We start from the raw sequence: 53,913 nt of genomic DNA on the forward strand, positions 1-53,913 counted from the left end.
GAAGCTCCGCTTCGCTATCCGTGAAGGCGGCCGCACCGTCGGTGCAGGCATCGTCTCCTCGATCATCGAGTAATGAAGGTTTGTGCAGGAACGCTCGCTCAAGAGCGGGCGTTTCCGCGTAACAAGGAACAGATGAAATGAACGGTCAAAACATCCGCATTCGCCTGAAGGCGTTTGATCATCGGATCCTTGACGCTTCGACGCGGGAAATCGTGTCGACTGCCAAGCGTACCGGTGCAAATGTGCGCGGACCGATCCCGCTTCCAACACGGATCGAGAAGTTCACGGTTAACCGGTCGCCGCACATCGACAAGAAGAGCCGCGAGCAGTTCGAGATGCGCACGCACAAGCGTCTTCTCGATATCGTTGACCCGACCCCGCAGACGGTGGACGCGCTGATGAAGCTCGATCTGTCCGCCGGTGTCGATGTCGAGATCAAGCTTTAATCGGCTTGAGGACGGAAGGAACGAACCCGATGCGTTCAGGTGTTATTGCACAGAAGCTGGGCATGACCCGCGTCTATAACGACGCCGGCGAGCATGTGCCGGTGACGGTTCTCCGCATGGAGAATTGCCACGTGGTAGCTCAGCGTACAGTTGAAAAGAACGGTTACACGGCTGTTCAGCTTGGCGTTGGTATCGCCAAGGTAAAGAACACGTCCAAGGCTATGCGCGGTCATTTCGCGAAGGCCGAGGTCGAGCCTAAGGCGAAGGTCGCGGAATTCCGCGTTTCGCCGGATAACCTCCTCGAAGTCGGCGCTGAAATCACCGCCGAACACTTCGTCGCCGGCCAGAAGGTCGATGTGACGGGTACTTCGATCGGTAAGGGCTTTGCCGGTGTTATGAAGCGTCATAACTTCGGTGGCCATCGTGCTTCGCACGGTAACTCCATTACCCACCGCGCTCACGGCTCGACCGGTCAGCGTCAGGACCCGGGTAAGGTGTTCAAGGGCAAGAAGATGGCTGGTCACATGGGCCAGACCCGCGTAACCACGCAGAATATTGAAGTTGTCTCGACGGACAGCGATCGCGGCCTGATCCTGGTTCGCGGTGCGGTTCCGGGCTCCAAGGGTGCCTGGATCATCGTGCGCGACGCGGTAAAGGTCTCGCTGCCTGAGAACGCGCCGAAGCCGGCCGCTCTGCGTGCAGGTGCCGCGAAGGCTGAAGCTGTCGCGACTGAGGGAGCCGAATAATGGATCTCACGATTACCACTCTTGAAGGCAAGGATGCCGGCAAGGTCAAGCTGAACGAAGAAATCTTCGGCCTCGACCCGCGTGACGACATTCTTCAGCGCGTCGTGCGCTGGCAGCTGGCTCGCCGCCAGCAGGGCTCCCATAAGGCTCAGGGCCGTGGCGACGTAAGCCGCACCGGCGCCAAGATGTACAAGCAGAAGGGTACGGGCCGCGCTCGTCACCATTCGGCTCGCGCACCGCAGTTCCGCGGCGGTGGTCAGGCTCACGGACCGGTTGTCCGTTCGCACGATCACGATCTGCCGAAGAAGGTTCGCGCTCTTGGCCTGCGTCATGCCCTGTCTGCAAAGGCAAAGGCATCTGACCTGATCATCATCGATGATCTGGCTGCAACGGAAGCCAAGACGAAGCAGCTTGTTTCGCAGTTCGCCAAGCTCGGTCTCGAAAACGCACTCCTCATCGGCGGTGCAGAGATCGATGCGAACTTCCAGCGCGCGGCTTCGAACATCCCGAACATCGACGTTCTGCCAGTGCAGGGCATCAATGTTTACGACATCCTTCGCCGTGGCAAGCTCGTTCTTTCCAAGGCGGCTGTCGAAGCCCTCGAGGAGCGTTTCAAATGACTGATCTTCGCCATTACGACGTGATCGTCAGCCCGGTTATCACCGAGAAGTCCACCATGGTTTCCGAACACAACCAGGTTGTCTTCAACGTAGCCCGCAAGGCAACGAAGCCGGAAATCAAGGCTGCAGTCGAAGCGCTGTTCGGCGTCAAGGTTACCGCAGTCAACACTGCAGTGCGCAAGGGTAAGGTCAAGCGTTTCCGCGGCCTTATCGGGCGCCAGAGCGACGTCAAGAAAGCGATCGTTACTTTGGCCGAAGGCCAGAGCATCGACGTTTCGACCGGTCTCTGAGAGGCCATGGAGTAAGAGACAATGGCACTCAAGCATTTTAATCCGATCACGCCAGGCCAGCGTCAGCTGGTCATCGTGGACCGTTCGGAACTCTACAAGGGCAAGCCGGTCAAGTCCCTGACCGAAGGTCTGTCCAAGAAGGGTGGCCGTAACAACACCGGTCGTATCACTGTCCGCTTTCAGGGCGGCGGTCACAAGCGTTCGTACCGTTTCATCGACTTCAAGCGCCGCAAGCTTGACGTTGTCGGCACCGTAGAACGCCTGGAATACGATCCGAACCGCACCGCGTTCATCGCGCTCATCCGTTATGAAGACGGTGAACTGGCATACATCCTGGCTCCGCAGCGTCTTGCTGTTGGCGACAAGGTCATTGCCGGCAACTCCGTCGACGTGAAGCCGGGCAACGCAATGCCGCTCGCTTCCATGCCGGTTGGCACGATCATCCACAACGTCGAGCTGAAGCCGGGCAAGGGCGGTCAGATCGCTCGTTCGGCTGGCACCTACGCACAGCTTGTCGGTCGCGATCAGGGCATGGCCATTCTGCGCCTCAATTCCGGTGAACAGCGTCTGGTTCCAGGTGCCTGCTTTGCTTCGGTCGGTGCAGTATCCAACCCGGACCACGGCAACATCAACGACGGCAAGGCCGGTCGTTCGGTATGGCGTGGCAAGCGTCCGCACGTTCGCGGCGTTGCAATGAACCCGGTCGATCACCCGCATGGTGGTGGTGAAGGTCGTACCTCGGGTGGTCGTCACCCTGTCACTCCGTGGGGCAAGCCTACGAAGGGCAAGAAGACGCGCTCGAACAAGGCGACCGACAAGTTCATCATGCGTTCGCGCCATCAGCGCAAGAAGTAAGAGAGGTAGTCTGAAGTGGCTCGTTCAGTTTGGAAAGGTCCGTTTGTCGACGGCTATCTTCTCAAGAAGGCTGAGAAGGTACGCGAAGGCGGTCGTAATGAAGTTATCAAGATGTGGAGCCGCCGCTCCACCATCCTGCCGCAGTTTGTCGGCCTGACTTTCGGCGTCTACAACGGCAACAAGCATGTGCCGGTGTCGGTTTCGGAAGAAATGGTCGGACACAAGTTCGGTGAATTCGCGCCTACGCGTACCTATTACGGTCACGGCGCGGACAAGAAGTCGAAGAGGAAGTAACGATGGGCAAGGCTAAAGCTCCCCGTCAGCTCAAGGACAACGAAGCGCAAGCTGTTGCCCGCACGCTGCGCGTCAGCCCGCAGAAGCTGAACCTTGTTGCGAGCATGATCCGCGGCAAGAAGGTGAATGCGGCACTTGCCGATCTGACGTTCTCGCGCAAGCGGATCGCCGATACGGTCAAGAAGACGCTTCAGTCCGCAATTGCGAACGCTGAAAACAACCATGACCTCGACGTCGATGCTCTGATCGTCGCCGAAGCTTATGTCGGCAAGTCGATCGTCATGAAGCGCTTCCACGTCCGCGGACGTGGTCGTGCAAGCCGGATCGAGAAGCCGTTTTCGCATCTCACCATTGTTGTCCGCGAAGTCGCGGAAAAAGGGGAGGCCGCATAATGGGTCAGAAGATTAATCCGATCGGTCTTCGTCTCGGCATCAACCGCACCTGGGATTCGCGTTGGTACGCGAATACCGGTGAGTACGGCAAGCTGCTGCATGAAGATGTCAAGATCCGTGAATTCCTCACCGAGGAACTCAAGCAGGCCGCGATCTCCAAGATCGTTATCGAGCGTCCGCACAAGAAGTGCCGCGTGACGATCCATTCGGCTCGCCCGGGCATCATCATCGGCAAGAAGGGTGCAGACATCGAGAAGCTCCGCAAGAAGCTTTCCGAGATGACCAATGCCGATACGTCGCTCAACATCGTTGAAGTTCGCAAGCCGGAAATCGACGCTACGCTGATCGCCCAGTCGATCGCTCAGCAGCTCGAACGCCGTGTGGCATTCCGTCGCGCCATGAAGCGTGCCGTTCAGTCGGCAATGCGTCTTGGGGCCGAAGGTATCCGTATCAACTGCTCGGGTCGTCTGGGTGGCGCGGAAATCGCTCGCATGGAATGGTACCGTGAAGGTCGCGTTCCGCTTCATACGCTGCGCGCCGATATTGACTACGGCACGGCAGAAGCGAAGACCGCTTATGGTATCTGCGGCGTGAAGGTCTGGGTCTTCAAGGGCGAAATCCTTGAACACGATCCGATGGCTTCCGAGCGTCGTGCGGTCGAGGGTGACAATCAGGGTTCCTCGTCGAACCGCCGCCGCGAAAACGCTTAAAAAGCGGGCCGCGGGCGAGAAATTTGGAGTAGAGAACAATGATGCAGCCTAAGCGCACCAAGTTCCGCAAGCAGTTCAAGGGCCGTATTCACGGCAACTCGAAAGGCGGCACGGATCTGAATTTCGGTGCATTCGGTTTGAAGGCCGTTGAGCCGGAACGCGTCACTGCACGTCAGATCGAAGCGGCCCGCCGCGCGATCACCCGTCACATGAAGCGTGCCGGTCGCGTGTGGATCCGCATCTTCCCTGACCTGCCGGTAACTTCGAAGCCTACTGAAGTCCGTATGGGTAAAGGTAAGGGTTCGGTTGACTACTGGGCATGCCGTGTGGCACCAGGTCGCGTGATGTTTGAGCTTGACGGCGTACCCGAAGATGTGGCACGCGAAGCCCTCAGACTCGGCGCCGCAAAGTTGCCGATCAAGACGCGCTTTATCCAGCGCATTGCTGAATAAGAGAGAGGCAACTATGAAAGCCGCAGACGTTCGGGCGAAGAGCCTCGATCAACTGAATGACGAGCTGGGCACCCTGAAGAAAGAGCAGTTCAACCTGCGCTTTCAGAAGGCCACCGGCCAGCTCGAAAAAACCGCGCGCGTGAAGCAGGTTCGCCGCGACATCGCGCGTATCAAGACTATTGCCCGCCAGAAGGCGGCCGCAAGCAAGGCATAAGGAAGAATATAATGCCTAAACGCGTTCTGCAGGGCGTTGTCGTCAGCGACAAGAATGACAAGACTGTTGTGGTCAAGGTTGAGCGCCGCTATTCGCATCCGCTCCTCCAGAAGACCGTGCGTCAGTCTAAGAAGTACAAGGCGCATGACGAAAACAACCAGTTCAAGGTCGGCGATTTCGTTTCCATCCAGGAATCGGCTCCGATCTCGAAGGACAAACGCTGGGTCGTTCTGACGAACGAAGCAGCAGGCTAAATTATAAACACGCAGCTTAGGTAGGGCAGGAGCCCTTAACCAGCTGAGAGGAAAGAAGGCGGCCAGTCATGATTCAGATGCAAACAAACCTCGACGTGGCGGATAATTCCGGCGCACGTCGTGTCATGTGCATCAAGGTGCTGGGCGGCTCGAAGCGGCGTTACGCTTCCGTTGGCGACATCATTGTGGTGTCGATCAAGGAAGCTATTCCGCGCGGCCGCGTCAAAAAGGGTGACGTGATGAAGGCGGTTGTTGTACGCACCGCCAAGGACATCCGTCGTCCGGACGGCAGCGTTATTCGTTTCGATAACAATGCAGCCGTTCTCATCGATAACAAGAAAGAGCCAATCGGCACGCGTATCTTCGGACCGGTTCCGCGCGAACTCCGCGCAAAGAACCACATGAAGATCATCTCGCTGGCTCCGGAAGTTCTGTAAGGAAGCAAGACGATGCAGAAGATTCGCAAAGGCGACAGCGTTGTCGTGCTGTCCGGTAAGGACAAGGGCCGTAAGGGCGAAGTTCTCAAGGTTATGCCGAAGGATGAGCAGGCGCTCGTTCGCGGTATCAACATTGTAAAGCGCCATCAGCGTCAGACCCAGACCCAGGAAGCCGGCATTATCTCCAAGGAAGCGCCGATCCACCTGTCCAACCTGGCAATTGCTGACCCCAAGGACGGCAAGCCGACTCGCGTCGGTTTCCGCGTCGAGGACGGCAAGAAGGTTCGTGTCGCAAAACGTTCTGGAGCGCTGATCGATGGCTGAAGCTAAGGCACTTCCCCGCTTCAAGAAGCTTTACAACGAAAACATTCGTAAGGCTCTGCTTGAAGAATTTAAATACGACAACGAGATGCAGATTCCGCGCATCACCAAGGTTGTCCTCAACATGGGCGTTGGCGAAGCCACTGGCGATTCCAAGAAGCCTGCGGTTGCTGCTGAAGACCTCAGCCAGATCGCCGGCCAGAAGGCTGTCGTGACCCGCGCCCGTAACTCGATCGCAACGTTCAAGTTGCGTGAGGGCATGCCGATCGGCACGAAGGTTACCCTTCGCCAGGACCGCATGTACGAATTCCTTGATCGTCTTGTCACGATCGCTCTTCCTCGCGTCCGCGACTTCCGCGGCCTGAACCCGAAGAGCTTTGACGGCCGCGGCAACTATGCCATGGGCATCAAGGAGCACATCGTGTTTCCGGAAATCAACTACGATAAGGTTGATCAGATCTGGGGCATGGACATCATCGTTTGCACGACCGCCAAGACGGATGATGAAGCGCGCGCTCTTCTGCGTGCATTCAACTTCCCCTTCCGGCAGTAACGGCAAGCGTAGCGAGGTATATTAATATGGCCAAGACTAGCGCAGTCGAAAAAAACAAGCGCCGCGAAAAGTTGGTTAAGCGTCACGCTGGCAAGCGTGCACGTCTGAAGGCGATCGTAATGGATCAGGGCCTTCCGCTGGAAGAGCGCTTCCGCGCCACCATCCGGCTTGCCGAACTGCCGCGCAATTCATCGAAGGTTCGTATTCGCAATCGTTGCGAAGTTTCGGGCCGTCCGCGTGGTTACTACCGTAAACTGAAGATGTCGCGTATCGCGCTCCGTCAGTTGGGTTCGCTCGGTCAGGTACCGGGCATCGTCAAGTCGAGCTGGTAAGGAGTAGCATATGTCTGTGTCAGATCCTATCGGCGATATGCTGACCCGTATTCGCAACGCAGTGGGCCGCAAGAAGACCAAGGTTACGACCCCGGCTTCCAAGCTGCGCGCTCGCGTTCTGGATGTCCTTCAGTCTGAAGGCTACATCCGCGGATACACGCAGAGTGAATTCGTGAACGGCAAGGCCGAGATCGAAATCGAACTGAAGTACTACGAAGGTGTTCCGGTTATCCGTGAGATCAGCCGCGTATCGAAGCCTGGCCGTCGCGTTTACGTGTCGGTCAAGTCGATCCCGCAGGTCGCGAACGGCCTCGGCATCTCGATCCTCTCCACGCCGAAGGGCGTGATGGCGGATCATGAAGCCCGTGAACAAAACGTTGGTGGTGAGCTGCTCTGCCGCATCTTCTGATGCGGTTGACAGCGAACAGATAAAAGACAGGTATCAAAATGTCTCGTATCGGTAAAAAACCCGTGCCGGTCCCGGCAGGCGTGACCGCCAGTGTTGATGGGCAGATCGTCAAGGCAAAGGGCGCGAAGGGTGAACTCTCCTTCGTCGTGCACGATGAAGTTCTGGTTAAGATGGAAGACGGCGCTGTTAGCGTCGATCCACGCGACCAGTCGAAGGAAGCTCGTTCGAAGTGGGGCATGTCCCGCACGATGATCTCCAACATTTTTGTTGGGGTGAAGGACGGCTTTGAAAAGAAGCTCGAAATCAGCGGCGTCGGTTACCGCGCTGCCATGCAGGGCAAGAACCTGCAGCTTTCGCTCGGCTTCAGCCACGAAGTGGTCTACGACGTGCCTGCTGGCATTACTGTTGCTGTTCCGAAGCCGACGGAAATCGTCGTTTCGGGTATCGACAAGCAGCAGGTCGGTCAGGTCGCGGCTGAGATCCGCGAATATCGCGGCCCCGAACCCTACAAGGGCAAGGGCGTCAAGTATGCTGGCGAGAAGATCGTCCGCAAAGAAGGCAAGAAGAAGTAAGGGAAGCGCGTCATGGCATCGCCAAAAGAAACTTTGCAGCGTCGCGCTGCTCGTGTACGCCGCCAGGTCAAGGCTGTCGCCAATGGCCGTCCGCGTCTCAGCGTGCACCGTTCTTCCAAGAACATCTACGCCCAGATCATCGACGACGTCCGCGGCGTTACGCTTGCGGCCGCTTCGACCCTCGATGGCGACCTCAAGGGCAAGCTCAAGACCGGTGCCGACTCCGCAGCAGCCGCTGCCGTTGGCAAGCTGGTTGCTGAGCGTGCCGTCAAGGCTGGCGTCAAGGACGTAGTGTTCGACCGTGGTGCATTCATTTACCACGGCCGTGTGAAGGCTCTCGCCGAAGCTGCTCGCGAAAGCGGCCTTAGCTTCTAATTAGCATTTGTGCTTCCGGAAAAGAAAAAGGAAATCAGGATATGGCACAGAGAGAACGTAACCGCGAAGATCGCGGCCGTGAGGAGCGCGACAGCGAATTCGTCGATAAGCTCGTTCACATCAACCGTGTTGCCAAGGTCGTCAAGGGTGGCCGTCGCTTCGGTTTTGCTGCGCTCGTCGTTGTTGGCGATCAGAAGGGCCGCGTAGGCTTCGGTCATGGCAAGGCACGTGAAGTGCCGGAAGCTATCCGCAAGGCTACCGAAGCTGCTAAGCGCGACATGATCTTCGTACCGCTGCGTTCGGGCCGTACGCTGCATCACGATGTTGAAGGCCGTCACGGCGCCGGCAAGGTTCTGCTTCGCGCAGCTCCTGCTGGTAAGGGTATCATCGCCGGTGGTCCGATGCGTGCAGTGTTCGAAACGCTCGGCGTTCAGGACGTTGTCGCCAAGTCGCTCGGTTCGTCGAACCCTTACAACATGGTTCGTGCGACGTTCGATGCTCTGAAGCATCAGATGCATCCGAAGGACATCGCTGCACAGCGCGGCATCAAGTACTCGACCCTTCAGGCTCGCCGCCATGATGTGGTCGGTTCGGAAGAATAGCCGATAGTTTGTGTTCGTCCGGGGCCGCTCAGGCCACCGGATACGCCATAGACAAGGGATTTGAGTGATGGCTGAGAAGAAGGGCAAGACGGTTACGGTCGAGCAGATCGGAAGCCCAATCCGTCGTCCAGCCGAGCAGCGCGCAACGCTGATCGGTCTGGGTCTTAATAAAATGCACCGCCGCAGCACGCTGGAAGATACTCCGGCAGTCCGTGGCATGATTGCCAAGCTTCCACACCTCGTTCGCGTTGTGGACGAGGCGTGATAGCGCAGGGAGATAGAGATATGAAACTCAACGATCTGCGTGACAAGCCAGGTTCGGTCAAGGCGCGCAAGCGCGTTGGTCGCGGTATCGGTTCGGGCACCGGCAAGACCGGTGGTCGCGGCGTCAAGGGTCAGAAGTCCCGTTCGGGCGTTTCGATCAATGGCTTCGAAGGCGGCCAGATGCCAATCTACCGCCGTCTGCCGAAGCGCGGTTTCACCAACATCTTTGCAAAGAGCTTCAACGTTGTGTCGCTCGGCCGTATTCAGGCCGCTATCGATGCAGGCAAGCTCGACGTCAAGGCTGTTGTGAACCTCGATTCGCTGAAGGCTGCCGGCGTGATTCGTCGCGCCAAGGACGGCGTTCGCATCCTTTCGGACGGCGAACTGAAGGCAAAGGTTGCCTTCGAGGTAGCCGGTGCTTCCAAGGCTGCGGTCGAAAAGATCGAAAAGGCCGGCGGTAGCATCAAGCTTCCTGAAGCCGCTGCCGAATAAGGCTTCGATACAAAAATAAAAAGCGGCGGCCTTAGTGCCGCCGCTTGCACATTTATGCCAATGCGCATATCTGGGTAGGGTCTTTTTAGTCTCGAGGCGCGACCGCTATAGATTGCGCTGACGGGGGCGGAGGACCGGAGACTTTTCACCGGAGAAATTTTAATGGCATCGGCTGCTGAACAGCTAGTTTCCAATCTCAATTTTTCGGCTTTCTCGAAGGCAGAAGAACTCAAGAAGCGCATCTGGTTCACGCTGGGTGCTTTGCTCGTATACCGGTTCGGCACCTATATTCCGCTTCCCGGCATCAATCCTGACGCGCTTGCGCAGGCTTTCCAGCAGCATAGCCAAGGTGTGCTCGGGCTCTTCAACATGTTTGCTGGTGGCGCCGTTGGTCGTATGGCCATTTTCGCGCTCGGCATCATGCCTTATATCTCTGCCTCCATTATCGTGCAGCTCATGACGTCCGTTGTGCCGTCGCTTGAAGCGCTGAAGAAGGAAGGCGAGGCGGGTCGCAAGATCATCAATCAATATACGCGTTACGGCACGGTGCTTCTGGCGCTTGTTCAGGCCTACGCGATTTCGGTCGGTTTGCAATCCGGTAACGGCATCGTTACCAGCCCCGGACCTTTCTTCATGGTCTCGTCGGTGATTACCCTTGTGGGTGGCACGATGTTCCTGATGTGGCTCGGCGAGCAGATCACTGCGCGCGGTATCGGCAACGGTATTTCGCTGATCATCTTCTCTGGTATCGTCGCAAACCTGCCGCACGCAATTTCCGGCACACTGGAGCTTGGCCGTACCGGCGCGTTGTCGACGGGCCTCATTCTGGGCGTCATTATTCTTGCTATCGTGCTGATTGCGGTCATCGTTTTCGTCGAACGTGCGCAGCGTCGTCTTCTGATCCAGTATCCGAAGCGTCAGGTCGGCAATCGCATGTTCCAGGGCGACACCTCGCATCTGCCGCTGAAGCTCAATACCGCAGGCGTTATTCCTCCGATTTTCGCTTCGTCGCTGCTGCTTCTGCCTGCGACTGTTGCCGGCTTCGCCAACACGACGGAAATGCCTGCCTGGGCGACGACCATTCTCAATGCGCTCGGTCACGGACAGCCGCTTTACATGCTGTTCTATGCTGCATTGATGGCATTCTTCTGCTTCTTCTATACGGCCATTGTGTTCAATCCCAAGGACACCGCTGACCAGCTCAAGAAGCATTCCGGCTTTATTCCGGGCATCCGTCCGGGTGAGCGTACCGCCGAATACATAGACTATGTGCTGACACGCATCACTGTTGTCGGCGCCATCTATATCGTGCTTGTCTGTCTCCTGCCGGAATTCCTGATTTCCGCAACCGGTGTGCCCTTCTATCTTGGTGGCACCTCGCTGCTGATCGTTGTGAGCGTGACGCTCGACACGGTTGCGCAAATTCAGGGGCATCTGATCGCCCATCAATATGAAGGGTTGATCAAGAAGTCCAAACTCAGAGGTGGGAAACGCAATAAATGAGACTGATACTTCTTGGGCCGCCCGGAGCAGGTAAGGGGACGCAGGCTGGACTTCTTACCAAGAAGCATGGAATTCCTCAGCTCTCGACCGGCGACATGCTGCGTGCAGCAGTCGCCCAGCAGAGCGAGATCGGGAAGCGCGCCAAGGCCGTGATGGACGCCGGGCAACTGGTTTCCGACGAGATCGTGAACCAGATCGTATCGGAGCGCATCGATGCTCCGGATTGCGCGAACGGTTTCATCCTTGACGGTTACCCGCGCACGGTGCCGCAAGCCCAGGCTCTGGGAGCCATGTTGGCGGGCAAGGGCCTCAAGCTCGATGCAGTGATCGAGCTGAAGGTTGACGAGAATGCGCTGGTCAAGCGGATGGAGAGCCGCGTGAACGAGACGATCGCCAAGGGTGGTCAGGTCCGTTCGGACGACAATCCCGAAGCTTTCCGCAAGCGTCTCGTGGAATACCGTGAAAAGACGGCGCCGCTTTCGAGTTACTATGCGGGAACCGGTGAATTGCGCGTCATCAATGGCATGGCGCCGGTAGAAGAAGTTACCGCCGAAATCGAGAGAATTCTCGTTCCGGCGTGAAAATTGAAGAGGCTTGAAGAAGCCTTGTTCCAATACGGGCAGGGAAAGCGTGAAGCATTTTCTGCCCGTTTATTGCTTCCAGAAGTTGCTTGAATTGCCTGTCAGGCCGATTTGATGGCTTTACGGGACAGTTAAGAGTTGACTTTTTCGGGCGATTCCGTCAAAGACTGCGCCACTTCAACTGGTTTTGAATGGCGGGTATCGGCGGAAATCGAAAGAGGCCGGTACCGGTCATTTAATGCTGTCTGGTTGATCGCATCTGCCAGATGGAAATTTCTATAACTCAAGGAGAACAGACGTGGCACGTATCGCTGGCGTCAACATCCCGACGAACAAGCGCGTTGTTATTGCGCTTCAGTACATCCACGGGATCGGACCGAAATTTGCTCGGGAAATCGTAACGAAGGTCGGCATTGCTGACGATCGTCGCGTTAACCAGCTGTCGGATGCTGAAGTCCTTCAGATCCGCGAAGCAATCGATGCTGACTACCAGGTCGAAGGCGACCTGCGTCGTGAAGTTTCGATGAATATCAAGCGCCTGATGGACCTGGGCTGCTACCGCGGTCTGCGTCATCGTCGTTCGCTGCCGGTTCGCGGCCAGCGCACGCACACCAACGCACGCACCCGCAAGGGTCCGGCGAAGGCAATCGCAGGCAAGAAGAAGTAATTTCGACGGGACGTATGTTCCGTCGAGCCTTTCCGGTGCGCCGGTTGGGTTTGATGCTGGTCCTTTCTTGAGGACCGGTGTAGCCGCTGGAATTACGGCGGTGTAGAGATCGATTGAAAGGACTGTCATGGCCAAGGAAGCCACGCGCGTTCGCCGTCGCGAGCGTAAAAACATCTCGTCGGGCGTTGCCCACGTAAATTCGACGTTCAACAACACCATGATCACCATCACGGATGCTCAGGGCAATGCGATTGCCTGGTCGTCTGCTGGTGCTCAGGGTTTCAAGGGTTCGCGTAAGTCGACCCCGTTTGCCGCTCAGATCGCTGCCGAAGACTGCGCCAAGAAGGCACAGGAACATGGCATGCGCTCCCTCGAAGTCGAGGTTTGCGGACCGGGCTCTGGCCGTGAATCTGCGCTGCGCGCCCTTCAGGCTGCCGGCTTCGTGATCACGTCGATCCGCGATGTTACGCCGATCCCGCACAACGGTTGCCGTCCGCGCAAGAAGCGCCGGGTCTAATCCTCGTTCACATGCCGTATGAGCCTCGGGCTTTTCAAGTTCGGGGCTCCTCTGCGGTTTCTTCACTTGATCGCTACGATAGGATGGTAGCGACGATTGATAGAGGGATACTTACATGATCCAGAAGAACTGGCAGGAACTTATCAAGCCGAATAAGGTGGATTTCATCACCAACGGCTCCCGTACGCACGCAACCGTCGTTGCTGAACCGCTGGAACGCGGCTTCGGTCTGACGCTCGGCAATGCTCTGCGCCGCGTGCTTCTGTCGTCGCTTCGCGGCGCTGCCGTGACCGCCATTCAGATCGATGGCGTTCTGCATGAATTCTCTTCGATCCCGGGCGTCCGCGAAGACGTTACGGATATCGTTCTGAACGTCAAGGAAATCGCCATCCGCATGGAAGGCGAGGGCCCGAAGCGCATGGTCGTCCGCAAGGAAGGCCCAGGCGTCGTTACGGCTGGCGACATTCAGACTGTGGGCGATGTCGAGATCCTCAACCCGGATCACGTCATCTGCACGCTGGACGAAGGCGCTGAAATCCGCATGGAATTCACCGTCAACACCGGCAAGGGCTATGTGCCTGCCGACCGCAACCGCGCGGAAGACGCTCCGATCGGGCTTATCCCGGTCGACAGCCTGTATTCCCCGGTTCGCAAGGTGTCGTACAAGATCGAGAACACCCGAGAAGGTCAGGTTCTCGATTATGACAAGCTGACGCTGAACATCGAGACAAACGGCTCGGTCAGCGGTGAAGACGCAGTGGCATACGCTGCTCGTATTCTCCAGGACCAGCTGGCGATCTTCGTCAACTTCGAAGAGCCGCAGAAGGAAGCTCCGCAGGAACAGGTTGCGGAACTGGCTTTCAACCCGGCTCTGCTCAAGAAGGTGGACGAACTCGAACTGTCCGTCCGTTCGGCAAACTGCCTGAAGAACGACAACATCGTCTACATCGGCGATCTGATCCAGAAAACGGAAGCCGAGATGCTGCGGACTCCGAATTTCGGCCGCAAGTCGCTCAACGAGATCAAGGAAGTTCTGGCATCGATGGGTCTCCATCTCGGTATGGAAATCCCGTCCTGGCCGCCGGAAAATATCGAAGATCTCGCAAAGCGCTACGAAGACCAATATTAAGACCGGCTATCCGGCTAGAACTAATTAAGGAGAAGGCTCATGCGTCACGGTAACGGATACCGTAAGCTGAACCGCACTGCCTCGCACCGCAAGGCGATGTTCGCCAACATGGCTGCTTCGCTTATCGAACACGAGCAGATTGTGACGACGCTTCCAAAAGCTAAGGAAATTCGCCCGATCGTTGAAAAGCTTGTCACGCTCGGCAAGCGCGGCGATCTGCATGCCCGCCGTCAGGCTATCTCGGCTATTCGCGACGTCAAGCTCGTCGCAAAGCTGTTCGATACGCTGGCTGCTCGCTATGCGACCCGCAACGGTGGCTACATCCGCATCATGAAGGCTGGCTTCCGCGCTGGCGACAACGCGCCTCTGGCAGTTGTCGAATTCGTGGAACGCGACGTCGATGCAAAGGGCAAGGCTGACCGCGCCCGCGTCGAAGCCGAACAGGCTGCGGAAGCAGACGCAGCATAATCTGCGCTGATTTCTGATCAATCAAAGGGCCGCCTTGTGCGGCCCTTTTTGCTTGCGTTCTTGACCGTTCATGTTTTTTGCGGGGCAGCATGCGCCAAAAACAGACGGTTTATGGCCCCAGGTCACAATGTGGCCCTTTATCCTTGCGTTCAGTTGACTACATTCAACACCCGAGTCTTGCTTCCTTTGTGGAAGCGGCAGACCTTGATAAGTGCGGAGTATGTGCATGAATTGGCGACGTTTAAGCATATTGGGTCTCGTGCTGGCATCGGTCGGACCGGCTGTTCCTTTCGCCGTGGCGCAGGATGCGCCCGCGGCGTCACAGACACAGATACCGCTCAACCGGGCCGACATGCAGTTGTCCTTCGCTCCGCTTGTGAAGGAAACGACACCGGCTGTTGTGAACGTCTATGCCGCTCGTCAGGTGCAGGCGCGTTCGCCCTTTGCGGGCGATCCCTTCTTTGAGCAGTTTTTTGGACGGCAGTTTGGCGAAAGCAAGCCGCGCATCCAACAATCGCTCGGTTCCGGGGTGATCGTCGAGAGTTCGGGCATCGTGGTGACGAACAACCACGTCATCAAGGACGCGGATGAAATCAAGGTCGCCCTGTCGGATGGGCGCGAGTTTGAAAGCAAGCTGCTTCTGCGTGACGAAACCACTGATCTCGCCGTTCTGAAAATCGAAGCCAAGGACAAGTTTCCAGTCCTCGGCCTCGGTAACTCTGATGACGTAGAAGTCGGCGATCTGGTGCTTGCGATTGGCAATCCCTTCGGCGTGGGCCAGACGGTGACGAGCGGTATAGTTTCCGCGCAATCGCGCACTCAAGTTGGGATTTCCGATTTCGATTTCTTTATCCAGACCGATGCTGCCATCAATCCCGGCAATTCGGGCGGTGCGCTAATCGACATGCGCGGGCGCCTGATCGGTATCAACACCGCGATCTATTCGCGTTCCGGCGGCTCGGTGGGGATCGGCTTCGCGATTCCGTCGAACATGGTTCGCGCCGTTGTCGAGGCCGCGCAGAATGGCAGCACGAGTTTCGAGCGCCCCTATATCGGCGCCACTTTCCAGGGCGTGACGGCCGATCTGGCAGAAGGCCTCGGCATGGAGAAGCCATACGGGGCCTTGATCACGGCCGTCGCAAAAGGCGGACCGGCTGAAGCGGCCGGGTTGAAAATCGGCGATGTGGTTTTGTCCGTCCAGGGCGTCCGCGTCGATAACCAGGACGTTCTTGGTTATCGTCTTTCGACGGCCGGTATTGGTAACACCGTGTCGATCGAAATCATGAGGAACGGAAAAAATCAGACCATCCCGGTGAAGCTCTCCAAAGCGCCAGCGGTCAAGGAAACCGCGCCGCAGGTTGTCGAGGGCGACAATCCCTTTGCTGGTGCATCGGTGCTTGAACTCACGCCTTCGACCGCTGCAAAATTGCGCCTGAAGCGCGACAGCCAGGGCGTGGCGGTGGTTGATGTCTATTCCGGCTCTCCGGCGGCAAGGCTCGGCTTGCGTCCCGGTGATATCGTTCGCAGCATCAACGGAAACTCCATCCGGACCGTGGGAGATCTGACCGCGATTCTGGAAGCGGGGCGCGGTCTCGCCTGGCGGCTTGAGGTGGAGCGTAACGGAATGCTGTTGCGCCAGTTTGTGCGTTAACCGATACCGACAGATCGCTAAAAGTTGCATGCCGCTTCGGGCCGCATTATGCCTGAAGCGGTATGGTCTTTTGATAGAGCAATTGAATGAGCGATCTTTTCTCAGCAGCGGCAGACCCGAACGCGGACCGCAACCGTCCGCTTGCTGACCGTCTGCGTCCTAGACATCTGTCGGAAGTGACCGGGCAGGAACATCTGACAGGGCCTGAAGGTGTGCTGACGCGCATGATCGCATCCGGGTCGCTCGGCTCCATGATCTTCTGGGGACCGCCGGGAACCGGCAAGACGACGGTTGCCCGCCTGCTTGCCGGAGAGACCGATCTGGCGTTCGAACAGATTTCGGCAATCTTTTCCGGCGTTGCCGATCTCAAGAAGGTTTTTGAAGCTGCGCGCGCACGTCGTATGTCCGGGCGTCAAACGTTGCTTTTCGTGGACGAAATTCATCGCTTCAATCGCGCACAGCAGGATAGTTTTCTGCCGGTCATGGAAGACGGCACCGTAATCCTGATCGGTGCCACGACAGAGAACCCGTCTTTCGAGCTCAATGCCGCTCTTTTGTCCCGGGCGAGGGTGCTGACCTTCCATCCGCATGACGGCGAGAGCATCGCAACGCTTCTAACCCGCGCCGAGGAGCAGGAAGAACGCCCGCTGCCACTGGACGAAGAAGCACGGGCCAGTCTCATCCGCATGGCTGATGGAGACGGACGCGCAGCGCTGACGCTTGCCGAGGAAGTCTGGCGCGCTGCCCGTCCGGATGAAGTGTTTACGGCAGAAAAATTACAGGATGTCGTGCAGCGCCGTGCTCCGGTTTACGACAAGGGGCAGGACGGACATTACAATCTGATTTCGGCGCTGCATAAATCCGTTCGCGGATCGGACCCGGACGCGGCGCTCTACTATCTTTCCCGTATGTTCGATGCGGGCGAGGACCCGCTCTATCTCGGTCGACGGCTTGTGCGTATGGCGGTGGAAGACATAGGCCTTGCCGATCCGCAAGCCTTGGTCATCTGCAATGCCGCCAAGGATGCCTATGACTATCTGGGGTCACCGGAAGGCGAGCTGGCGCTGGCGCAGGCCTGCGTTTACCTTGCGACCGCCCCGAAGTCGAATGCGGTTTATATGGCCTATAAAGCCTCTATGCGTGCGGCCAAGGAGAATGGTTCGCTTCTGCCGCCCAAGCATATTCTCAATGCGCCAACCAAGCTGATGAGGAATGAGGGCTATGGCGAGGGGTACGCCTATGACCATGATCAGCCCGATGCTTTTTCGGGGCAGGATTATTTTCCGGAACGCATGGGAAGGCAGAAATTCTACGATCCGCCGGAGCGCGGCTTCGAACGGGATATTCGCAAGCGCCTGGAGTATTGGGCACGGCTGCGGCAGGAGCGTCAGGGGCGCAGGTGAAGACCGGTTTCAGCGGAACCGTTCTTTTCATTTGAAAATGAACTATCCCCATAGTTATCCACTTTCATCCACAGTTTGAGCCGCGTCCGCATTTGGCTGCGGCTCTTGTTTGTTTCTCACAGGGGTTTGAAGCGGCGGGTATGGTGCGACCTCTCGTTAGAAAGGTCTTCTTAATTTTTACGCTTTATCAATCTTTGCAAAGAGACGAGGTTTTCCATGATGCGCGTTTTGTTTCTCGTCGCGCTCGTGATCCTTGGAGGCTGCGCGACCGCCCCACGGCAGGTCAACAATGTATGCGCGGTCTTCGATCAACGCGACGGTTGGTTCAATAACTGGCAGACGGCTGCCACACGGGTTTCACGCGAGTTCGGCGTTCCGGTTCCGGTTCTGATGGCGACGATTTATACGGAATCCGGCTTCCAGCCCTATGCGCGGCCGCCGCGCACCAAGATTCTCTGGATCATCCCGTGGAAGCGGGCTTCCAGCGCCTACGGCTATTCGCAGGCGCTGAATGGCACCTGGGACCGCTACAAGCGCGAAACGGGCCGCTGGACGGCATCGCGCACCAATTTTGCGGACGCGGTCCACTTCATCGGCTGGTATCACTACCAGAGCTATCTGAAGAACGGGATCAATCGTGGGGATGCCTATAGCCTGTATCTCGCCTACTATTCCGGCCATGGCGGTTATGCACGCGGCGCCTGGCGGGGGAATGCAACGGCGCTCAATGGCGCAAAACGCGCCCAATCAATGGCCAATCGTTACGCCGCGCAGTTGCGCAATTGCGGAGGCTTCAGTTAAAAAGCGACTGGCCGGATTCAATCTCTTATCCAAAACACCATCCGGCCTTAATCGCTACTATCATGCGAGCGGATTCGCTAATCGAGGATGACCATTTCATGCTGAAAAAGACCGGTATTGCCCTTTTCGCCGCCACATTTCTCGCAGGCTGCACCACTGATCCTTATACCGGGGAACAGAAGATGTCGAACACTGCCGGTGGTGCTGCGATCGGCGCGGCTGTGGGTGCTCTCGGCGGCCTGATGGTCGGCGGTTCGAGCCGTGCGCAGCGCAATGCGGTGCTGATCGGCGCCGGTATCGGTGCGCTCGGTGGCGGTGCAATCGGCAATTACATGGATCGTCAGGAAAACGAGCTTCGCGCGCAGTTACAGGGGACGGGCGTTTCCGTGACCCGTAATGGCGACCAGATCATCCTGAACATGCCTTCGAGCATTACCTTCGATACCGATCAGGATCAGGTGAAAAGCCAGTTCTATCCGACGCTTAATTCGGTCGCGATCGTGCTGCGCAAGTTCAATCAGACGCTCGTGGACGTCTACGGCCACACCGATTCGACTGGCAGCGTCAGCCATAATCAGGCTTTGTCGCAGCGCCGCGCCGCCTCGGTTGCAAGTTATCTCGGTTCGCAGGGCATCGACCCACGTCGTTTTGCCGTCATCGGCTATGGAGCCAGCCAGCCGGTTGCCACCAATGCGACACCGGAAGGACGCGCGCAGAACCGCCGCGTGGAAATCCAGATTTCGCCGCTCCGCGCTGCCGGCTGATTCCGTTTCGCAAAACCAGTCACCGCGATCACGCAGTCCTTCGCAAGAAGGGCTGCGTTTTTGTTTGTTCTCGCGAATCGTCGGGCTCACGGTTTGGTTTGAAATAAGCTAAATGCTGGATGGCTTTATTATTTTCGTAATTGCTGATGTTAGAGAACGATTAAAGAACAAAATTTCAGAATTGTTTATAATCAATGAGTTAACGGCATTGCAAAATGAGAACAAAACAGATACAAATAGATCGTGGCAACGAGCCTGCCGGGCTTCTAGCGAGACAAGAGGATGGTGTAAGATGTCTCAGAATTCATTGCGACTTGTTGAGGAAAATTCAGTGGACAAGACTAAGGCTCTCGATGCGGCATTGTCGCAGATTGAAAGGGCGTTCGGCAAGGGCTCGATCATGCGCCTTGGCCAGAACGATCAGGTCGTAGAGATCGAAACAGTATCGACCGGATCGCTCTCGCTGGACATCGCGCTCGGCGTTGGTGGCTTGCCTAAAGGACGTATTGTCGAGATTTACGGCCCGGAAAGCTCCGGTAAGACGACACTGGCGCTGCACACGATCGCGGAGGCACAGAAGAAGGGCGGTATCTGTGCGTTCGTCGATGCGGAACATGCGCTCGATCCGGTCTATGCTCGCAAGCTGGGCGTCGATCTTGAAAACCTGCTGATTTCGCAGCCGGATACCGGCGAGCAGGCGCTCGAGATCACCGATACGCTCGTGCGTTCGGGCGCTATCGACGTTCTCGTCGTCGACTCGGTGGCTGCCTTGACGCCTCGCGCCGAAATCGAAGGTGAAATGGGTGACTCCCTGCCTGGTCTTCAGGCACGTCTCATGAGCCAGGCGCTCCGCAAGCTTACCGCGTCTATCTCTCGTTCCAACTGCATGGTGATCTTCATCAACCAGATCCGCATGAAGATCGGTGTGATGTTCGGTTCGCCGGAAACGACGACTGGCGGTAACGCTCTCAAGTTCTATGCTTCGGTTCGTCTCGATATTCGCCGTATCGGCTCGATCAAGGAACGTGATGAAGTCGTAGGCAACCAGACCCGTGTCAAGGTCGTCAAGAACAAGCTTGCTCCGCCCTTCAAGCAGGTCGAATTCGACATCATGTATGGTGCTGGCGTTTCCAAGACCGGTGAGTTGGTCGATCTTGGCGTGAAGGCTGGTGTTGTCGAAAAGTCGGGTGCGTGGTTCTCCTATAATTCCCAGCGGCTCGGGCAGGGTCGTGAAAACGCCAAGCAGTATCTCAAGGACAACCCGGAAGTGGCCCGCGAGATCGAAACCACGCTTCGTCAGAATGCCGGGCTGATTGCCGAGCAATTCCTCGAAGATGGCGGACCCGAAGAAGACGCAGGCGACGCCGCAGAAATGTAGGATCGCCAGCCCAGGTTGAATTACCAAAGCCCCGTGCATGCGCACGGGGCTTTGTTTTTGGGCGATAGATTCTTGCGATATGAAAAGCGCCTCCTTTAACGTCTTTCAGCAGAAATTGCTTTTATGGCGCAGCGTACTTATCTGGACAGAAAAGCAAGGCACCGTTAAAAGCGGTCAACCGAAAACTCCACTTCACGTTCTAGCAGTGCGAGAGAGCCTCGGGCCTTCGATGACGGTTGGCGGCTGTGGGAGTTTGAACAGGATAATTGATGCAGCTTTCTGCAAAGCTGTGTCCGTGCAGGGCAGTAAAGCCCAAAGGTGACTTATGGCTGGTGTCAACGAGATTAGGTCCACATTCCTCGATTATTTCCGCAAGAACGGGCATGAGGTCGTTCCATCGAGCCCGCTCGTTCCGCGTAACGATCCGACGCTCATGTTTACCAATGCGGGGATGGTGCAGTTCAAGAATGTCTTCACCGGCCTTGAACATCGTTCCTATAATCGCGCCACGACCTCTCAGAAATGCGTTCGCGCCGGCGGGAAGCACAACGATCTGGACAATGTCGGTTATACCGCGCGTCACCATACTTTCTTTGAAATGCTGGGCAATTTCTCGTTTGGCGACTATTTCAAAGACGAGGCCATCAGCTTCGCCTGGAACCTGATCACCAAGGAATTCGGTCTTCCGAAGGACAAGCTCCTTGTCACCGTTTATCATACGGACGACGACGCAGCGAATTACTGGAAGAAGATCGCCGGTCTTTCCGACGACCGTATTATCCGCATCGCCACCAGCGATAATTTCTGGGCCATGGGCGACACCGGGCCCTGCGGTCCATGTTCGGAAATCTTCTTCGACCATGGCGACCATATCTGGGGTGGACCTCCCGGATCGCCTGACGAAGACGGCGATCGTTTCATTGAGATCTGGAACCTCGTTTTCATGCAGTTCGAGCAGATCACGCCTGAACAGCGTATCGACCTGCCGCGTCCGTCCATTGATACCGGCATGGGACTTGAGCGGGTTGCAGCCGTTCTGCAGGGCGTGCATGACAATTACGATATTGATCTCTTCAAGGCATTGATCCGCGCTTCGGAAGAGGCTACCGGCGTGAAGGCTGACGGCGAATTCCGTGCCAGCCACCGCGTGATCGCCGACCATCTGCGCGCGTCGAGCTTCCTGATCGCCGATGGCGTTCTGCCATCCAATGAAGGCCGTGGTTATGTGCTGCGTCGCATCATGCGCCGCGCGATGCGCCATGCCCAGCTTCTGGGTGCCAAAGAGCCGCTGATGTGGCGTCTGCTGCCAGCCCTGATCCGCGAAATGGGACAGGCTTATCCGGAATTGATCCGCGCTGAGGCTCTTATTTCGGAAACGCTCAAGCTTGAAGAGACCCGCTTCCGCAAGACGCTGGATCGCGGGCTTGGACTTCTGTCGGACGCAACTGAAAACCTTGTTGAAGGCGATCGCCTCGACGGTGAAACTGCTTTCAAGCTTTACGACACCTATGGCTTCCCGCTTGATCTGACGCAGGATGCGCTGCGGCAGCGTGGTATCGCCGTGGATACGGATGGTTTCAGCGCGGCCATGGAACGCCAGAAGGCCGAGGCACGGGCCAATTGGGCTGGTTCCGGTGAAGCTGCAACCGAAACGATCTGGTTCGGTATCAAGGATAAGGTCGGTGCGACTGAATTCCTGGGTTATGAAACTGAAAGCGCGGAAGGTGTCGTGGCTGCCCTGGTGCGCGACGGTGCTGAAGTGCAGTCGGCTTCTGAAGGCGAGGTTGTTTCGGTGGTGGTCAACCAGACACCGTTCTACGGAGAATCCGGTGGCCAGCAGGGCGATACCGGCACGATTTCCGGTGAAGGTTTTGTCATCGCCATCAAGGATACGCAGAAGAAGGGCGAGGGCGTCTTCGTTCACATCGGCGAAGTTGCCAATGGCAGCGTCAAGACCGGCGATGCGGTTGAGCTGAAAGTGGATTCGGCGCGCCGCACCCGTATCCGTTCCAACCATTCGGCAACGCATCTTCTGCATGAGGCCCTGCGGGAAACGCTCGGCAGCCATGTCGCCCAGAAAGGTTCGCTCGTCGCGCCGGATCGCTTGCGCTTCGACTTCTCGCATCCCAAACCGATTTCTGCCGAAGAACTGGCGAAGGTTGAAAACCTTGCCAACGAGATCATTTTGCAGAACGCTCCTGTCAGCACGCGTCTGATGGCCGTTGACGATGCCATTGCCGAAGGCGCCATGGCGCTGTTCGGTGAAAAATATGGCGACGAAGTGCGCGTTGTTTCCATGGGCACCGCCAAACACGGCTCGAAGGAAGGCAAAGCCTATTCGGTTGAGCTTTGTGGCGGCACGCATGTGCGCCAGACCGGCGATATAGGCCTCGTGCGTATCGTTTCCGAAGGCGCGGTCGCCGCTGGCGTTCGCCGCATGGAAGCGCTGACGGGTGAGGCTGCACGCCTCTATCTCGAAGAGCAGGACGAACGCGTAAAGGCCATCGCCGGGGCATTGAAGACGACGCCGGCCGAAGCGCTGGAACGCGTCAATGCACTGCTCGATGAACGCAAGAAGCTGGAGCGTGAACTTGCTGATGCCCGCAAGAAGCTTGCACTTGGCGGCGGTTCGGCGGACGGGGGCAGTGCAGTTGAAGCCGTGAATGGCGTCAAATTCCTCGGCAAGATTGTGACCGGCGTTTCTCCGCGTGATCTGAAGCCGCTTGCTGATGAAGGCAAGAAGCAGGTGGGTTCCGGCGTCGTGCTGTTTATTGGTGTCGGCGAAGACGACAAGGCCAGCGCAGTAGCGGCGGTCACGGAAGATCTGCTCGGTAGGTTCAGCGCGGTCGATCTGGTTCGGGCCGCTTCCGCAGCCCTTGGCGGTGCAGGCGGCGGTGGTCGTCCGGATATGGCCCAGGCCGGTGGCCCGGATGGTGCAAAAGCGGCTGATGCAATCGCCGCGGTCAAGGCGCTGATCGGTTAAGGTCGAAAACAGAAATAGAGAAGCCGGGCAGTGCCCGGCTTTTCATTATGCAGCGTGCGCTGAACGGCTGTCTTCGGGGGCCCCAATACGATCATCGAGGCCATAATCGCGCATGACGCTGGCCACACGTAAGCGATAGTTCTCGAAAACGCCCTTGCGGCCCTGTCCCTGTGCTAGTCGGTGGGACGGCGAGTTGCGCCATTCGCGTACGGCTTCTTCGTCACGCCAGAACGAAAGCGAGAGCAACTTGTCCGGATCGGCAAGGCTTTGAAAACGCTCTATCGACAGGAAGCCGTCGATTCTGGAAAGATCGTCGCGCAGGCTAGCTGCAATATCGAGATATTGGCCGCGCCTGTCGTCATCAGCCGGCCAGACTTCGAATATGACTGCAATCATGGCTTGATGAACTCCCCATGCGGTGCGGATTGAAGTTTCAGGAAGATGCGATCCTCTGACCGGATGAATTGTTCCCGGCGCGCAAATTCATAGTTGGAGCGACCAAGCGGATCGGCGGCAAGCCGAGCGCGATAGGCTTCATAAGCGGCAAGATTTTCGATTGAATAGACGCCATAGGCTGTCGTTGACGAACCCTCATGTGGTCCGAAATAGCCAATGAGATTGGCGCCGCATCGCGGAATGGCCTGTCCCCAGTTGCGTGCATATTCAGCAAAGGCATCCGCCTTGAACGGGTCGATCTGATAGCGGATGAAACAGGTAATCATGCATGTCTCCTTCAAATGCCTGTGTTCGATGCTGACAATGTAGCAATTGAATTATCTCTATAGTTCGGTTAGCATCGAAGTATGAAAGATGGCCCGATCATAGCTTCCGTTGCCGCACTGCTTGGCGACCCTGCGCGTGCAAACATGCTCACGGCGCTGATGGACGGCCGCGCACTGACGGTCAGTGAGCTTGCATCTGCGGCAGGTGTGACATTGCAAACGGCCAGCGGGCACCTTGCAAAACTTGATGCTGCTAATCTGCTGGTTGCGGAGAAGCAGGGACGGCATCGCTATTTCCGTCTTTCAGGAACGGATGTTGCGCAGGTTCTGGAAGGACTAATGGGACTCGCGCAACGCACCGGCGCCGTGCGGGTGCGGACCGGCCCGAAAGACCAGGCGCTACGCAAGGCGCGCATCTGCTACGATCATCTGGCGGGTGAACGTGGCGTCGAGATGCTTGATGCGTCGTATAGACTTGGTCTCATTGCCGACGATGGCGAGCCGATGCTGACCGAGAAGGGCAAATCGTTTTTCAACTGTCTTGGTGTGAATGTCACCACCCTGGAGCAGGGCAAGCGGCCCGTCTGCCGCCACTGCCTCGACTGGAGTGAACGCCGCAACCATCTTGGCGGAGCACTGGGCGCGGCGCTCCTGAACCATTTTATTTCGCAAGGGTGGGCACGTCGCGAAGCGGGGCGGGTCATCGCCTTCTCGCCCAAAGGATCACAGGCATTTTCGCGGACATTTGAACTGGCTGGCCAGATCACGTGGCCTGAACAGCCAGCGATTCCGTATTAATGTTGTGTGGCGGCAGCGGCTGCTTCGTCCAGTTCGGTGGCTCGTTTCATCGCCGGGCGATCCTTCAATCGGTCCCAATAGGCCACAAATGCTCCCCGGGCGGGCAGCGTGCCGAAGCGCAGGCCCCATCCTACGTGTGAACCGACGTAAACGTCAGCTGCGGTAAAGCGATCGCCGGTGATATATGGATGCTGTGAGACGGCGTTTTCCAAAGTGTTGACCACTGTGTCGTAATTGCCGTAGCCGACCATCCCCTGCTTGTCGGCGGGGATTTCAAATCCGAGCGCATGGTTGGAAAGTGCAGCTTCGACGGGGCCGGACGTAAAGAACAGCCAGCGGAAGAAATTTGCACGCTCATTCGGATGCGGCGCCAGACCGGCTTCGGGAAATGTCGTTGCGAGATAAGCGCAGATCGCCGCCACTTCCGTTACCACCGCATCGCCGTGACGCAGGGCCGGCACTTTTCCCATGGGGTTGATCGTGCAGTAGTCGGGGCCTTTCATCGGCGGGCCGAAATCCAGTATTTCCACATCGTAGGGTTTGCCGATCTCTTCCAGCATCCAGCGCGCGATACGTCCGCGCGACATCGGGTTGGTATAGAGCTTCAACTCAGCCATTTCATCCTCCCTGTAAGAGGTGGCAGGATGCGCTTTTTCCCTTGAAAAGGAAATGAAAAAACCCGGCAGCAATGCTGCCGGGTTCTGCATATCGAGAATGGATCGAATAGCCGATCAGGCGGCCATGGCCTTCTTGAGGTTTTCATCGATCTTGTCGAGGAAACCCGTGGTGGAAAGCCAAGGCTGATCCGGACCGATGAGCAGCGCCAGATCCTTGGTCATGAAGCCGCTTTCAACGGTGTCCACGCAGACCTTTTCCAACGTGTCGGCAAAACGCTTCAGCTCGGCATTGTCGTCAAGCTTGGCACGGTGGGCAAGACCGCGGGTCCATGCGAAGATCGAAGCGATCGAGTTGGTCGAGGTTTCCTCGCCCTTCTGATGCTGGCGGTAGTGACGGGTGACGGTGCCGTGGGCAGCTTCAGCTTCAACGGTCTTGCCATCCGGCGTCATCAGAACGGAGGTCATCAGGCCGAGCGAGCCGAAGCCCTGTGCCACGATGTCCGACTGAACGTCGCCATCATAGTTCTTACATGCCCAGACGTAGCCGCCCGACCACTTGAGCGCCGAAGCGACCATGTCGTCGATAAGGCGGTGTTCGTACCAGATCTTCTTTTCTTCGAACTTCGACTTGAATTCTGCGTCGAAGACTTCCTGGAAGATATCCTTGAAGCGGCCGTCATAGGCTTTCAGGATGGTGTTCTTCGTGGAGAGATAGACCGGATAGCCGCGCTGCAGGCCATAGTTGAACGAAGCGCGGGCGAACTCGCGGATCGATTCGTCAAGGTTGTACATGGCAAGAGCCACGCCAGCCGAAGGAGCCTGATAGACTTCGTGTTCGATGGTTTCACCATCTTCACCAACGAACTTAATCGTCAGCGTGCCCTTGCCGGGGAACTTGAAATCCGTCGCGCGGTACTGGTCGCCGAATGCGTGGCGGCCAACGATGATCGGCTGGGTCCAACCCGGCACCAGACGCGGCACGTTCTTGCAGATGATCGGCTCGCGGAAGATCACGCCGCCCAGAATGTTGCGGATGGTGCCGTTTGGCGACTTCCACATTTTCTTGAGCTTGAATTCTTCAACGCGCGCTTCGTCAGGCGTGATGGTTGCGCACTTCACGCCGACGCCATGTTCCTTGATGGCATTGGCTGCATCGATGGTGACCTGGTCGTTGGTCGCATCGCGGTTCTCAACAGACAGATCGTAATATTTCAGATCGATGTCGAGGTAAGGATGGATAAGCTTGTCCTTGATGAACTGCCAGATAATGCGGGTCATCTCGTCGCCGTCGAGTTCGACGACCGGGTTCGCAACCTTGATTTTTGCCATGGATGAAGCCTCTTTTTCAATGCGTCGCGCCCGTATAGCACTCACGGCGAATAAGGCAAAGCGTAAGAGGCTTATTCTTTGGCCTATAGACCATCTGAATGGTCAAAAATTCGGGAGAGATTTTGCGAAATGCGCGAAACGTCTTTCAGGCAAACCGATCATGCAGCGCGGTGGGCCGACCTGTCGTTATCGCGAGACTTCTCCCAAGATGATTGCTGCTGGCGATAGTTTTTCTCTTCACTTGCCAGAATGGCGTCCGCATCCAGCGTGGAGATGGCAGTCGACCTGTCTGTGGGCACGAGACCATTCAGCTGCAGCGAAAGATAACGGCCGCAGCAGACCCGCAGGAATGAGGCGAAATTATCGAGGTCGTGGCCTTCATTCCGGGATTCATCATAAAGTTTGCCAATGAGGCGACTGACAGTGAGGTCATCGCGCGCCGCAATATCCTCCAAGGCCCACCAAAAGAAATTTTCAAGGCGAACGCTTGTTACAACGCCGTCTATGCGCAGCGATCGCGTCACGCTCAGCCAGAGTTCAGGATTGGCGCCGATGAACAGCCTGCACATGGTTTCCTCCGGATCATTCTCCCAGACTTACTGTTGCGCAGTTTTGCCCCGCCTGCAACCGTGTCGGGTGCAGGCGGGGCAGCGCGATCAGCTGTGGGTGATCCTGGTGCCGAGGACTGTGAGGAACTGTGCCAGCCAGGCCGGATGGGCAGGCCACGCGGGCGAGGTGACGAGATTGCCATCCGTAACGGCCTGATCGACCGGAATATCGGCATAGGTGCCGCCGGCGAGTTCAACTTCCGGCCGGCAAGCCGGATAGGCCGAACAGGTGCGGCCCTCCAGAACGCGCGCTGCGGCGAGCAACTGTGCACCGTGGCAGACCGCCGCAACGGGCTTGTTCGCCTCGAAGAAATGTTTCACCACGGCGATAACCTTGTCGTCGAGACGCAGATATTCCGGCGCCCGGCCACCGGGAATGACAAGCGCGTCATAGCTTTCCGGTTTCACGTCGGAGAAGGTTGCATTGAGGGTGAAGTTATGGCCCGGCTTTTCCGTATAGGTCTGATGGCCCTCAAAATCATGAATGGCTGTCGCGATATGGTCCCCGGCTTTCTTGCCGGGGCAGACCGCATGAACCGTATGGCCAACAGTCAGCAACGTCTGGAACGGGACCATGGTTTCATAGTCCTCGCCGAAGTCGCCGCAAAGCATCAGTATTTTCTTACCCGACATGGTTTCCTCCCTTGATCCTGTATCTGGTGGCGACAGTCTGGCACAAATGGGCGGAAGATAGGTGTTATCGGGCTACTACACAGGCTTTTCACCCGGACCTGTAAGGGGAATCTTTGCGATTCAGCGTCAATTATGTCAGGGAAGCGCCACGATTTTATAGCACAGCGGAAAACATCATGGCAGGAACAGATAAACAGCGCCCCATACTCGCGGAAGGACCAGCAATCGTTCTGGTAGAACCGCAATTGCCGGAGAATATCGGCATGGTGGCGCGCGCCATGGCCAATTTCGGACTGGCTGAACTGCGTCTGGTCAATCCCCGCGAGGAATTCCCGAGCGAGAAGGCGAGGGCCGCAGCGAGCAAGGCCGATCATGTGATCGACAATGCTGTGGTTTATGACGACCTGCCTTCCGCTATCGCTGACCTCAATTTCGTCTATGCAACGACGGCTCGCGAACGCGACGGTTTCAAGCAGGTTCGCAGCGCCGTGGAAGCCGGTGGTGAGTTGCGCCGTCGTTTTAGAACTGGCGAAAAGACAGGTATTCTGTTTGGCCGCGAACGCTTCGGCCTCAGCAACGAGGAAGTGGGACTTGCGGACGAACTGGTGACATTCCCGGTCAACCCAGCCTTTGCATCGCTGAATATCGCGCAAGCTGTCCTGCTCATGTCCTATGAGTGGATGAAATCGGGGCTTGAGAACGAAACGGAGACGGTATTCCGTGGGCCGGAACTTGAGCTGGCGCCGAAGCAGGAATTGCAGGGACTCTTCAACCATCTCGAAGAAGCCCTTGATGTGCGTGGCTATTTCCGCCCGGAAGCCCGTAAGGAAATCATGGTCAATAATCTGCGGGCCGTGCTGACCCGCGCCGGTTTCGCATCAGCAGAGCTGAAACTTCTGCGCGGCGTTATCACGTCGCTCGATGTGTTCTCGCCGAAAAAGCCGCGTGGTTCGGGTGCCCCTGATGGGCGTGCGCGCAAGCCCGCGACCGAGGCTCCGGCAACAAAGGACAAGGACGAATGAAAAACGCACCCGCTGTGAGCTTCTCTGTCGCGCCTTCCGCCGACGCCGAAAGACCGATTCTGGTTTTCGACAGCGGCATCGGAGGGCTGACGGTCTTGCGGGAAGCGCGGGTGCTGATGCCGGATCGCCGTTTCGTCTATGTCGCGGACGATGCCGGATTTCCCTATGGCGGATGGGAAGAGGATGCGTTGAGGGCGAGAATCGTCCAACTGTTCGGCAAGCTCATTGCCGACTATGATCCTGAAATTGCGGTGATCGCCTGCAATACCGCCTCCACGCTGGTGTTGGACGACTTGCGGAACGCCTATCCTGCGGTGCCATTCGTGGGAACCGTACCGGCGATCAAGCCCGCCGCCGAAAGAACCTCATCGGGCCTTGTTTCCGTGCTGGCCACCCCCGGCACCGTCAGGCGGGCCTATACGCGCGATCTCATTCAATCCTTTGCGTCTCAGTGCCATGTTCGTCTCGTCGGTGCTGACCAGCTTGCGGCAGTAGCGGAAGCGCATATTCGTGGCGAGAAGATCGACGAAGCGCTGGTTGTGGAACAGATTGCCCCCTGTTTCATTGAACAGGATGGCAACCGGACCGACATTGTTGTTCTGGCCTGTACGCATTATCCGTTTCTTGCGAATGTGTTTCGGCGCCTGGCGCCATGGCCGGTTGATTGGCTCGATCCGGCCGAAGCGATTGCCCGGCGTACCGTTTCTTTGCTGAAACCGCGTCGAGTCGATGAGGAGCTGCATCATCATAACGATCTGGCGGTGGTGACCTCGGAGAATCCGGATTACGCCATTCGCAGGCTCATGCAGGGCTTCGGTCTGCATTTCGCCTGATCTCTCCCAAGGTCTTGAATTTTGCGGCCAGGTGACGATCATGGCCATGATCGTTTCACAGGGGAAATGCCATGACTGGAACCATACCACGGATTACGCTTCCATCGGGACAGATGGTTCCGACGCTCGGGCAGGGCACCTGGTATATGGGCGAGGACAGCGCACAACGCCGCCATGAAATCGAAGCGCTGAGGAGTGGTATCGATCTGGGAATGACGCTGATCGATACGGCGGAAATGTATGCAGACGGCGAGGCGGAGGACGTCGTTGGGGAAGCGGTCTCAGGTCGGCGGAACGATGTATTCCTCGTCAGCAAGGTGCTGCCGTTCAACGCGTCACGGAAGGGCACAATCGAGGCCTGCGAGAGAAGCCTGAAGCGGCTCCGCACCGAGCGTATCGATCTCTACCTTCTGCACTGGCGTGGGCGCTATCCACTGGAAGAGACTGTCGCGGCTTTCGAACAACTGAAACACGCAGGCAAGATCGCGAGCTGGGGCGTCAGCAATTTCGACACGGACGACATGAAAGAACTCGCCAGTGTAGCGAGCGGCATGGAGGTCGCGACGAACCAGATACTCTATAATTTGACGCGGCGTGGACCCGAATTTGACCTGATGCCGTGGTGTGCAGAGCGAAAAATTACGCTGATGGCTTATTCGCCAATTGAACAGGGACGATTGCTAAATGATCCCGTCTTGGCCGAAATTGCGAGCGAGACCGGTGGTACGCCAGCTTCGGTCGCGCTTGCCTGGACGATGCGCAGCGGCAATGTCATCGCGATTCCAAAGTCGTCCAACCTGCATCATGTCCGGGATAACAGAAAAGCCGCTGAGTTGCGGCTTTCCAACGATCAGTTGAAACGTCTGGGCCAGGCTTTCTCGCCGCCGTCCCGAAAGACGGCGCTGGAAATGCTGTAACGAGAAACGTGCTTAACCTGCTTCCTTCTGGCGGGCATCCTTCTTGGCCTGCGCTACGCTTGCAGCCTTCCGTAACCGCCCACGTTCCGCCGGGCGGACGAGGCTGTCGTATTTTTCGTTCGGAATGTTACGCATGCCTTGCAGTGCGTGGCGCGTGTTGAAATCCTTGCCCTTCTTTTCGTTTGCTTCTTTGGCCGCGAGCGCTTTACGGGCATTTGCAATCAATTGGGCGCTCGCCGCCATGCGGCGCCGACGTTCAACTTCCGTGTTGATACGACGGACTGCCATGGCCAAAACGGAAACTTTGAGATGCGAACCTTCGTCGGCCTTGGAAGGAGTGGCCCCGCGAGCCGCTGCCTTTCCGCGCATTTCGCGCCTGCGCTGATGGGCCTGATCTCGTGCTTTCTTGCGGCGTTCGCGGACTAGTTTCGCCAGATGGCCAAGTTCTTCATCGGGAACGTTTTGCAAAAAAGGATGGTGCGATTTTTCGACCAGTTCTTTTTCGTCGGCATTGAGGGCACGCGCTTCCTGCTTTCTGGTAACGGCCATGGGACATCCTTTCTGCTAACGATGAGATTTTCCCGGTGGAATATAGGCGCGGCCGCCAGCATGGAAAGATAGGCTCCTCATTTCTGTTCCTCGGCGTGGATAGCTTCGCTTTGCTCTTCAAACCGTTGTAAAAGCAGCTTCAACTCATTGAGGGGCAGATGTTCCGCACCGATGGTCTCGATCTTGGTCGTAGAGACGATAGTCAGGATTTCATCAAGTTTGGCCTGGGTCGCACTCGCTTCGCGATTCTGCGCATTCTGGATAAGAAAGACCATCAGAAAGGTGATTATGGTGGTCGACGTATTCACCACAAGTTGCCACGTGTCCGAGAAGTTAAACAGGGGGCCGGTGACGCCCCATATGATGATGAACAAACTCGCCAAGACGAACGCCAGGTAATGACCTGCAAGTTCGGCAGCTTTTTCGCTGAGCTTTGTGAAGAACTGTGACATCTAAACCTCCAAAATGGCTGACATGAAACGCTCAATGGAGGGGCGCGGTTCCGCAATCGCATGAGGCAGGGAACTTTCACGCGCTGGTCGACGTTTCCCCTGCATAGAAAACGCGGAGGTTAGCCGATGGAAATTGTTGAAACCCGCATCAGCTCGGTGGGGGGCTTCAAGCTCTATATGGTGGAATTCGTCACCGAGGGCGAAGAGAAGATCACCGTCAAGGTGGAGAATGAGACAGACGCAGAATTGGCACGCGATGAAGTACTGCGGCGCGCTGCCATGAAGCTGGGTGAGGCTCTTGGGGTTGCATGTACGGAATGCGGTATCGAGCCGGGCAGTTTTGTGACGCGTCCAAGCGCCCGCCGTGCCGGCGATCGGGCAGAGCTCGAACGCCAGCTCGATGAAGGTTTGGAGGACACGTTTCCCGCCAGCGATCCGGTCTCCGTAACGGGTTCGACGATCGCAGGTTTTACCGGGCCGAAAGATTGAGAGATGGCTGCAAGCAAGAAGCCGGGCTGTTCGCCCGGCTTCTGAAGTAGTTCAGAAAATGAGTCCTGCAATCAATGCATCTGACTGATAATACTCAAAGATTGCGGCGCTTACCTTCCATCAGGTCGAATACCGCCCGGGCGCAATCGAGCACATTGGAGCCCGGTCCAAACACCGCTGCCACTCCATGATCGAACAGATACTGATAATCTTGACGCGGAACGACACCGCCGCAGACCACGATGATATTCTCCGCCCCTTTTTTGCGCAGTGTGTCCACAAGCTGGGGCAGAAGTGTCTTGTGACCGGCTGCGAGCGATGAAACTCCAAGAACATGGACCTTCGCCTTGATTGCCATGTCAGCGGCTTCGTCGGGCGTCTGGAACAGCGGACCAGCCAGCACCTCGAAGCCTATATCACCGAATGCTGAGGCAATAATTTTGGCGCCACGATCATGGCCATCCTGGCCGAGCTTGGCTACCATCACCTTTGGCTTTTCACCGATCTGTTTTGAAAAATCGCCTAGCCGGTCAACCAGCGTTTGATATTCCGGTTCGTTCTCATAGGCTGAGCCGTAAACTCTGTTGACGACCTTCGGAACGGCGGCGTGATCGCCGAATGCGCGGCGCATGGCGTCGGAAATTTCTCCGACGCTGGCGCGAGCGCGGGAGGCTTCGACTGCGGCAGCGAGGAGGTTGCCTTCGCCGGTCTCGGCAACCCTTTGCAGTTCTGCAAGTGCGGCTTCGACCTTTGCCTTGTTGCGCGTTTCCTTGATACGGTTGAGACGCGCAATCTGCGACTGGCGAACGGCCGAATTGTCGATCTCCAGAATGTCGATTTCGTCTTCCTGCTCCAGCCGGAACTTGTTGACGCCGACAATGACTTCCTCGCCCTTATCGACTGCCGCTTGCCGTTTGGTGGCCGCTTCCTCGATGAGACGTTTAGGCAGGCCACTTTCGACGGCCTTGGTCATGCCGCCAAGTTTCTCGACTTCCTCAATCAAGGCCCAAGCCTTTTCGGCAAGCTCATTTGTGAGGTTTTCGATGTAATAAGACCCCGCCAGCGGATCGACCACTTTGGTCACGCCGGTTTCATTCTGGAGGATGAGCTGCGTGTTGCGAGCAATGCGGGCGGAGAATTCCGTTGGCAAAGCAATGGCTTCATCGAAGGAATTGGTGTGCAGAGACTGCGTTCCACCCAATGCGGCCGACATGGCTTCGAAGGCCGTGCGGACGATGTTGTTATAGGGGTCCTGTTCCTGAAGCGAAACGCCGGAAGTCTGGCAATGTGTGCGCAGCATCAGCGAGCCGGGCTTTTTCGGATCGAATTCCTTCATGATGCGCGACCAGAGCAGGCGGGCGGCGCGCAGCTTGGCAATTTCCATGAAGAAATTCATACCAATGGCGAAAAAGAAGGACAAACGCCCTGCAAATTCATCGACATTCAAGCCCTTATTGAGCGCAGCGCGTACATATTCGCGCCCATCGGCGAGCGTGAAGGCCAGTTCCTGAACCAGCGTCGCGCCTGCCTCCTGCATGTGGTAGCCGGAAATGGAAATCGAGTTGAATTTCGGCATTTCGGTTGCCGTATAGGCGATAATATCCGCAATAATCCGCATGGATGGTTCCGGCGGATAGATATAGGTATTGCGAACCATAAATTCCTTGAGAATGTCGTTCTGGATCGTACCGGAAAGTTGCGCACGCGGCACGCCCTGTTCCTCACCCGCGACAATGAAATTGGCGAGGATCGGGATCACCGCGCCATTCATCGTCATCGAAACAGAGATTTTTTCAAGCGGAATGCCGTCGAACAGGATTTTCATGTCCTCGACGGAATCGATTGCCACGCCAGCCTTGCCGACATCGCCTTCCACGCGTGGGTGATCACTGTCGTAGCCGCGATGGGTGGCGAGGTCGAAGGCGACCGATACGCCCTGCTGACCGGCGGCGAGAGCCTTGCGATAGAATGCATTGGATTCTTCCGCCGTCGAGAACCCCGCATATTGCCGGATTGTCCAGGGACGACCCGCATACATGGTGGCACGCGGGCCGCGAACAAAAGGCTCGAAACCAGGCAAGGTGCCCAGATGACCGATCCCTTTCAGATCGTCTTCCGTATAGAGCGGTTTGACGTCAATCCCTTCCGGTGTGTGCCAGATCAAGCTGTCCGCTGGCCGCTTCAATTCCTTTTCAGCCAACGTTTCCCAGTCTGCGCGGGTGGTGGGGCGCTCGCTCATATCGAACCTCACTCGAATTCCATGATCAGTTCATCGACAGCGAGGCTTGCACCTGCTTCCGCTGTGATGCGCTTTACGGTAGCACGGCGTTCGGCACGCAGCACGTTTTCCATCTTCATGGCCTCTACCGTGGCGAGCGGCTGCCCGGCTTCGACCGTATCGCCTTGCCCGACGAGGATGGATGTGATGACGCCCGGCATCGGGCAGAGCAGCATCTTTGACGTGTCCGGGGGCAGTTTCACCGGCATGAGCTTTGCAAGTTCGGCTATGCGCGGCTTGCGAACGTGGGCAACAACATCCATGCCGCGCCAGCGAAGCCGCCAGCCAGTTCCGGAGCCTGAAACCTTGATGGCAATCGGCTTGCCGCCGACGGTGAATGAGCCCAGCTGACTGCCGGGATGCCAGTCACTGGCAACAGGCAAGCTGCCGCCATCCACGAAATTGATTGTTGTCCCGCCTTCGCCTTCTGCGATACGCACCGGCAAGGCAAAGCCGCCGAGCGTCGCTACCCAGTCGGTGGCCACCGATTGCTGGCCGCTGGAAAGCCGCCCGGAGATTTGCGCGTTGCGTTGTTCTATCGCCAGATTGATCTGTGCGGCTACCGCAGCAAGTATGCGTGCGTCGTCTTCCGAAACGGGCACACCAGTAAAGCCGTCCGGGTATTCCTCGGCAATGAATGCGGTGGTGAGCGCGCCTTCGCGGAAGCGTGGATGATCCATCACAGCCGACAGAAAGGGCAGATTATGGCCGATGCCTTCAACCTCGAATGCGTCCAGCGCATCTCCCATCGCGTCGACAGCGCTGGCGCGGTCCGGACCCCAGGTGCAGAGCTTTGCGATCATCGGGTCATAATACATCGAGATTTCGCCGCCCTCGAATACGCCAGTGTCGTTGCGCACGATTGTGCCATCCGGGTTGCGGCCTTCGACCGGCGGTCGATAACGGGTCAGCCTGCCGATTGAAGGCAGGAAGTTGCGATAGGGATCTTCCGCATAGAGGCGGCTTTCCATCGCCCAGCCGTTCAGCTTCACGTCGCTCTGGCTGAAGCGGAGCTTTTCACCGGATGCTACGCGGATCATTTCTTCAACCAGATCAATGCCGGTGATGAGCTCCGTCACCGGGTGCTCGACCTGCAAACGCGTATTCATTTCAAGGAAATAGAAGTTCCGGTTACCATCGACGATGAATTCCACCGTTCCTGCCGAAAAATATCCAACGGCTTTTGCCAAAGCGACAGCCTGCTCGCCCATGGCTTTGCGGGTGGCTTCATCCAGGAATGGCGAGGGGGCTTCTTCGATGACCTTCTGGTTGCGGCGCTGGATCGAACATTCACGTTCGCCCAGATAGACGACGTTGCCGTGCTGGTCGCCCAGAACCTGAATTTCGATATGGCGTGGCTGGGTGACGAATTTTTCAATGAATATGCGGTCGTCGCCGAAGGAGGATTTCGCCTCATTGCGCGAAAGTTGGAAGCCTTCGCGAGCCTCATCGTCGTTCCATGCGATGCGCATGCCCTTGCCGCCACCGCCAGCAGAAGCCTTGATCATCACCGGATAGCCGATGCTCCGAGCGATTTTGACGGCTTCGTCTGCGTCCTCGATCAAGCCCATATGCCCGGGCACGGTGGAAACACCGGCTTCGGCCGCAAGTTTCTTCGAGGTGATCTTGTCGCCCATGGCATCAATCGCGTTTACCGGCGGGCCGATAAAGGTGACGTTGGCGGCTTTCAGTGCTTCGGCAAAACGCGGGTTTTCCGACAGGAAACCGTAGCCCGGATGCACGGCATCGGCCCCGGTTTCCTTGATGGCGGCCAGAATTTTATCAATGACGATATAGGACTGATTGGACGGCGCTGGTCCGATATGGACCGCTTCATCGGCCATTTTGACATGGAGCGCATTACGGTCGGCGTCGGAATAAACGGCAACCGTTGCGATGCCCATCTTCTTTGCCGTCTTGATGACCCGACATGCGATTTCGCCGCGATTGGCAATGAGAATTTTTTTGATCATGGGCATCTACTCAAAGAGGAATGGTGTCGTGCTTTTTCCACGGCGTGCTTTGGTTCTTGTTGCGCAGGCTTGCAAAAGCCCGCGCAATGCGGCGACGCGATGAATGCGGCATGATGACTTCGTCGATGAAGCCGCGTTCGGCGGCCACGAACGGATTGGCGAAACGCTCTTCATATTCCTTCGTGCGCGCGGCGATTTTCTCAATGTCGCCCAGTTCTGAACGATAGAGGATTTCCGTCGCGCCCTTGGCGCCCATCACAGCGATTTCTGCCGTCGGCCAGGCATAATTGATGTCGGCACCGATATGTTTCGAGGCCATCACATCATAAGCCCCGCCATAGGCCTTGCGGGTAATAAGCGTAACCATGGGAACGGTCGCCTGGGCGTAGGCAAAAAGCAGCTTTGCGCCGTGCTTGATGACCCCGCCATATTCCTGGGCTGTGCCCGGCAAGAAGCCTGGTACATCGACAAGGGTCAGGATCGGGATATTGAAGGCATCGCAAAAGCGAACGAAGCGAGCAGCCTTTCGCGATGAATCGATGTCGAGGCAGCCAGCAAGAACCATGGGCTGGTTCGCAACCACACCGATGGTCTGCCCATCCATGCGGATGAAGCCGGTGATGATGTTCTTCGCAAAAGCTTCCTGAATTTCAAAGAAGTCGCTCTCGTCGGCCAGCGCGTGGATAAGCTCTTTCATGTCGTAAGGCTTGGTCGCGCTATCCGGGATCAGCGTGTCGAGCCGCATTTCGAGCCGCGCAGGGTCATCGAAGACCGGACGCACCGGCGGCTTTTCGCGATTGTTGAGCGGCAGGAAATCGAAAAGAATGCGGACCTGTTCGAGCGCTTCGATATCGTTTTCATAAGCGCCGTCCGCCACCGATGATTTTCGGGTGTGGGTGGAGGCGCCGCCAAGTTCTTCCGCGGTGACAATTTCATTTGTGACGGTCTTGACCACGTCGGGGCCCGTCACGAACATATAGGAGCTATCTCGCACCATGAAGATGAAGTCGGTCATGGCGGGTGAGTAGACCGCGCCACCAGCGCACGGCCCCATGATGACCGAAATTTGCGGAACTACGCCGGAAGCATCCACGTTGCGCTTGAACACGTCGGCATAGCCTGCGAGCGATGCAACGCCTTCCTGAATACGCGCGCCGCCGGAATCGTTGAGCCCGATGACCGGCGCCCCATTCTTCATGGCCATATCCATGATCTTGCAGATCTTCTGCGCGTGCGTTTCGGACAAGGAACCGCCCAGAACTGTGAAATCCTGGCTGAACACATAGACCTGACGGCCATTGATCGTGCCCCAGCCGGTCACCACGCCGTCGCCAGCGACTTTCTGCTTTTCCATGCCGAAATCGACGCAGCGATGAGTGACATACATGTCGAACTCCTCGAACGATCCATCGTCGAGAAGTACTTCGATCCTTTCGCGAGCAGTGAGCTTGCCTTTGGCGTGTTGCACGTCGATGCGGTGCTGACCGCCGCCGAGGCGGGCTTCCGCCCGACGGGATTCAAGCTGTTCGAGAAGTTCCTGCATAAAGTCCCCACTTTTGGGCGGCCTTCGGAAGGCGTGTTATGAAACTGAAAAGATAGTCTTTTTCTTCATCCTGCTTAAAATCCGAAGGCGCTCCGGAAAAGCTTGAAAAGGTGCGATTGTGTAAGTTATAAATTTGCAAACAGCAAAATGCGAATTTGCAAAATGGCGCCAAGAAAACTTTATATCGGCAGAAAGATACGTGAAATCCGGGAGCAGCATCGAGCAACCCAGTCGGGCTTTGCCGAACGGCTTGGGATTTCAACGAGTTATCTCAATCAGATCGAGAATAATCAGCGGCCTGTTTCGGCGGCGGTCCTGCTGGCGCTGGCCGAAAACTACCAGATCGACATCGGTGCCATTTCACTGGGGGACGATGATCGTTTGCTATCTGCGGTTTCCGAAGCGCTGGCCGATCCGGTCTTCGACAATTACAAGCCGAACCTGCAGGAGCTGAAGCTTATTACGCAAAATGCGCCGGGGCTGGCCCATGCGCTGATCGCCTGCCACCAAGCCTATCGCCGCAACAGTGAACAGCTTGCAAGTCTGGATAACCAGTTGGGTCGCGCCCCGTCGGCTGCCGAACCTGCGCCTTATGAGGAAGTGCGCGACTTTTTCCATTTTATCGACAATTACGTACATGAGATCGATATTGCCGCAGAAAAGCTGGCGAGCGAGCTGAACATTCCGGGACGCGACATCGGTGTGGCCCTGCCGCAGTATATGGGGGAGCGTCACCGTGTGCATATTGCGCGGGCTGCGCCGGAAGAAGCGGTTTTGCGCCGGTTCGATGCGCAGGCGCGGGTGCTTTATCTCAATCCATATTCGCCCGCTTCCACCCGCAATTTCCAGATCGCGTTTCAGATTGCCGAACTGGAGATGGACGAGCTTGTGAGTGCGATTGCCAGGCGGGCGGATTTTCGCTCTGCCGAGGCAGTCGAGATTTGCAAGATCGGCTTGCGCAACTATTTTGCCGGGGCCCTCATGCTGCCCTATCAAACCTTTCTTTCAGCAGCAAAAGAACTGCGCCACGATCTGGAACTTCTGGCGTCACGCTTCGGGGCCAGTCTTGAGCAGGTCGCGCATCGTCTGAGTACCTTGCAGCGCTCCGGTCAGCGGGGTGTGCCGGTGTTTTTCGCCCGCATAGACAGGGCAGGAAACATCACCAAGCGGCATAGCGCAGCCAAGCTACAATTTGCCCGTTACGGTGCTGCGTGTCCCTTGTGGAATGTGCATCAGGCATTCGAGATGCCGGGCCGGATCATTCGCCAACTGGCTGAAACGCCGGATGGCGCGCGTTACCTTTGCATTGCGACAGAACTGACAAAGAGTGAAGGGGGCTTCAACGCGCCTCAGCGCCGTTATGCCATCGCCCTGGGCTGCGAGGTGGCCTATGCGCAGGATTTTGTCTATGCCGATGGGCTCGACATAGCAGTGCGTTCTGCCTTCGATCCGATCGGTGTTTCCTGCCGCATCTGTGAACGTGCTGAATGTGTGCAGCGGGCGGTTCCCCCGCTGAAAAGCCGGTTGGCGGTCGATCACGACCGCCGCGGAATTTTACCGTATCGGCTGCTCTGAAGATCAGAAGCCAGCATGCTCCTTGAGGAATTCAGCTTCCTCATGGGTCGTGTCGCGCCCGAGCACCTTGTTGCGATGCGGGAAGCGGCCAAAGCGCTCAATGATGTCGTGATGCTGACGGGCGAAGCCGAGCGAGAACTCGTCGCCAAGCTTTTCATAGAGATCGACGCAGCGCTTCTGGTCGTTCAGATGTTCGCTATGCATGAAGGGCAGATAGAAGAACTGGCGCTGGTCAGGCGATAGCTGCCGATCGAAATCATGGTCGAGCGCCTGTGCGGCCACATCGCGGGCCAGCCCGTCGCTTTCGAATGAGCGTGGAGAGCCGCGAAACATATTGCGCGGAAACTGATCAAAAAGAATGGTGAGCGCCAGAGCGCTTTCCGGTTGCTGTTTCCACTGCTCCAGTTTGTCGGCACGCGCATCTTCGTAAGCAGCCAGAAATTTCTCGCGAATTTCAGCGTCGATTTCATCACTTTTGCTGAACCAGTTTTCCCGCATCCGGGGCGAAAACCAGAAGTCCAGAACATCCTTGGGTTCGATAGCCATGACAGGCCTCCTCTCTGGTTTTATTGGGCTGGCTGGCTTGTGCCTTCCTGCGGCGGACAGGGTGGCTCTCCCTTGAAATTGCGCGACATACAGGCGAATCGGTCGAAGCTCTTGCCCGTGTCCATCGCGGCCTTGCCGGCTCCCCCACATCCGGAAAGAACCACCAGAGAAATCAGAATAGCTAAGTTTTTCATGGAGGTCCTTTCAAGAGGCTTTCATGTGGCCATGTCGCCAGCCTTTATAATAGGGATCGCAACGTTCGGCGACAACCGATATAGGCCGATCACCCTCTGCCGCGATAGTTCGGGACGCCCTGTTCTGGTATCCAGACATTCTGGGGCGCCGCTCCGGTCTGGAAGAAGACGTCTATTGGAATGCCGCCGCGCGGATACCAGTAACCGCCGATCCTGAGCCATTCAGGCTCCAGCAGGTCCACGAGCCGCTTGCCGATGGTCACGGTGCAATCTTCGTGAAATGCGCCGTGATTACGAAATGAGAAAAGGAAGAGTTTCAGGGATTTGCTCTCCACGAGCCACTGCCCGGGGACGTAGTCGATCACGAGATGCGCGAAATCAGGCTGACCCGTCATCGGGCAAAGCGAGGTGAATTCGGGCGCGGTGAAACGGACGCAATAAGGTGTTCCCGCTTGCGGATTTGCAACCCGTTCGAGGACGGCATCTTCGGGCTTCTGCGGCACAGAAGCATGGGAGCCGAGCTGTTTTAAGTCGGAATAGATGGTCTTTTCAGACATTTACGTGCCTTTGTTTCAAGCCACGTCGCAGTCTTGCAGCGTATGATTGCGCTTGTCCTTGTTTTGACCGGGTAGGCTGCGACCGGTGGCGAATTGCCAATAAGGTGGAGCTAGCAGACCATGACCATTCCGTAAAGAGCGCATGCAAAAGCCCGCGCCTTGGATAAAAGCGCGGGCACAGTATTGTGAATTTTGCGGTTAACGCCGGTCGGAAATGGCGCAACCAATCGCGACGCCGATGAGGATGCCGATAATACCGGCGGTTCCGAAGAGCGTTGTAGCCGTACCGGGATTCTCGCGCACCGTTTCGGCTACCACCTGGCCGCGTTCACGCACCGCTTGCGCCGCGTTACGGAAACGACCGGATGCATCGTCCAGCGCATCTTCCGCACGTTCCCTCAGGTCACCGGATTGGGACGCCAGCGATTTGGAAAGACGTTTCAGTTCACTGCGCATGTCAGCGATCTGCTTTTCGAGCGCCTGCTGGATGTCGTTGGTGATCTTTTCATCAGCCATTTGGAGTCTCCGTTACGTTTTATAACGGTACAACGAGGAAGGGTGCGTTCGGTTCCATGCTGCGACAATGCGGTTAACAAACATGGTAAACCGCTCGTAAACCATTTTAATTTAAGCTTTTCGAATACAAGAACGATCTGGAGCGGGGCCAGAATGTATATCGAAAAAGATGCGCTTGTTGGTCGTTGCGAGCCGGTATCTGCGCGTGTTGTCCGGGCTGCACATCTGGCCAGACAATGTATCGACCAGCACCAGACGGATCAGGTGCGCGCGCAGGCAGAAGCGGCGTTGACGCTTTTACTTGATGATCCTTCTCCGAAAGTTCGTATGGCGATGGCAGATGTGCTCTCCACCAGTGTGCATTCTCCGCTGCATATTGTAACGGCGCTTGCCGCTGACCAGCCGGAGGTTGCGGGCTATATCCTCGCGCGCTCAACGCTTCTCAGCGACGCCGATCTGATCGACCGTGTGGCCTATGGGGCGCCAACAATGCAGGTTTTGATCGCCGCGCGACCTGATGTTTCATTCGCAGTTTCAGCAGCAATTGCAGAAGTCGGAAGTAACGACGCGGTTGCTGAAATGCTCTTTAACAGTTGCGCCCGGATCGCTTCCATTTCGTTCCGGCGCATGAGCGAACGCTGTGGACATGATGCTGTGGTGCGTGAGGCTCTGCTGTCTCATCCACATCTTCCGGCAGAATGCCGTCATCTGCTGGCTGTGAAAGTGGGGGAGGTCCTGCAGGCCCTCCCGCTGGTGAAGATGCTATTGGGCGAACGTCGCGCCGATAAAATCGTCGGAGATGCTACAGTTCGCGCATCGATGCATCTGGCGGAAACCTGTTCGCAGGAAGAACTCCCGGCGCTGGTCGAGCATCTGCGTCTACGCGGGGAGATTACAACCAGCTTTGTCATTCGCGCCGTTGCAGGCGGACGTATAGATTTTTTTGCCAGCCTGCTGGCTGCGCTTTCCGACCTCGATGACGCGCGGATTTGTGCGATTATTTCCAGAGGTCGTCCTGCGGCTCTTGCTGCGCTGTTGCGCTCTGCCGGATTGAGCGATGCTACGCATGCGCCCTTGATTGTTGCCATCGAGGCATGGCGAGCCGTGGCGGCCGGGCGGAAGCGGTTGGGAACGACAGAAATATCAGCCCTTATGTGCGAGGCCACACGTGCCAGCCGATATGCTGCGGCCAATGACGATCTGGCTGCACTTCTGCGCTCTATTCATCTGGAATTCATGCGTGAATCCGTGCGGGACAGGCTGCAGGCTATTCCCGCCTGATCAGGTGTTCTGCCGAAAAGGGCGGATGAGGCTGAGGCCATAGCCGACGGCGATGCCGAACACTGCTCCGGCAGCCTTGAAAACGAAATCTATGAACTCCCCATGCCGTCCGGGAGCAAGACGCTGCATCAGTTCAAAAAGCGCTGCACAGCCGACCGTCAGCAAAAGAACGCCCATCCAACGGCGAGGGTAGGCTAGCGCAAACAGAGCGCCGACCAAAAAGAAAGCCCCAAACCTTTCGAGATCGGCTGGTTCGCCGGTGACGGGGCGGAAATTGATTGGGCTGATCGTAACCGCCAGAATGGCGAGAAGTATCACCCAGGCGCCGATGCGCACAATTCGCTTCATGAAGAGCGTCTCTATTCATCCGAGTAATCGCCAGGTGGCTCGTCCTGTTTCGGGTCGCCACACCGTTGGTACATTCGGTCCGTTATTGAAGTTTTCAGTGCGTTACCGAATGGCAACTCATAATGTGAAATGACATCGACGCCCATACACCATTTGACGTCATGAGGCGACAGGCCATAATTGGTTTCGAGAAAACCCAGCGCGTAGTTCATGCCTTCGTCGCATTGGTCGGTCTTGCAGAAATTGCCATCCCTTGCGAGCTGACGAATCGAGCCTTCTCCAATCTTGACCACGATTGCTTCCACGGCAAAGGGGCTCGCGCCTATCACGGCGATGACGGCAAGTCCGATCAAAGTAAATTTTATAGAGCGCCGCATGAATCGCCGTTCGTAGCTGGTTTCCGCAAGTTCATAACGCATGAGCGGCAATATGATGGCAAGCCGGAAAGCGGTGAAACCAACGCAATTGCGGGATTTTTTAGAACAATGCTGTTATCAACCGCACTTGTCGCCGAGATTGACAAATCGAGTTGACCGTCCCGCCTTCGCCCAAATTCTAGCTAACCGAATTGTAGTTTACATCGGTTGCATATTGACTTTTACGTAAATGCGGGAGCACAACTTAAGCTCTGAATCCAATTTGGTTTGGAGCATGGTCCGCTTGATATAAGGCAGAAATGTTTTGGTGCGCGAATATTATACGATCACGGAGCTGACCCGCGAGTTCGGTATTTCAACCCGTACTTTGCGCTTTTATGAAGATGAGGGCTTGATTGCTCCTGTGAGACGTGGCCGTACGCGATTGTTCCGCCCGGCCGATCGCCATCTGGTGAAGCAGATTCTGCGCGGCAAGCGACTTGGGTTTTCCATCGCGGAAATTCACGAGATCATTCAGATGTATCGCGAGCCGCCCGGGGAAACGGGGCAGCTGAAACTGCTCATGAAGCGCGTTGAGGAAAAACGCGCTGATCTTCGGCAGAAGCGGCGTGACATTGAAGAGACACTGGGCGAACTCGATCAGATCGAAGAGTCCTGCATCGAGCGCCTCGCCGAACTGGGCGTCAATACCTGAGTTGGCCTACTGAGCGTCGGGCACTGGAGAGCACATTTGTGCGATGGCTTGAACCGTGCTGTTGTTGTCCTGATCGATTTTGCCGCTGAAGACATCGTCGAACAGTTTCGCCTTGTCCAGTTCCGTCACCACACAGCCGCAGAACTGCTGACATAGCTGTTCGCTGCCGTTTTGCAGGCATGCAGCCACGCAGGACTGCGTGAAGGCTTCTCGCGGCGTCGGCTGTGCCGGGGGCATGAACTGCGAGAACAAGTAAACCATTGCGATCAGCACAGGCTGATGAATGAGATAGAAGGCCAGGCTGTGCCTGCCTATGAAGGTCAGCGGCTTTTCAAGAAAGCGTGGTTTGATCCCGCCAGCCAAAAGCTGCAGCCAGCCGAAGTGCTGGAAAAACCGTGCGGCAGCTATTCCGACAAGGACTGCGCCGAACCATGGAAACAGCGGTACGTAATCGTTGGAGCGCAGCGTTACGGTCGAAAGCCCCACCCAACTCAACGCTGGATGATTGAAAATATCAGCCCGCGCAAAAAGCGGAGCGCCGATAACGAATCCCGCAACGATCAAGGTTGCGATGGCTGGCAGGCGCAGAAACAGAAGGCCGAGTACACTTGCCAGAGCGATCTGGTGCAAGATGCCAAAGAAAATGAAACTGTCAGGAGACATATACCATGTGACGGCTGAAATCGCCGCCGCCGCTACAACGATCTGAGCCAGCCGTTTCGCCATCGGCTTCCAGCGGATTCCGTTGCCATGCGCCAGGACAAGGCTAAAGCCCACCAGAAACAGGAAGCTCGACGCGATGCAGCGCGCGAAAAGTTTCCATCCGCCGTGAGCAGCCGTTGCTGGCGCCATATAGCCGAAGAACTCGAGATCCCAGCCAAAGTGGTAGATCGCCATCGCGATCAGCGCAATTCCGCGCGCAATGTCGATGCGCCCAAGGCGAACCCGGGACGAGGGTGCGGTATCCTGGTGGGTGATGTTAGACATGGTTCCTTTCAGCTGGATAGCAATGTCCGGCGTTTTTCGATTCCCGGCAAATCTCTAACACAGCCATTTGCAACTCTGTAGTATGCGGAAGCACAGGGATTCGTGCTGGCGCTGGCGCAGGTAAATGGCAGATATTGGAGAGCTTGGTTGTTTTATAGTCTGTCGAAGATTTTTTGGCTGTTTTTTCAACCCGTTACGATAATATCTGTTCTCGTGCTGATTGCTTTGCTAGCCATCTGGCGAGGTATGCGCGGTTTCAGCATGGGGCTGCTGGCGCTGTCACTGGCCACGCTGTTTCTTGCCGCCTTTACGACGTTGGGTGCCGTTCTGCTGGCTCCTTTGGAAGACCGTTTCGCAAAGCCGGATGCGATGCCGCAACGTGTGGACGGGATCGTCGTGCTGGGCGGCTATATGAATGGCGAAATCAATGCGGGTCGCAAAGGCTTTGAGTTGAATAGCGCGGCTGATCGCATTTTTGAAGCAATGCGGTTGGCACGACTATACCCCGGCGCTCGGGTCATTATATCTGGCGGCGAGGGCGCATTCTTTGAAAAATCCGCCAAAGAAGCGGATAGTACCCGGCAGATGCTTGCCGATCTTGGCTTTTCCGGCGAGCGCTATATTTTTGAAAACAAATCTCGAAATACCGTCGAGAACGCGGTTTTCTCGAAGGAATTGGCTCAACCGAAGCCCGGTGAAACGTGGCTTCTGGTCACTTCGGCATATCATATGCCGCGGTCCATCGGGTGTTTTCGCAAGGCAGAGTTCGACGTTGTGGCCTGGCCGGTGGACTTCAAGACGCGCGCCAGAGAGCACTTTGCCCTTTATCTCGAATCCCCGAACGAAGCGCTTTCGCGGTTCAGCGTAGCCATGCGTGAGTGGGTAGGACTGGCCGCTTATTGGCTGGCTGGCAAGACAGATATGCTTTTGCCTCAACCCTGATGCTGCATTTTCGCCGTCACTTTAAAGCTTTCATTAACGTTATCGTTCGGTAACCGTTTGATAATTAATGTATAGTCGGATTGTGTGCCCGGCGCGTGGAATTCGTCGCCGCATTTCAGCCGTTTTTCATCGTTGCGTTCCGGTGATCACGAAGCTATATGATCGGTAACAGCGTTGTGAAGGGCGCTGTGTAAAAGAGTTGCACAACAAGGTTGCCAAAATTTCCATGGACGAAACCGTTCAAAAATCCTGCTGGGGTGTTACGCTCTGGGCAGTCATTGGTCTCGCTGCTGTCATTCTCATGGCCTATCTGTTCTCCGTCTAGAAGTCAGGCGGCATTGCGTATTCCGGAAATTTGATGCCGCATTTCGGCATTCCGTTTGCGTTGATCCTTTCCTACAACTATCTGATAGGAATGCGCGGATTCCGCGTTAGCGACTTTTTGCCCATTTTTGTCTAATATGGATGATCGGGTAAATCGCAAGCGGCGCTGCGACCAGGAATCAATCAGCCTTATGACGGCTGCAGAAGGTGTGGAATGTTTCTGTCGGTTTTCGATCTTTACAAGATTGGCATTGGGCCTTCCAGTTCTCATACGATGGGCCCGATGACGGCTGCACGCATGTTTCTCAACGAGGTGATCGGTGGGAACTGGCCAAGGCCGGCACATTCCAAGATTCACCGTCTGAAAGCGAGCCTGCATGGCTCTCTTGCTTATACAGGTGTAGGGCATGCAACGGACCGCGCCGTTATCCTGGGGCTGTGTGGCCATCTGCCGGATACGATTGACCCCGACATCATGGATGTTGAAGTCGAAAAGGTCTTTGCTGAGAAGAAGGTGAACCCGCAAGGGCATCCAGTCTACCACTTCGATCCGAAAGTTGATCTTGTGCTGGATCGGAAGACACCATTGCCGGGACATGCCAATGGCATGGCCTTTTCCGCATTTGACGCCGACGACAATCTCTTGCTGCGTCGCGCATATTTTTCCATCGGCGGCGGCTTTGTCGTGACGGAAGAAGAACTGAGCCGCGTTCAGCGCAGTGGAGCGAAGCAGGACGATAAGGCCGACGTGCCGTTCCCATTCCGAAATGCTGCCGAAATGCTTGAGATGGCCCATGATAGTGGGCTGTCGATTGCTGAAATGAAGCGAGCCAATGAAGAAAAGCATATGGCCCGCGGCGATCTGGATGACGGGCTTGATCGCATCTGGGGTGCCATGCGCGGCTGCATCGAGCGGGGATTGAGCCGCGATGGTGTGATGCCCGGTGGCTTGAATGTTCGCCGTCGTGCGCGCCAGCTTCACGACAAGCTACAGGACGACTGGCGCAATAACCGCAGCAACCCACTGCTGGCCAATGACTGGCTTTCCGTTTATGCGATGGCCGTCAACGAGGAAAATGCGTCGGGCGGCAGGGTAGTCACTGCTCCCACCAACGGTGCCGCTGGTGTCGTGCCGGCAGTTCTGCGTTATTACCTGCATTTTCATGATGATGCCGATCAGAAGGGCATAAGGGATTTTCTCCTGACTTCTGCCGCGATTGGCGGGGTCATCAAGCACAACGCGTCGATTTCAGGCGCGGAAGTCGGCTGTCAGGGCGAGGTGGGTTCCGCATCGGCCATGGCCGCAGCCGGTCTCGCAGCCGTGCTCGGCGGGTCGCCCGAACAGATTGAAAATGCCGCCGAAATAGCGCTTGAACACCACCTGGGCATGACCTGCGATCCGGTCGCCGGGCTTGTTCAGGTGCCGTGCATCGAGCGTAACGCGCTCGGCGCTGTAAAGGCCGTCACTGCCGCTTCGCTCGCCGTAAAGGGCGACGGCAAGCATTTTGTTCCGCTGGATGCCTGTATCGAGACGATGCGTCAGACCGGCCACGATATGAGCGAGCGTTACAAGGAGACCAGTCAAGGCGGTCTCGCGGTGAACGTGGTCGCCTGTTGATCCGCAATTCTTGGCAGAATGCGGTGCTCCCGGCTTGAAGCTCGCATTCGTCTTGGCTAAATCACCCGTATGGCTCTCAATCTCGTTAAACTTTGCGTCGGCTGCGACAGTATCGAAGATCTCGCAGCTTGGATCGATTTTCGCCTGGCGGAACAGCGCGCTGCAGGCCTCGTGCCGGAACAGTTCCATACAACGAGGATGGTACCCAAGCGGATCGACGAGTTGCTGGAGGGCGGCTCGCTTTACTGGGTTATCAAGGGCAATGTCCAGTGCCGTCAGCGTTTGCTGGATGTGCGCCCGTTCACGGATGAGCAGGGTATCAATCGCTGTCATCTGGTTTTGGAGCCTAAGGTCATTCCGACCGAGTGGCAGCCGCGCCGTGCGTTCCAGGGTTGGCGCTATCTGAATGACAATGAAGTCCCGCGTGACGAGTCCGCCGGTAAGGCAGGCAGGGCTGTCTTACCGGCAGAATTGCGGCAGGAACTGGCGGCGCTCGGATTGCTGTAGAGGTGACCTATCCATGAAAAAGGCCCTGCTTTTAAACGGCAGGGCCTTTTCGTTCTATCTGTGAAGTTTCAGTTTTCTATCGTCAGGCGGACTGAAACCCTATCGAAATTCACTGGCAAGGTCATGCGCATGGACGCACGCGGTTGAACCAGGCGCTTGTTGCGCGCCGCATGGCAGACGAGCAGTCCGACCAGATCGCGGGTCTGAAAGCCGGTACCGCGCCTTACATCCGCGATTCGCAATGCGGCCTGCTTAAGGCCTTGCACCGAGAACAGCGCGCCGAACGCTGATGCCTTGCCTTCATCCGGTGTCCAGTCGACAGTTTTGAACGGAGACTGACCGAAAGTTTCTCTCATATTTGACATCTCGAAACCCTCTACGCACTACAAATTCGGGTTTGAAGCTGGCAACGAGGAGGCGAGCCTCCTCGCTATCGATTAGTTCGCGACCGCATAGCAGCCGAAATTTTTCTTCTTGAGCGAGGCGCATGCGTCCCATGCAGCCTGCTTGGAAGAGAAGCCGACAAAGCGGGCGCGGTAGAAAGTTGCGCTGCCCTTGCTGAACGTTTCGGTATAGGGAGACGCTGCGCGCAGGGTGCCGCCTGCCGTGGCAGACGCCTTGGCCAGCATGTCACGTGCCTGGCCTTCGCTCGGCAGGGAGCCGATCTGGATGGCCCATCCGCCAGCCGCGGGCGCAGATGCGGTTGTAACCGGATCGACGTCCTGCGCCTGCGCAGATGGAACAGCTGCCTTTGGCGTTGGGCGGATCGCAGCCTGTGCGGCGAGCGCCGCAGGGCGTGCCGGTGGAGCTGCGAGCGCCAGAACCTGCGGCTGATCGCTGTCGCCTTCGCCGCTTTCATTGTTGATGAAATCTTCCACAGCCGCGGCCTCGCGTGTCACCGGAACGGGCGCGTTCTTCGCCTTGGGAAGATCGACCGAGGCAACGACCTGCGGAACATCGTTGCGCATAGCTACGAGCGGAGCAGCGTTACGGCTACGTGTCGCCATAGGAAGATATTTGCGAATGAGCTGCGCCATATGGGCGTCACGGCTTGCGCCGGTATTGCCGCCCATCACGACTGCCACGAGCCGACGGCCGTCGAGACTGACCGATGAGGCCAGATTATAGCCGGATGCATTGGTATAGCCGGTCTTGATACCGTCCACGCCTTCAACGCGACCGAGCAAACGGTTGTGACCATTGATGGTCTGGCCGCGGAAAACGAAGCTGCGGCGCGAGAAATAGGAGAATTCATTCGGAAAATGCTGGCGAAGCGCAATGCTGAGGATTGCCATGTCACGTGCCGTCGTATGCTGCGCCATGTTCGGCAGGCCCGACGCGTTACGGAAAGTCGTGTTGCGCATGCCGAGACGGCGCGCCTTTGCGGTCATCATCTGGGCAAAGCGTTCTTCCGAGCCCCCAAGATATTCTCCCACCGCTGTCGCTACGTCGTTGGCCGATTTCGTGATCATGGCCAGCGCGGCATCTTCAGCGCGGATACTCTGTCCCGGACGGAAACCGATTTTCGTGGGCGGACGCGCAGCCGCATAAGCGGAAACGGGGATACGCGTATCCTTGCTCATGCGACCTGCCTGCATGGCCTCGAACAGCATGTAGAGGGTCATCATCTTGGTGAGAGAGGCAGGATAGCGCTGCGCATCCGCATTCGAGGCGAACAGCGTCTTGCCGGTGTTCGCATCAATTACGATGGCTGCGTATCGGTCACCCGCCGCTATCGCCGGTATTGTTGTCGAAGCTGTCGAACACCCCGTTACAACTGCAAGAAGAAGGGTGGCTTGTGCCGCTCTTTTCAAGGCGTATGCGACTTTACTAAATGCGGTACGCACGATGATGACCTACCTGTATCCCGGATTTTTTAAACTGCGGCACAAAAGGCACACAGCGTCTAATTCGGTGATCCTACTGCCATCAGCGTTACCAATCCGTTTATGGTAACTGCATTGTTCATAAATTTCGGAAAAATTTGGGAGCGGGCAACGGGACCGGTAGCGGATATCGATAGGGCCCCTTTCGGCGTTCACGCAGATGTGTCATTGAACGGGAATCCCCCTTTCGTGGTGAAGGGGGCGATAACAACAAAAAAACCCGCTTTCGCGAGTTTAATTTTTACTGCTGCCTTATCGTATAGGAGGGGGAGGGGCAGCGACTTGAAATAAGTATGTGTTAAAAAGTTGCTTTCTAATATTATATAAAATGCACCTATTATCGTTCTGATTATATGTGCAAAATAGTATTTTTTTTCATAGGTCGAAATGGCAATTTGTATTCCGCTTTCTATAGGGTGGAACTTTTTGGGGCACAGTTAGCCCGGTCTGTATTTGAGAACTCAGGCATTTAGACCGCTATTTTATAAAGAACGCCCTTCAATTCGAGATACCATATAACTGTGTCAAGCCGCGTTATTGCAATAAGTCCCGGTTGCAAGTGCCAGTGAAGGGCTTAAAATCACCACATGACGACCTACATAATAGGGCAAGTTGGGTCAGGCAGATGGGCATCCGGGTAATAGGTTTCATGAGGCATCTCGATATAGTCATGCAAAGCAAGACCGACGGCGGGAATGGTCCGGAAAACGGCACCGTTGTGGTCACGCGCACGCAGCCGAAGACCAAGAAACCCAGCCTCTATCGTGTCCTGCTCCTCAACGACGACTACACACCCATGGAGTTCGTCGTTCATGTCCTGCAGCGGTTTTTCCAGAAGAACCGGGATGATGCCACGCGCATCATGCTGCATGTTCACAATCACGGGGTCGGCGAGTGCGGCGTATTTACATACGAAGTCGCCGAAACCAAAGTCAGCCAGGTCATGGATTTCGCCCGCCAAAACCAGCATCCGCTGCAATGCGTGATGGAGAAAAAGTGAGGTCATATGCCATCGTTCTCCCCAAGCCTTGAAAGGGCCCTGCATCAAGCCCTCACAATAGCAAACGAGCGGCATCACGAATATGCGACGCTCGAACACCTTTTGCTTGCCTTGATCGACGATCAGGATGCGGGCGCAGTGATGCGTGCCTGCAGCGTCGACCTTGAGCATCTCAAGCGTATCGTTACCGATTATATTGATCGTGAACTTGATAACCTGGTGACGGGTTATGACGAAGATTCCAAACCCACTGCCGCGTTTCAGCGGGTCATCCAGCGTGCGGTCATCCATGTGCAGTCCTCGAACCGTGAGGAAGTGACTGGCGCGAACGTGCTGGTTGCCATCTTTGCGGAACGGGAAAGCCATGCTGCCTATTTCCTCCAGGAACAGCAGATGACCCGTTACGACGCCGTGAATTATATTTCGCACGGCATTTCCAAACGTCCGCAGAGCAGCGAAACCCGTCCGCCGCGCGGCGCGGAGAGCCCGAGCGAAGAACGGACAAGCACCGAGCAGGAAGAAAGTGCGAAGAAAAAGCAGGACGCGCTGTCGGCTTACTGCGTCAATCTCAATGAGAAAGCCAAGGCTGGACGCATCGATCCACTGATCGGACGTGACAGCGAAATCAGCCGTACCATTCAGGTGCTTTGCCGCCGTTCGAAGAACAATCCGCTTTATGTGGGCGATCCGGGAGTTGGCAAAACCGCCATCGCCGAAGGTCTCGCCAAGCGGATCGTAGAAGGACAAGTGCCCGAGGCGCTGGCCGACGCGACGATCTTCTCGCTCGACATGGGTACGCTTCTGGCTGGCACCCGTTATCGTGGTGACTTTGAAGAACGCCTGAAGCAGGTAGTCAAGGAACTCGAGGAGTATCCGGGTGCGGTCCTGTTCATCGATGAAATTCACACGGTCATCGGCGCTGGCGCTACCTCAGGAGGCGCAATGGACGCGTCGAACCTGTTGAAGCCTGCGCTTTCGTCGGGCGCTATCCGCTGCATCGGATCCACCACCTATAAGGAATATCGTCAGTTCTTCGAGAAAGATCGCGCCTTGGTGCGTCGTTTCCAAAAAATCGATGTCAACGAGCCTTCGATCCCGGATGCGATTGAAATCATGAAGGGGCTGAAGCCTTACTTCGAGGATTTCCACAAGGTCAAGTACACCGTCGATGCCATCAAGACGGCGGTGGAATTGTCTGCGCGTTATATTTCGGATCGCAAGTTGCCCGACAAGGCAATCGACGTGATTGACGAAACGGGCGCCAGCCAGATGCTCTTGCCCGAGAACAAGCGCAAGAAGACCATCGGCGTAAAGGAAATCGAAGCGACAATCGCAACGATGGCCCGTATCCCGCCGAAATCGGTGTCGAAGGATGACGAACAGGTTCTGTCACATCTGGATGCAGAGCTGAAGCGCGTCGTTTATGGTCAGGATTTGGCAATCGAAGCTCTGTCGGCCTCGATCAAGCTCGCCCGTGCGGGGCTGCGTGAACCGGACAAGCCAATCGGCTCCTATCTGTTCTCCGGCCCTACTGGCGTCGGCAAGACGGAAGTCGCCAAGCAACTGGCAAGTTCGCTCGGTGTCGAACTGCTGCGTTTCGATATGTCGGAATATATGGAGCGCCATACCGTCTCGCGGCTTATTGGTGCCCCTCCCGGCTATGTCGGATTCGATCAGGGCGGTCTTCTGACAGATGGGGTCGATCAGCATCCGCATTGCGTGCTGCTGCTCGATGAAATCGAGAAGGCGCATCCGGACCTGTTCAACATCCTGTTGCAGGTAATGGATCATGGCTCGCTGACCGATCATAACGGCAAGAAGATCGACTTCCGCAACGTGATCCTGATCATGACCACCAACGCCGGTGCGTCGGATATGGCCAGGGCAGCAATCGGCTTCGGTTCCACACGTCGCGAAGGCGATGACATGGAAGCGATCAACCGTCTGTTTACGCCGGAATTCCGTAACCGACTGGATGCGATCATTCCGTTCGGCCCGCTGCCGGTTCCGGTCATCCATCAGGTGGTGCAGAAGTTTGTGCTTCAGCTTGAAGCACAGCTTGCTGAACGCGGTGTAACTTTCGAACTGACCGAAGGTGCAATCGCCTGGCTGGCCGACAAGGGATACGACGAGCGCATGGGTGCACGTCCGCTGGGCCGGGTTATCCAGGAGCACATCAAGAAGCCATTGGCCGATGAAGTGCTGTTCGGAAAACTCAAGCACGGCGGCACGGTTCGCGTGAACGTGGTAACCAAGCCTGACGGAAAAACCGATCTGTCGTTGGAAAGTGTCACCGACAAGCCGGTCAGTCCGAAAAAGGACA

Annotated in this window: 66 protein-coding genes (1 of these 66 only partly in view); 47 read left to right on the plus strand and 19 right to left on the minus strand. The window is 56.7% G+C overall.

The genetic code is table 11. The features are described 5' to 3' along the window. The 34 genes from JNC63_RS03125 to alaS form a co-directional block, all read left to right on the plus strand. Positions 1–73 (plus strand): EF-Tu C-terminal domain-related protein (locus tag JNC63_RS03125; protein ID WP_445433045.1); only part of this gene is annotated, 73 nt, incomplete at its 5' end. Between the two features lie 64 nt (positions 74–137). Then, a complete protein-coding gene (gene rpsJ / locus JNC63_RS03130) occupies positions 138–446 on the plus strand; it encodes a 30S ribosomal protein S10 (RefSeq protein WP_002964363.1) in 309 nt (102 codons plus the stop codon). A gap of 29 nt (positions 447–475) precedes the next feature. Next, positions 476–1,192, plus strand: coding sequence for a 50S ribosomal protein L3 (gene rplC, locus JNC63_RS03135; protein WP_006471643.1), 717 nt, complete (start codon positions 476–478; stop codon positions 1,190–1,192). Beyond that, on the plus strand, positions 1,192–1,812 hold the full coding sequence (gene rplD / locus JNC63_RS03140) for a 50S ribosomal protein L4 (RefSeq protein ID WP_006467029.1): 621 nt from the start codon (positions 1,192–1,194) through the stop codon (positions 1,810–1,812). The genes rplC and rplD overlap by 1 nt, the downstream gene beginning before the upstream one ends. After that, on the plus strand, positions 1,809–2,102 hold the full coding sequence (locus JNC63_RS03145) for a 50S ribosomal protein L23 (protein WP_006467028.1): 294 nt from the start codon (positions 1,809–1,811) through the stop codon (positions 2,100–2,102). Before rplD ends, JNC63_RS03145 begins: the two co-directional genes overlap by 4 nt. A gap of 21 nt (positions 2,103–2,123) precedes the next feature. Next, on the plus strand, positions 2,124–2,957 hold the full coding sequence (gene rplB / locus JNC63_RS03150; protein ID WP_006467027.1) for a 50S ribosomal protein L2: 834 nt from the start codon (positions 2,124–2,126) through the stop codon (positions 2,955–2,957). Positions 2,958–2,972: 15 nt separating this feature from the next. Further along, on the plus strand, positions 2,973–3,251 hold the full coding sequence (rpsS, locus tag JNC63_RS03155; protein ID WP_006467026.1) for a 30S ribosomal protein S19: 279 nt from the start codon (positions 2,973–2,975) through the stop codon (positions 3,249–3,251). Between the two features lie 2 nt (positions 3,252–3,253). Next, on the plus strand, positions 3,254–3,643 hold the full coding sequence (rplV, locus tag JNC63_RS03160) for a 50S ribosomal protein L22 (protein WP_006467025.1): 390 nt from the start codon (positions 3,254–3,256) through the stop codon (positions 3,641–3,643). After that, complete coding sequence (gene rpsC, locus JNC63_RS03165) at positions 3,643–4,353, plus strand: 30S ribosomal protein S3 (protein WP_006467024.1); 711 nt, start codon at positions 3,643–3,645, stop codon at positions 4,351–4,353. The genes rplV and rpsC overlap by 1 nt, the downstream gene beginning before the upstream one ends. 38 nt (positions 4,354–4,391) lie before the next feature. Continuing rightward, positions 4,392–4,805: a 50S ribosomal protein L16 gene (gene rplP, locus JNC63_RS03170; protein WP_006467023.1), complete on the plus strand. Its 414-nt coding sequence runs from the start codon at positions 4,392–4,394 to the stop codon at positions 4,803–4,805. A gap of 13 nt (positions 4,806–4,818) precedes the next feature. Next, the gene (gene rpmC / locus JNC63_RS03175; protein ID WP_006467022.1) at positions 4,819–5,019 is read left to right on the plus strand and encodes a 50S ribosomal protein L29; all 201 of its coding nucleotides are present in this window, start codon (positions 4,819–4,821) and stop codon (positions 5,017–5,019) included. Between the two features lie 11 nt (positions 5,020–5,030). Next, the gene (gene rpsQ / locus JNC63_RS03180; RefSeq protein WP_006467021.1) at positions 5,031–5,273 is read left to right on the plus strand and encodes a 30S ribosomal protein S17; all 243 of its coding nucleotides are present in this window, start codon (positions 5,031–5,033) and stop codon (positions 5,271–5,273) included. A gap of 68 nt (positions 5,274–5,341) precedes the next feature. After that, the gene (gene rplN, locus JNC63_RS03185; protein WP_004683923.1) at positions 5,342–5,710 is read left to right on the plus strand and encodes a 50S ribosomal protein L14; all 369 of its coding nucleotides are present in this window, start codon (positions 5,342–5,344) and stop codon (positions 5,708–5,710) included. Positions 5,711–5,722: 12 nt separating this feature from the next. Then, the gene (gene rplX / locus JNC63_RS03190; protein ID WP_006467020.1) at positions 5,723–6,034 is read left to right on the plus strand and encodes a 50S ribosomal protein L24; all 312 of its coding nucleotides are present in this window, start codon (positions 5,723–5,725) and stop codon (positions 6,032–6,034) included. Further along, on the plus strand, positions 6,027–6,584 hold the full coding sequence (rplE, locus tag JNC63_RS03195; protein ID WP_006467019.1) for a 50S ribosomal protein L5: 558 nt from the start codon (positions 6,027–6,029) through the stop codon (positions 6,582–6,584). Before rplX ends, rplE begins: the two co-directional genes overlap by 8 nt. Before the next feature lie 26 nt (positions 6,585–6,610). Then, positions 6,611–6,916, plus strand: a complete 306-nt coding sequence (gene rpsN / locus JNC63_RS03200) for a 30S ribosomal protein S14 (protein WP_006467018.1) — start codon at positions 6,611–6,613, stop codon at positions 6,914–6,916. A 10-nt stretch (positions 6,917–6,926) separates the two neighbouring features. Beyond that, complete coding sequence (gene rpsH, locus JNC63_RS03205) at positions 6,927–7,325, plus strand: 30S ribosomal protein S8 (protein ID WP_006467014.1); 399 nt, start codon at positions 6,927–6,929, stop codon at positions 7,323–7,325. Positions 7,326–7,363: 38 nt separating this feature from the next. Then, the gene (gene rplF, locus JNC63_RS03210) at positions 7,364–7,897 is read left to right on the plus strand and encodes a 50S ribosomal protein L6 (protein WP_006467012.1); all 534 of its coding nucleotides are present in this window, start codon (positions 7,364–7,366) and stop codon (positions 7,895–7,897) included. Positions 7,898–7,909: 12 nt separating this feature from the next. Then, the gene (rplR, locus tag JNC63_RS03215; RefSeq protein ID WP_006467011.1) at positions 7,910–8,272 is read left to right on the plus strand and encodes a 50S ribosomal protein L18; all 363 of its coding nucleotides are present in this window, start codon (positions 7,910–7,912) and stop codon (positions 8,270–8,272) included. A gap of 41 nt (positions 8,273–8,313) precedes the next feature. Continuing rightward, entirely contained in the window at positions 8,314–8,874 is a 561-nt protein-coding gene (gene rpsE, locus JNC63_RS03220) for a 30S ribosomal protein S5 (protein WP_006467009.1), read from the plus strand. A 67-nt stretch (positions 8,875–8,941) separates the two neighbouring features. Beyond that, positions 8,942–9,139, plus strand: a complete 198-nt coding sequence (gene rpmD, locus JNC63_RS03225) for a 50S ribosomal protein L30 (protein WP_002967737.1) — start codon at positions 8,942–8,944, stop codon at positions 9,137–9,139. A gap of 20 nt (positions 9,140–9,159) precedes the next feature. Beyond that, positions 9,160–9,630, plus strand: coding sequence for a 50S ribosomal protein L15 (gene rplO / locus JNC63_RS03230; RefSeq protein ID WP_063882121.1), 471 nt, complete (start codon positions 9,160–9,162; stop codon positions 9,628–9,630). Positions 9,631–9,792: 162 nt separating this feature from the next. Further along, entirely contained in the window at positions 9,793–11,133 is a 1,341-nt protein-coding gene (secY, locus tag JNC63_RS03235; protein WP_006467005.1) for a preprotein translocase subunit SecY, read from the plus strand. Continuing rightward, positions 11,130–11,714 (plus strand): adenylate kinase, encoded by a 585-nt coding sequence (locus tag JNC63_RS03240; RefSeq protein WP_063882123.1) that lies wholly within the window; start codon positions 11,130–11,132, stop codon positions 11,712–11,714. The genes secY and JNC63_RS03240 overlap by 4 nt, the downstream gene beginning before the upstream one ends. A gap of 298 nt (positions 11,715–12,012) precedes the next feature. Further along, complete coding sequence (rpsM, locus tag JNC63_RS03245) at positions 12,013–12,381, plus strand: 30S ribosomal protein S13 (RefSeq protein ID WP_006467002.1); 369 nt, start codon at positions 12,013–12,015, stop codon at positions 12,379–12,381. Between the two features lie 127 nt (positions 12,382–12,508). Continuing rightward, positions 12,509–12,898: a 30S ribosomal protein S11 gene (gene rpsK, locus JNC63_RS03250; protein WP_002964339.1), complete on the plus strand. Its 390-nt coding sequence runs from the start codon at positions 12,509–12,511 to the stop codon at positions 12,896–12,898. A gap of 115 nt (positions 12,899–13,013) precedes the next feature. Next, positions 13,014–14,027, plus strand: a complete 1,014-nt coding sequence (locus JNC63_RS03255; RefSeq protein WP_006467001.1) for a DNA-directed RNA polymerase subunit alpha — start codon at positions 13,014–13,016, stop codon at positions 14,025–14,027. A 39-nt stretch (positions 14,028–14,066) separates the two neighbouring features. Then, the gene (rplQ, locus tag JNC63_RS03260) at positions 14,067–14,495 is read left to right on the plus strand and encodes a 50S ribosomal protein L17 (protein ID WP_006467000.1); all 429 of its coding nucleotides are present in this window, start codon (positions 14,067–14,069) and stop codon (positions 14,493–14,495) included. Between the two features lie 226 nt (positions 14,496–14,721). Then, positions 14,722–16,146 (plus strand): DegQ family serine endoprotease, encoded by a 1,425-nt coding sequence (locus tag JNC63_RS03265; protein WP_063882124.1) that lies wholly within the window; start codon positions 14,722–14,724, stop codon positions 16,144–16,146. A gap of 86 nt (positions 16,147–16,232) precedes the next feature. Further along, positions 16,233–17,549, plus strand: coding sequence for a replication-associated recombination protein A (locus JNC63_RS03270; RefSeq protein WP_063882127.1), 1,317 nt, complete (start codon positions 16,233–16,235; stop codon positions 17,547–17,549). 216 nt (positions 17,550–17,765) lie between these two features. Further along, entirely contained in the window at positions 17,766–18,350 is a 585-nt protein-coding gene (locus tag JNC63_RS03275; protein ID WP_006466997.1) for a transglycosylase SLT domain-containing protein, read from the plus strand. Positions 18,351–18,448: 98 nt separating this feature from the next. Further along, positions 18,449–19,114 carry a YiaD family glycine zipper/OmpA-like lipoprotein gene (locus tag JNC63_RS03280; RefSeq protein ID WP_063882128.1) on the plus strand — a complete coding sequence of 222 codons (666 nt, stop codon included), beginning with the start codon at positions 18,449–18,451 and terminating at the stop codon, positions 19,112–19,114. A 292-nt stretch (positions 19,115–19,406) separates the two neighbouring features. Beyond that, positions 19,407–20,492, plus strand: a complete 1,086-nt coding sequence (gene recA, locus JNC63_RS03285) for a recombinase RecA (protein ID WP_006471638.1) — start codon at positions 19,407–19,409, stop codon at positions 20,490–20,492. A gap of 325 nt (positions 20,493–20,817) precedes the next feature. Continuing rightward, positions 20,818–23,475 carry an alanine--tRNA ligase gene (gene alaS, locus JNC63_RS03290; protein WP_374846116.1) on the plus strand — a complete coding sequence of 886 codons (2,658 nt, stop codon included), beginning with the start codon at positions 20,818–20,820 and terminating at the stop codon, positions 23,473–23,475. A 45-nt stretch (positions 23,476–23,520) separates the two neighbouring features. On the opposite strand, the gene JNC63_RS03295 is transcribed toward alaS, so the two are convergent. Beyond that, complete coding sequence (locus tag JNC63_RS03295; protein WP_063882132.1) at positions 23,521–23,871, minus strand: antibiotic biosynthesis monooxygenase family protein; 351 nt, start codon at positions 23,869–23,871, stop codon at positions 23,521–23,523. Next, entirely contained in the window at positions 23,868–24,197 is a 330-nt protein-coding gene (locus JNC63_RS03300; RefSeq protein WP_063882134.1) for an NIPSNAP family protein, read from the minus strand. Before JNC63_RS03300 ends, JNC63_RS03295 begins: the two co-directional genes overlap by 4 nt. Before the next feature lie 81 nt (positions 24,198–24,278). Between JNC63_RS03300 and JNC63_RS03305 the strand changes: the two genes are divergently transcribed. Beyond that, positions 24,279–24,995 carry an ArsR/SmtB family transcription factor gene (locus JNC63_RS03305; protein WP_063882135.1) on the plus strand — a complete coding sequence of 239 codons (717 nt, stop codon included), beginning with the start codon at positions 24,279–24,281 and terminating at the stop codon, positions 24,993–24,995. Here the strand turns inward: JNC63_RS03305 and JNC63_RS03310 are convergent. The 4 genes from JNC63_RS03310 to JNC63_RS03325 all read right to left on the minus strand — a co-directional run bounded on the left by JNC63_RS03310 (position 24,992) and on the right by JNC63_RS03325 (position 28,182). Continuing rightward, entirely contained in the window at positions 24,992–25,612 is a 621-nt protein-coding gene (locus tag JNC63_RS03310) for a glutathione S-transferase family protein (RefSeq protein WP_063882402.1), read from the minus strand. The two genes, JNC63_RS03305 and JNC63_RS03310, sit on opposite strands and share 4 nt — an antisense overlap. Before the next feature lie 114 nt (positions 25,613–25,726). Further along, entirely contained in the window at positions 25,727–26,941 is a 1,215-nt protein-coding gene (locus JNC63_RS03315; RefSeq protein ID WP_006471635.1) for an NADP-dependent isocitrate dehydrogenase, read from the minus strand. A gap of 158 nt (positions 26,942–27,099) precedes the next feature. Further along, entirely contained in the window at positions 27,100–27,510 is a 411-nt protein-coding gene (locus tag JNC63_RS03320; RefSeq protein ID WP_063882137.1) for a ribbon-helix-helix domain-containing protein, read from the minus strand. A gap of 87 nt (positions 27,511–27,597) precedes the next feature. After that, positions 27,598–28,182: a DJ-1/PfpI family protein gene (locus JNC63_RS03325; RefSeq protein ID WP_063882139.1), complete on the minus strand. Its 585-nt coding sequence runs from the start codon at positions 28,180–28,182 to the stop codon at positions 27,598–27,600. Positions 28,183–28,358: 176 nt separating this feature from the next. On the opposite strand from JNC63_RS03325, the gene JNC63_RS03330 reads away from it, so the two are divergent. The 3 genes from JNC63_RS03330 (at position 28,359) to JNC63_RS03340 (ending at position 30,954) form a co-directional block, all read left to right on the plus strand. After that, positions 28,359–29,204 (plus strand): RNA methyltransferase, encoded by an 846-nt coding sequence (locus JNC63_RS03330; RefSeq protein ID WP_006471634.1) that lies wholly within the window; start codon positions 28,359–28,361, stop codon positions 29,202–29,204. Then, positions 29,201–30,037, plus strand: a complete 837-nt coding sequence (murI, locus tag JNC63_RS03335; protein ID WP_063882141.1) for a glutamate racemase — start codon at positions 29,201–29,203, stop codon at positions 30,035–30,037. Before JNC63_RS03330 ends, murI begins: the two co-directional genes overlap by 4 nt. 71 nt (positions 30,038–30,108) lie before the next feature. Then, positions 30,109–30,954 carry an aldo/keto reductase gene (locus JNC63_RS03340; protein WP_063882143.1) on the plus strand — a complete coding sequence of 282 codons (846 nt, stop codon included), beginning with the start codon at positions 30,109–30,111 and terminating at the stop codon, positions 30,952–30,954. Between the two features lie 12 nt (positions 30,955–30,966). On the opposite strand, the gene JNC63_RS03345 is transcribed toward JNC63_RS03340, so the two are convergent. Together JNC63_RS03345 and JNC63_RS03350 are read right to left on the minus strand one after the other, a co-directional pair. Beyond that, positions 30,967–31,503: a hypothetical protein gene (locus JNC63_RS03345; RefSeq protein ID WP_063882145.1), complete on the minus strand. Its 537-nt coding sequence runs from the start codon at positions 31,501–31,503 to the stop codon at positions 30,967–30,969. A gap of 77 nt (positions 31,504–31,580) precedes the next feature. After that, entirely contained in the window at positions 31,581–31,955 is a 375-nt protein-coding gene (locus JNC63_RS03350; protein WP_063882146.1) for a low affinity iron permease family protein, read from the minus strand. Between the two features lie 126 nt (positions 31,956–32,081). On the opposite strand from JNC63_RS03350, the gene JNC63_RS03355 reads away from it, so the two are divergent. Then, positions 32,082–32,444, plus strand: coding sequence for a hypothetical protein (locus JNC63_RS03355; RefSeq protein ID WP_021585265.1), 363 nt, complete (start codon positions 32,082–32,084; stop codon positions 32,442–32,444). A 94-nt stretch (positions 32,445–32,538) separates the two neighbouring features. Here the strand turns inward: JNC63_RS03355 and scpA are convergent, their stop codons facing one another. The 3 genes from scpA to JNC63_RS03370 are packed head-to-tail and all read right to left on the minus strand — an operon-like array spanning position 32,539 to position 38,238. Continuing rightward, entirely contained in the window at positions 32,539–34,683 is a 2,145-nt protein-coding gene (gene scpA / locus JNC63_RS03360; RefSeq protein ID WP_063882148.1) for a methylmalonyl-CoA mutase, read from the minus strand. A gap of 8 nt (positions 34,684–34,691) precedes the next feature. Then, positions 34,692–36,695: an acetyl-CoA carboxylase biotin carboxylase subunit gene (locus tag JNC63_RS03365; protein WP_374846117.1), complete on the minus strand. Its 2,004-nt coding sequence runs from the start codon at positions 36,693–36,695 to the stop codon at positions 34,692–34,694. A gap of 10 nt (positions 36,696–36,705) precedes the next feature. After that, positions 36,706–38,238 carry an acyl-CoA carboxylase subunit beta gene (locus tag JNC63_RS03370; protein ID WP_063882151.1) on the minus strand — a complete coding sequence of 511 codons (1,533 nt, stop codon included), beginning with the start codon at positions 38,236–38,238 and terminating at the stop codon, positions 36,706–36,708. Between the two features lie 162 nt (positions 38,239–38,400). On the opposite strand from JNC63_RS03370, the gene JNC63_RS03375 reads away from it, so the two are divergent. Continuing rightward, positions 38,401–39,813, plus strand: coding sequence for a helix-turn-helix domain-containing protein (locus JNC63_RS03375; RefSeq protein ID WP_063882153.1), 1,413 nt, complete (start codon positions 38,401–38,403; stop codon positions 39,811–39,813). Positions 39,814–39,816: 3 nt separating this feature from the next. On the opposite strand, the gene JNC63_RS03380 is transcribed toward JNC63_RS03375, so the two are convergent. The 3 genes from JNC63_RS03380 to JNC63_RS03390 all read right to left on the minus strand — a co-directional run bounded on the left by JNC63_RS03380 (position 39,817) and on the right by JNC63_RS03390 (position 41,626). Then, positions 39,817–40,359 (minus strand): DUF924 family protein, encoded by a 543-nt coding sequence (locus JNC63_RS03380; protein WP_021585260.1) that lies wholly within the window; start codon positions 40,357–40,359, stop codon positions 39,817–39,819. A 283-nt stretch (positions 40,360–40,642) separates the two neighbouring features. Beyond that, the gene (gene queF, locus JNC63_RS03385; protein WP_006466975.1) at positions 40,643–41,110 is read right to left on the minus strand and encodes a preQ(1) synthase; all 468 of its coding nucleotides are present in this window, start codon (positions 41,108–41,110) and stop codon (positions 40,643–40,645) included. A gap of 198 nt (positions 41,111–41,308) precedes the next feature. Beyond that, positions 41,309–41,626 carry an ElaB/YgaM/YqjD family protein gene (locus JNC63_RS03390; protein ID WP_006466974.1) on the minus strand — a complete coding sequence of 106 codons (318 nt, stop codon included), beginning with the start codon at positions 41,624–41,626 and terminating at the stop codon, positions 41,309–41,311. A 153-nt stretch (positions 41,627–41,779) separates the two neighbouring features. Here JNC63_RS03390 and JNC63_RS03395 point away from each other — a divergent pair, with 153 nt between their 5' ends. Beyond that, positions 41,780–42,907 carry a DUF2336 domain-containing protein gene (locus JNC63_RS03395; protein ID WP_063882155.1) on the plus strand — a complete coding sequence of 376 codons (1,128 nt, stop codon included), beginning with the start codon at positions 41,780–41,782 and terminating at the stop codon, positions 42,905–42,907. Here JNC63_RS03395 and JNC63_RS03400 read toward each other — a convergent pair whose 3' ends face one another. Further along, the gene (locus JNC63_RS03400) at positions 42,908–43,255 is read right to left on the minus strand and encodes a VanZ family protein (protein ID WP_006466973.1); all 348 of its coding nucleotides are present in this window, start codon (positions 43,253–43,255) and stop codon (positions 42,908–42,910) included. Positions 43,256–43,266: 11 nt separating this feature from the next. After that, the gene (locus JNC63_RS03405; protein WP_081255564.1) at positions 43,267–43,632 is read right to left on the minus strand and encodes a hypothetical protein; all 366 of its coding nucleotides are present in this window, start codon (positions 43,630–43,632) and stop codon (positions 43,267–43,269) included. A 307-nt stretch (positions 43,633–43,939) separates the two neighbouring features. Between JNC63_RS03405 and JNC63_RS03410 the strand changes: the two genes are divergently transcribed. Beyond that, the gene (locus JNC63_RS03410) at positions 43,940–44,326 is read left to right on the plus strand and encodes a MerR family transcriptional regulator (RefSeq protein WP_006471625.1); all 387 of its coding nucleotides are present in this window, start codon (positions 43,940–43,942) and stop codon (positions 44,324–44,326) included. 6 nt (positions 44,327–44,332) lie between these two features. Here JNC63_RS03410 and JNC63_RS03415 read toward each other — a convergent pair whose 3' ends face one another. Next, positions 44,333–45,313 (minus strand): heparan-alpha-glucosaminide N-acetyltransferase, encoded by a 981-nt coding sequence (locus tag JNC63_RS03415; RefSeq protein WP_063882161.1) that lies wholly within the window; start codon positions 45,311–45,313, stop codon positions 44,333–44,335. A gap of 147 nt (positions 45,314–45,460) precedes the next feature. On the opposite strand from JNC63_RS03415, the gene JNC63_RS03420 reads away from it, so the two are divergent. The 3 genes from JNC63_RS03420 to JNC63_RS03430 all read left to right on the plus strand — a co-directional run bounded on the left by JNC63_RS03420 (position 45,461) and on the right by JNC63_RS03430 (position 48,704). Then, the gene (locus JNC63_RS03420; RefSeq protein ID WP_063882163.1) at positions 45,461–46,255 is read left to right on the plus strand and encodes a YdcF family protein; all 795 of its coding nucleotides are present in this window, start codon (positions 45,461–45,463) and stop codon (positions 46,253–46,255) included. Positions 46,256–46,793: 538 nt separating this feature from the next. Beyond that, positions 46,794–48,197 carry an L-serine ammonia-lyase gene (locus JNC63_RS03425; RefSeq protein WP_063882164.1) on the plus strand — a complete coding sequence of 468 codons (1,404 nt, stop codon included), beginning with the start codon at positions 46,794–46,796 and terminating at the stop codon, positions 48,195–48,197. Positions 48,198–48,266: 69 nt separating this feature from the next. Beyond that, positions 48,267–48,704, plus strand: coding sequence for a DUF1489 family protein (locus JNC63_RS03430; protein ID WP_063882166.1), 438 nt, complete (start codon positions 48,267–48,269; stop codon positions 48,702–48,704). Positions 48,705–48,772: 68 nt separating this feature from the next. On the opposite strand, the gene JNC63_RS03435 is transcribed toward JNC63_RS03430, so the two are convergent. Then, on the minus strand, positions 48,773–49,069 hold the full coding sequence (locus tag JNC63_RS03435) for a hypothetical protein (protein ID WP_063882168.1): 297 nt from the start codon (positions 49,067–49,069) through the stop codon (positions 48,773–48,775). Positions 49,070–49,141: 72 nt separating this feature from the next. Next, positions 49,142–50,551 carry a D-alanyl-D-alanine carboxypeptidase family protein gene (locus JNC63_RS03440; protein ID WP_063882170.1) on the minus strand — a complete coding sequence of 470 codons (1,410 nt, stop codon included), beginning with the start codon at positions 50,549–50,551 and terminating at the stop codon, positions 49,142–49,144. Between the two features lie 709 nt (positions 50,552–51,260). Between JNC63_RS03440 and clpS the strand changes: the two genes are divergently transcribed. Further along, entirely contained in the window at positions 51,261–51,590 is a 330-nt protein-coding gene (gene clpS, locus JNC63_RS03445) for an ATP-dependent Clp protease adapter ClpS (RefSeq protein ID WP_036565154.1), read from the plus strand. Positions 51,591–51,596: 6 nt separating this feature from the next. After that, positions 51,597–53,913 carry the 5' portion of an ATP-dependent Clp protease ATP-binding subunit ClpA gene (gene clpA, locus JNC63_RS03450; RefSeq protein ID WP_063882173.1) on the plus strand. The gene runs 158 nt beyond the window's last position, so 2,317 of the gene's 2,475 nt are visible here — the first part of the coding sequence; its start codon is at positions 51,597–51,599; the stop codon falls past the right edge of the window.

The organism is Brucella ciceri (genome assembly GCF_041930145.1).
In the GTDB taxonomy this organism is placed as follows: Bacteria; Pseudomonadota; Alphaproteobacteria; order Rhizobiales; family Rhizobiaceae; genus Brucella; species Brucella intermedia.

What these genes read in the sequence shown, in the direction of transcription:
- JNC63_RS03345 (WP_063882145.1), bottom strand. Translation starts at nt 31,503, where the DNA reads ATGGCCGTTACCAGAAAGCAGGAAGCGCGTGCCCTCAATGCCGACGAA.
- JNC63_RS03320 (WP_063882137.1), bottom strand. Translation starts at nt 27,510, where the DNA reads ATGTGCAGGCTGTTCATCGGCGCCAATCCTGAACTCTGGCTGAGCGTG.
- JNC63_RS03355 (WP_021585265.1), top strand. Translation starts at nt 32,082, where the DNA reads ATGGAAATTGTTGAAACCCGCATCAGCTCGGTGGGGGGCTTCAAGCTC.
- rplX (WP_006467020.1), top strand. Translation starts at nt 5,723, where the DNA reads ATGCAGAAGATTCGCAAAGGCGACAGCGTTGTCGTGCTGTCCGGTAAG.
- rpsH (WP_006467014.1), top strand. Translation starts at nt 6,927, where the DNA reads ATGTCTGTGTCAGATCCTATCGGCGATATGCTGACCCGTATTCGCAAC.
- alaS (WP_374846116.1), top strand. Translation starts at nt 20,818, where the DNA reads ATGGCTGGTGTCAACGAGATTAGGTCCACATTCCTCGATTATTTCCGC.
- JNC63_RS03255 (WP_006467001.1), top strand. Translation starts at nt 13,014, where the DNA reads ATGATCCAGAAGAACTGGCAGGAACTTATCAAGCCGAATAAGGTGGAT.
- queF (WP_006466975.1), bottom strand. Translation starts at nt 41,110, where the DNA reads ATGTCTGAAAAGACCATCTATTCCGACTTAAAACAGCTCGGCTCCCAT.
- rplP (WP_006467023.1), top strand. Translation starts at nt 4,392, where the DNA reads ATGATGCAGCCTAAGCGCACCAAGTTCCGCAAGCAGTTCAAGGGCCGT.
- JNC63_RS03240 (WP_063882123.1), top strand. Translation starts at nt 11,130, where the DNA reads ATGAGACTGATACTTCTTGGGCCGCCCGGAGCAGGTAAGGGGACGCAG.
- JNC63_RS03395 (WP_063882155.1), top strand. Translation starts at nt 41,780, where the DNA reads ATGTATATCGAAAAAGATGCGCTTGTTGGTCGTTGCGAGCCGGTATCT.
- JNC63_RS03330 (WP_006471634.1), top strand. Translation starts at nt 28,359, where the DNA reads ATGGCAGGAACAGATAAACAGCGCCCCATACTCGCGGAAGGACCAGCA.
- rplC (WP_006471643.1), top strand. Translation starts at nt 476, where the DNA reads ATGCGTTCAGGTGTTATTGCACAGAAGCTGGGCATGACCCGCGTCTAT.
- JNC63_RS03435 (WP_063882168.1), bottom strand. Translation starts at nt 49,069, where the DNA reads ATGTCAAATATGAGAGAAACTTTCGGTCAGTCTCCGTTCAAAACTGTC.
- rpmD (WP_002967737.1), top strand. Translation starts at nt 8,942, where the DNA reads ATGGCTGAGAAGAAGGGCAAGACGGTTACGGTCGAGCAGATCGGAAGC.
- JNC63_RS03300 (WP_063882134.1), bottom strand. Translation starts at nt 24,197, where the DNA reads ATGATTACCTGTTTCATCCGCTATCAGATCGACCCGTTCAAGGCGGAT.
- JNC63_RS03310 (WP_063882402.1), bottom strand. Translation starts at nt 25,612, where the DNA reads ATGGCTGAGTTGAAGCTCTATACCAACCCGATGTCGCGCGGACGTATC.
- JNC63_RS03340 (WP_063882143.1), top strand. Translation starts at nt 30,109, where the DNA reads ATGACTGGAACCATACCACGGATTACGCTTCCATCGGGACAGATGGTT.
- JNC63_RS03315 (WP_006471635.1), bottom strand. Translation starts at nt 26,941, where the DNA reads ATGGCAAAAATCAAGGTTGCGAACCCGGTCGTCGAACTCGACGGCGAC.
- rplE (WP_006467019.1), top strand. Translation starts at nt 6,027, where the DNA reads ATGGCTGAAGCTAAGGCACTTCCCCGCTTCAAGAAGCTTTACAACGAA.
- JNC63_RS03265 (WP_063882124.1), top strand. Translation starts at nt 14,722, where the DNA reads ATGAATTGGCGACGTTTAAGCATATTGGGTCTCGTGCTGGCATCGGTC.
- clpS (WP_036565154.1), top strand. Translation starts at nt 51,261, where the DNA reads ATGCAAAGCAAGACCGACGGCGGGAATGGTCCGGAAAACGGCACCGTT.
- murI (WP_063882141.1), top strand. Translation starts at nt 29,201, where the DNA reads ATGAAAAACGCACCCGCTGTGAGCTTCTCTGTCGCGCCTTCCGCCGAC.
- JNC63_RS03425 (WP_063882164.1), top strand. Translation starts at nt 46,794, where the DNA reads ATGTTTCTGTCGGTTTTCGATCTTTACAAGATTGGCATTGGGCCTTCC.
- JNC63_RS03305 (WP_063882135.1), top strand. Translation starts at nt 24,279, where the DNA reads ATGAAAGATGGCCCGATCATAGCTTCCGTTGCCGCACTGCTTGGCGAC.
- rplV (WP_006467025.1), top strand. Translation starts at nt 3,254, where the DNA reads ATGGGCAAGGCTAAAGCTCCCCGTCAGCTCAAGGACAACGAAGCGCAA.
- rplQ (WP_006467000.1), top strand. Translation starts at nt 14,067, where the DNA reads ATGCGTCACGGTAACGGATACCGTAAGCTGAACCGCACTGCCTCGCAC.
- JNC63_RS03370 (WP_063882151.1), bottom strand. Translation starts at nt 38,238, where the DNA reads ATGCAGGAACTTCTCGAACAGCTTGAATCCCGTCGGGCGGAAGCCCGC.
- JNC63_RS03400 (WP_006466973.1), bottom strand. Translation starts at nt 43,255, where the DNA reads ATGAAGCGAATTGTGCGCATCGGCGCCTGGGTGATACTTCTCGCCATT.
- JNC63_RS03270 (WP_063882127.1), top strand. Translation starts at nt 16,233, where the DNA reads ATGAGCGATCTTTTCTCAGCAGCGGCAGACCCGAACGCGGACCGCAAC.
- rpmC (WP_006467022.1), top strand. Translation starts at nt 4,819, where the DNA reads ATGAAAGCCGCAGACGTTCGGGCGAAGAGCCTCGATCAACTGAATGAC.
- secY (WP_006467005.1), top strand. Translation starts at nt 9,793, where the DNA reads ATGGCATCGGCTGCTGAACAGCTAGTTTCCAATCTCAATTTTTCGGCT.
- JNC63_RS03325 (WP_063882139.1), bottom strand. Translation starts at nt 28,182, where the DNA reads ATGTCGGGTAAGAAAATACTGATGCTTTGCGGCGACTTCGGCGAGGAC.
- JNC63_RS03415 (WP_063882161.1), bottom strand. Translation starts at nt 45,313, where the DNA reads ATGTCTAACATCACCCACCAGGATACCGCACCCTCGTCCCGGGTTCGC.
- JNC63_RS03430 (WP_063882166.1), top strand. Translation starts at nt 48,267, where the DNA reads ATGGCTCTCAATCTCGTTAAACTTTGCGTCGGCTGCGACAGTATCGAA.
- rplR (WP_006467011.1), top strand. Translation starts at nt 7,910, where the DNA reads ATGGCATCGCCAAAAGAAACTTTGCAGCGTCGCGCTGCTCGTGTACGC.
- JNC63_RS03375 (WP_063882153.1), top strand. Translation starts at nt 38,401, where the DNA reads ATGGCGCCAAGAAAACTTTATATCGGCAGAAAGATACGTGAAATCCGG.
- rplB (WP_006467027.1), top strand. Translation starts at nt 2,124, where the DNA reads ATGGCACTCAAGCATTTTAATCCGATCACGCCAGGCCAGCGTCAGCTG.
- JNC63_RS03380 (WP_021585260.1), bottom strand. Translation starts at nt 40,359, where the DNA reads ATGGCTATCGAACCCAAGGATGTTCTGGACTTCTGGTTTTCGCCCCGG.
- recA (WP_006471638.1), top strand. Translation starts at nt 19,407, where the DNA reads ATGTCTCAGAATTCATTGCGACTTGTTGAGGAAAATTCAGTGGACAAG.
- rpsE (WP_006467009.1), top strand. Translation starts at nt 8,314, where the DNA reads ATGGCACAGAGAGAACGTAACCGCGAAGATCGCGGCCGTGAGGAGCGC.
- rpsN (WP_006467018.1), top strand. Translation starts at nt 6,611, where the DNA reads ATGGCCAAGACTAGCGCAGTCGAAAAAAACAAGCGCCGCGAAAAGTTG.
- rpsQ (WP_006467021.1), top strand. Translation starts at nt 5,031, where the DNA reads ATGCCTAAACGCGTTCTGCAGGGCGTTGTCGTCAGCGACAAGAATGAC.
- JNC63_RS03145 (WP_006467028.1), top strand. Translation starts at nt 1,809, where the DNA reads ATGACTGATCTTCGCCATTACGACGTGATCGTCAGCCCGGTTATCACC.
- rpsC (WP_006467024.1), top strand. Translation starts at nt 3,643, where the DNA reads ATGGGTCAGAAGATTAATCCGATCGGTCTTCGTCTCGGCATCAACCGC.
- JNC63_RS03405 (WP_081255564.1), bottom strand. Translation starts at nt 43,632, where the DNA reads ATGCGGCGCTCTATAAAATTTACTTTGATCGGACTTGCCGTCATCGCC.
- rplD (WP_006467029.1), top strand. Translation starts at nt 1,192, where the DNA reads ATGGATCTCACGATTACCACTCTTGAAGGCAAGGATGCCGGCAAGGTC.
- JNC63_RS03350 (WP_063882146.1), bottom strand. Translation starts at nt 31,955, where the DNA reads ATGTCACAGTTCTTCACAAAGCTCAGCGAAAAAGCTGCCGAACTTGCA.
- rplN (WP_004683923.1), top strand. Translation starts at nt 5,342, where the DNA reads ATGATTCAGATGCAAACAAACCTCGACGTGGCGGATAATTCCGGCGCA.
- rpsK (WP_002964339.1), top strand. Translation starts at nt 12,509, where the DNA reads ATGGCCAAGGAAGCCACGCGCGTTCGCCGTCGCGAGCGTAAAAACATC.
- JNC63_RS03275 (WP_006466997.1), top strand. Translation starts at nt 17,766, where the DNA reads ATGATGCGCGTTTTGTTTCTCGTCGCGCTCGTGATCCTTGGAGGCTGC.
- rplF (WP_006467012.1), top strand. Translation starts at nt 7,364, where the DNA reads ATGTCTCGTATCGGTAAAAAACCCGTGCCGGTCCCGGCAGGCGTGACC.
- JNC63_RS03280 (WP_063882128.1), top strand. Translation starts at nt 18,449, where the DNA reads ATGCTGAAAAAGACCGGTATTGCCCTTTTCGCCGCCACATTTCTCGCA.
- scpA (WP_063882148.1), bottom strand. Translation starts at nt 34,683, where the DNA reads ATGAGCGAGCGCCCCACCACCCGCGCAGACTGGGAAACGTTGGCTGAA.
- JNC63_RS03365 (WP_374846117.1), bottom strand. Translation starts at nt 36,695, where the DNA reads ATGATCAAAAAAATTCTCATTGCCAATCGCGGCGAAATCGCATGTCGG.
- rplO (WP_063882121.1), top strand. Translation starts at nt 9,160, where the DNA reads ATGAAACTCAACGATCTGCGTGACAAGCCAGGTTCGGTCAAGGCGCGC.
- JNC63_RS03390 (WP_006466974.1), bottom strand. Translation starts at nt 41,626, where the DNA reads ATGGCTGATGAAAAGATCACCAACGACATCCAGCAGGCGCTCGAAAAG.
- JNC63_RS03295 (WP_063882132.1), bottom strand. Translation starts at nt 23,871, where the DNA reads ATGATTGCAGTCATATTCGAAGTCTGGCCGGCTGATGACGACAGGCGC.
- rpsJ (WP_002964363.1), top strand. Translation starts at nt 138, where the DNA reads ATGAACGGTCAAAACATCCGCATTCGCCTGAAGGCGTTTGATCATCGG.